Source organism: Luteimonas sp. 9C (genome assembly GCF_902506295.1).
Taxonomy (GTDB): Bacteria; Pseudomonadota; Gammaproteobacteria; order Xanthomonadales; family Xanthomonadaceae; genus Luteimonas.
Genome location: NZ_LR733312.1, coordinates 2,503,207 through 2,559,760, shown reverse-complemented (window position 1 = coordinate 2,559,760; position 56,554 = coordinate 2,503,207). Strand labels below are relative to the sequence as shown.

Below are 56,554 nucleotides of genomic sequence, written 5' to 3'. Positions count from 1 at the left end.
CGCGGTCGACCAGGGCGCGCTCGACGAGCAGCGCGGCGTGGTGCAGAACGAGAAGCGCCAGGGCGAGAACCAGCCCTACGGCCAGGTCTGGGACAAGCTGACCCGCGCGCTGTATCCCGAGGGCCACCCGTACCACCACGGCGTCATCGGCTCGATGAACGACCTCAACGCCGCGTCGCTCGACGACGTCAAGCAGTGGTTCCGCACTTGGTACGGCCCGAACAACGCGGTGCTGGTGCTGGCCGGCGACATCGACGTGGCCACGGCCCGCGCCAAGGCCGCGCAGTATTTCGGCGACATCCCGGCCGGCCCGACGATGGCGCAGCCGGCCGTCGACGTGGCCAAGCGCAGCGCCGACACCCGAGAGACGATGGAAGACCAGGTGCCGCAGGTGCGCATCTACCGCGCCTGGAACGTCGCCGAACTCGGCACCACCGACATCGACCATCTGCAGGTGCTGGGCAGCGTGCTCGGCGGTGCGAAGGCCTCGCGTCTCGACCGTCGCCTGCTGCACGACGACCGCCTGGTCGACAACATCAGCGCCGGCGCCTACGGCTCGCAGCTGGGCTCGAACTTCGTGGTGATGGCGACCGTGAAGCAGGGCGTGGATCCGGCGACCGTCGAGGCGGCGATCGACGAGGAGCTCGAGCGCCTGATCACCGAAGGCCCGAGCGCCGAGGAACTGGCGCGGGCCAAGACCAGCATGCGCGCCGGCTTCATCCGGGGCATCGAGCGTATCGGCGGGTTCGGCGGCAAGGCCGACGCGCTCGCCGAATGCACGGTCTACGAAGGCGACCCGGGCTGCTTCCGCGCATCCTTGGCGAACGTCGCCGCGACCACCGCCGAGGACGTCAAGGCGGCCGGTGCGAAGTGGCTCGATGTCGGCAGCCACACCATCACCGTGGTCCCGGGCGCACGCACGCCGCTGGCCGAAGCACCCGCGGTCACGCCCGCGCCGTTCACCCCGCCGGCGCCGGATGCCAAGTACACGACCACGCGCAGCCGTGTGGACCGCAGCGCCGGCGTGCCGAAGACCGATTCGTTCCCGGAACTCAAGTTCCCGGCGCAGGAGCGCGCCACGCTGTCCAACGGCACGCAGGTGATCCTCGCCCGGCGTCCGGAAATTCCGGTCGTGCAGCTGAGCTACGAGTTCAAGGGCGGCTACACCGCCGACCTGGGCCGCACGCCGGGTACCGCGAGCTTCACGATGACCGTGCTCGAAGAAGGCGCCGGCGGTCTGGGCGCCCTGGATTTCGCCGATCGCGTCGAAGCACTGGGCGCGAGCCTCGGCGCAAGCGCGTCGCTCGACGGCAGCAATGCCTACGTCTCGGCGCTGAAGGAAAACCTCGACCCGTCGCTGGCGCTGTTCGCCGACATGCTGCGTCGCCCGAACTTCGACCAGAAGGAAATCGACCGCATCAAGGCGACGTGGATCGCCGGCATCGCGCAGGAGAAGGCGCGTCCCAGCAGTGTGGCGATGCGCGTGCTGCCGCCGCTGGTCTACGGTGCCGGGCATCCGTACGCGATTCCGTTCACCGGCAGCGGCACCGAAGACGCGATCGCCAGGCTCACGCGCGACGAGCTGGTCGCCTTCCACCGCGACTGGGTGCGTCCGGAAGGCGCGACGCTGATCGTCGTCGGCGACACCACGCTGGACGAGATCGTGCCGATGCTGGAGACGCATTTCGGTGACTGGCGCGGCTCCGGCGCAGCGCCAGCAGCCATCGACGTCGCCGAGGTCGCACGTCCGGACGCCGCGCGCGTGTTCCTGATCGACCAGCCCGGCGCGGTGCAGGCGAACATCTTCGCCGCGCAGGTGATTCCGCCGACCAACGATGCGTCGTCGAACCGTTTCGACATGGCCAACACCGTGCTCGGCGGCGACTTCACCGCGCGTCTGAACATGAACCTGCGTGAGGACAAGCACTGGTCCTACGGTGCCCGCAGCGGCGCCACCGGCACGCTGGGCCAGCGCCCGTGGATGGCCTCGGCGCCGGTGCAGATCGACAAGACCGCCGAGGCGATGGCGGAGATCCAGCGCGAACTGGCCGACTTCGCCGACAGCGATCGTCCGGCGACTGCCGCCGAACTCGCCCGCGCCCAGGCGATCAACACGCTGAGCCTGCCGGGTGCCTACGAGACCGCATGGGCGGTGATGTCGACGATCGGCGGCAACGTCCGCTTCGGCCGTCCCGACGACTACGTGTTCCAGCGCAAGGCCGAGATCGAGTCGATGACGGTCCAGGATCTCGCCGGCGTGGCGACGACGATCGATCCCAAGGCGCTGACCTGGGTGGTCGTCGGCGATCTCAAGCAGATCGAGGCGCCGATCCGTGCGCTCGAGCTGGGCGAGGTGCAGGTGCTCGATGCGGACGGCAAGCCGGTCGCACGCTGACACCGGTCCGGTGTCCTGCTGCGCCCGCCGAGCGGTGCGTGCAGCGGGCCCGGATGCACCGGGCGGGCGGTGATCGCCCGCTCAGCCGATGCCCGCCACAATGGCGGGCATCGCGCCCCACCCCACCTCTTTCCGGAGCATTCCGAATGCGCAAGTCCCTGACCGTGATGCTGCTGTCCCTGTCCGCCGTCGGCTGCACCTGGGTGCACATGGCGCCGGGGGCGAGCGCGGTGCGTGTGACGAGTGCGGCGCCGGCCGACTGCCAGAAGCGCGGCGAAGTCGAGGTGTCGGTCAAGCACAGCATCGCGTTCGTCGAGCGCAATGCACTGCGCGTGCGCGAGGAACTGGAAACCCTGGCGCGCAACGAGGCGCCCGGTCTCAACGCCGACACGATCAGCCCGCTCGGCGAACCCACCGGCGGCGGCCAGCGCTTCGGCGCCTGGCAATGCGGGCGCTGAAGACGCGCGTCGCATCCGCGTAGACGCACGCGGCGGATGCCCTCGCGGGGGCGCGCCCGCCCGAGGGGCCGCCGATCCACTAGCATCGACCGGTCTCCCGTCGAGGATCCGCCGATGCATCGTCTCGCCACCGCGCTGCTCTGCGCCTGTGCCGCCCTGCCCGCCCTGTCGCATGCGCAGAATGCGCAGCGTCCCGAAGTCGCCAACGCCGCCACCGCGTTGCAGGCGAAACTCGTCGACTGGCGGCGTGACATCCACCAGCATCCCGAGCTCGGCAACCGCGAGACGCGCACCGCGGCCAAGGTGGCCGAACATCTGCGCAGCCTCGGCCTCGAACCGCAGACCGGCGTCGCGCACACCGGCGTGACCGCGGTACTCAAGGGCGGCCGTCCCGGCCCGAGGATCGCGCTGCGCGCCGACATGGACGCGCTGCCGGTCACCGAACAGACCGGCCTGCCCTTCGCGTCCACCGCGACCACGACCTACCGCGGCGAACCCACCGGCGTCATGCACGCCTGCGGCCACGATGCGCACGTCGCGATCCTGATGGGCGTGGCCGAAGCGCTGGTCGGCATGCGCGAGCAGCTCGCCGGCGAAGTACTGTTCGTGTTCCAGCCTGCCGAGGAAGGCCCGCCCGACGACGAGGACGGTGGCGCCTCGATGATGCTGGCGCAGGGCATCTTCCGCGACTTCAAGCCCGACGCGATCTTCGGACTGCACGTGTTCTCCACGCTGCAGGCCGGTCAGCTCGGCGTGCGCGGTGGCCCGCTGATGGCCGCGTCGGACCGCTTCAACATCAAGGTCATCGGCCGGCAGACGCACGGCTCGCGGCCCTGGGGCGGTATCGATCCGATCGTCGCCGCGGCCGATCTCATCGGCACCGCGCAGACCATCGTCAGCCGCCGCACCAACATCTCCACGCTGCCGGCGGTCGTCAGCTTCGGCGCGATCAAGGGCGGCATCCGCTACAACATCATTCCAGACAGTGTCGAGCTGGTCGGCACGATCCGCACCTTCGACGAGGACGTGCGCAGCGACATCTTCGCCGACCTCAAGAACGTCGCCGAACACGTCGCCGCCGCGCACGGCGCCACCGTCGAGGCGCACGTGCCCGACACCACCGGCAACCCCGTCACCGTCAACGATCCCGCGCTGACCGCGCGCCTGCTGCCGAGCCTGCAGGCCGTCGCCGGTGCCGACAACGTCGTCGAAACCCCGCTCAACATGGGCGCCGAGGATTTCGCGTACTACGCCAGGGAAGTACCGGCGATGTTCTTCTTCGTCGGCGCCACCGCCGCCGGCCAGGATCCGGCGACCGCGCCGAGCAACCATTCGCCGCAGTTCGACCTCGACGAATCCGCGCTGGATCTGGGACTGCGGGCGATGCTGCAGGTGAGCCTGGACTATCTGGAGGCACCCGCGTCGTGACGTCGGGATCTGCCGCGCGCCGCATCCCGCTGGGTGCCGCCCTGCTCCTGATCGCCGCGCCCGCGTTCTCCACCGACGCGTGGCGCGTCCAGACCACGCTGCGCCACGACGCTGCGGTCTTCGCACAGCCCAGCCTGGTCGTGCGCGAGGGCGCGCCCGGCATCGTGGACGTGGCGGGCGACGGCGGCTATCGACTCCAGGTGAGCGTCACCGATGCGCCGGACGGGGCGGTCCGCGTCGCAACAGCGCTGCAGTCGGCGCATGGCGATGTCGCCCCGGTGCTGATCGTCCTGCCCGGCGAGCAGGCCGAGGTTCTGATCGGATCGCTGGGAATCAGCATCACCGTGTCGCCCGCCCCGCCCGCCGGCTGAGCACACGTGCCCGCTCCGATCGCCTGTGGTCGGGGCGGAGGGCCGTTTCCGCGGACTTCATCGCATCGCGCCACGTGGGCTGGTGTCGAGCACGGTCTCTGGTGACGTGCGGTGCCCGTGCCACGCCGGCACGGCGCGCACGGCCCCCCGGGCGCTAAAATTCCCCGCATGTCCCCCCGAACCCCCATCGCGGCCGCGCCGCCCATTCCGCTCGGCCGCGAGGTCGCCTATCCGCGTCACTACGATCCCGGCCTGCTGTTCCCGATCGCGCGCACGCTCGGGCGCGCCGAGATCGGCATCGATGCGGCCCTGCCCTTCATCGGCCACGACCGCTGGCATGCCTACGAACTGAGCTGGCTGGATGCGCGCGGCAAGCCGGTCGTGGCGACGGCGACGATCACCGTGCCGGGCGATTCGCCGCATCTGGTCGAGTCGAAGTCACTGAAGCTCTATCTCAACTCGCTCAACCACACGCGCTTCGACACCGCCGACGCCGTGCTTGCGCGCGTCGTCGACGACCTGTCGCAGTCCGCCGGTGCGCGCGTCGATGTCGTGTTCGGGTTGCCCGCGATGGCCGACATCGCGCATGACGGCGCATCGATCGATGCCCTCGATGTCGAGATCACCCGCTACGGCCCGCCGGACGCGTCGCTGCTCGCCGCGGATGCCGGCGACGTGGTCGACGAACAGCTGACCTCGGCGCTGCTGAAGTCGAACTGCCCGGTCACCGGCCAGCCCGACTGGGCCAGCCTGCACATCGCCTATCGCGGGCCGCGCATCGATCGCGCCGCGCTGCTGCGCTATCTGGTGTCGTTCCGCGACCACGCCGAGTTCCACGAACAGTGCGTGGAGCGCGTGTTCGTCGATCTGCTGGCGCGCTGCCGCCCGGACGCGCTGTCGGTCGAAGCGCGCTACACGCGGCGCGGTGGCCTCGACATCAATCCCTGGCGCGCCACGCCCGGCCATGCGATGCCCGCGCGTCTGCGCGACGAACGGCAGTAGGCGACCGCGCGCCGCACGATGGATTCTTAACGCGCCGCGTGGGAGCCTGCCCCGTCGCTTCCACGCACGCCCGGCCATGATGTCCACCCGCACGCCCGACGCTGACCCGCTGCGCACCTATGTCGTGCGCAGGGGCGACAGCCTGTCCGGCATCGCCGAATCCGAACTGGGCGCGCAGGACCGCTGGCGCGAACTGTTCGATGCCAACCGCGACGTGCTCGACGACCCCGATGCCCTCCACGCCGGCCAGGTGCTGCAGCTGCCGGCCGCGTGACCGATTCCCGACTCCAGGAGCTTCCATGACCCGACCCGTCGTCCTGACCCTGGCTGCCGCACTCGGCGGCGTGCTGCTGCTCGCCGGCTGCAACCGCGATGCGCCCCCCACGGCGCCGCCGCCTGCACCCACCGCGCCCGAACCGCCGCCGGCGCCCACGCCGCCTGCACCGGCCACGGTGACCAGCGTCGAACTCGGCAACGCCGTCGACGACCAGAACCGCGTGTCGACGCCGGCGTCGGAGTTCGCGACCACCGACACCATCTATGCGTCGGTCGGCACCGAGGGTGAAAGCGCGGCGAAGCTCGCCGCCCGCTGGACGTTCGGCGAGGGCCAGCTGGTCCGCACCACCGAGGCCGATGTCGCCGCCGGACCGCAGGTCATCGCCTTCGACATCACCCATCCCGAAGGCTGGCCGGTCGGCACCTACAAGCTCGAGATCTCGCTCGACGGCACGGCGGTGGAGACGCGCGAGTTCTCGGTGAAATAGACCACAGCGCGCGCATCCGCTCGAACACGAACGCGGCTCCGGCCGCGTTTTTTCGTGGCGAACCGGGGCGCCCACCATGCTGTCCCGTATGTCTCCGCGCGGGCATGCGCCTTCCGCGACCTGTGCAAACGCGCGACAATCGAGGGGCTGTGTCGTCCGCACGCACCGGCCCTTGCCGGCTTCCACGCGGACGCGCCGGCACGCCCGGCCACTGGATGCCGCGACGCGCGCCGGCCACGCATTCCCCCGTTTCCAGACGAGACACGCCCGCATGTCCGATACGCCGAAGATCCTCTACACGCTCACCGACGAAGCCCCGTACCTGGCGACGCAGTCGCTGCTGCCGATCGTCGAGGCGTTCACCAAACCGGCGGGCATCGCGGTCGAAACGCGCGACATCTCGCTGGCCGGCCGCATCCTGGCGCAGTTTCCGGAACTGCTGACCGACGACCAGAAGATCGGCGACCATCTCGCCGAACTCGGCCAGCTGGCGACCACGCCCGAAGCCAACATCATCAAGCTGCCGAACATCAGTGCCTCGGTACCGCAGCTCAAGGCCGCGATCAAGGAACTGCAGGGCCAGGGCTACGCGCTGCCCGATTACCCGGACACACCGAAGTCCGACGAAGAGACCGACATCAAGGCGCGCTTCGACCGCACCAAGGGCAGCGCGGTGAACCCGGTGCTGCGCGAAGGCAACTCGGACCGCCGCGCACCGAAATCGGTCAAGGCGTTCGCGCGCAAGCATCCGCATCGCATGGGCAAGTGGTCGGGCGACTCGAAGTCGCACGTCGCGCACATGCGCGAAGGTGATTTCTACGGCAGCGAGCGTTCGGCGACGCTCGAGAAAGCCGGCGCGCTGAAGATCGAACTCGTCGGCAGCGACGGCGCGACCACGGTGCTCAAGGAATCGGTGAAGGTGCAGGCCGGCGAGATCGTCGATGCCGCGGTGATGTCGCGCAAGGCGCTCGCCAGCTTCATCGAAGCGCAGATCGAAGACGCGAAGGCGCAGGATGTGCTGTTCTCGCTGCACCTGAAAGCCACGATGATGAAGGTCTCCGACCCGATCATGTTCGGCATCGTCGTCGAGGCGTTCTATCGTGACGTGCTGACCAAGTACGCCGACGCGCTGGCCCAGGTCGGCTTCGATGCCAACAACGGCATCGGCGATCTGTATGCGCGCATCCAGACCCTGCCGCAGGACCAGCAGGACGCGATCCGCGCCGACATCGCCGCGCTCTACGCGACGCGCCCGGCGCTTGCGATGGTCAATTCCGACAAGGGCATCACCAACCTGCACGTGCCGTCCGACGTCATCGTCGATGCCTCGATGCCGGCGATGATCCGCGACTCGGGCGGCATGTGGAACGCCGACGGCAAGCTGCAGGACGCCAAGGCCGTGATTCCGGACCGCTGCTACGCCGACGTGTTCCAGGCGGTCATCGACGACTGCAAGACGCACGGCGCGCTCGATCCGACGACGATGGGCTCGGTGCCCAACGTCGGCCTGATGGCGCAGAAGGCAGAGGAATACGGCAGCCACGACAAGACCTTCCAGATCCCCGGCGACGGCACGGTGCGCGTCACCGATGCCGACGGCAACCTGGTGTTCGAGCAGTCGGTCGAGAGCGGCGACATCTGGCGCATGTGCCAGACCAAGGACGCGCCGATCCAGGACTGGGTGAAGCTCGCCGTGAACCGCGCGCGCCTGTCCGAGACGCCGGCCGTGTTCTGGCTCGACAAGAGCCGCGCACACGATGCGCAGGTGATCGCCAAGGTTGAGACCTACCTCAAGGATCACGACACCGCCGGTCTCGACCTGCGCGTGCTGCCGCCGGTCGAAGCGACGACGTTCTCGCTCGATCGCATCCGCAAGGGCGAAGACACCATCTCGGTCACCGGCAACGTGCTGCGCGACTACCTGACCGATCTGTTTCCGATCATGGAACTGGGCACCAGCGCGAAGATGTTGTCGATCGTGCCGCTGATGGCCGGTGGCGGCCTGTTCGAAACCGGCGCTGGCGGCTCGGCACCCAAACACGTGCAGCAGTTCGTCGAAGAGAACTACCTGCGCTGGGATTCGCTCGGCGAGTTCCTTGCACTCGCCGCGTCGCTCGAACATCTGGGCAACGCCTACGACAACCCGAAGGCCAAGGTGCTGGCCGCAGCGCTCGACGTGGCCAATGGCCGCATCCTCGACGAGAACCGCTCGCCGGCGCGCAAGGTCGGCGAACTCGACAACCGCGGCAGCCACTTCTACCTCGCCCAGTACTGGGCACAGGCGCTGGCCGACCAGAACGATGATGCCGATCTGAAGGCGACGTTCGCACCGGTGGCGAAGGCGCTGACGAACGGCGAAGCGGCGATCCTGTCCGAGCTCAACGGCGCGCAGGGCAAGCCGGTCGAGATCGGCGGTTACTACCATCCGGATCTGGCGAAGGTCAGCGAGGCGATGCGGCCGAGCCAGACGCTCAATGCGGCGATCGATTCGCTCAAGCAGTAAGCGTTCGCTTCAACGTGATCGACAGGCCCGCTTCGGCGGGCCTGTTGCGTTGTGGGCTTTGCTTTTTGCGTTGGCTATCGCAGTTGTTCTGCGGTTGCTGTGCTCTTGCTTTCTCGGGACGCGCTTACATCGCTCGCAGACCCGTAGGGCGCCGCACATGGATGTGCGGCGTTTTTCGACCGAGCCAGGATGGCGAGTCGAAAAATCCCGGAACGAATGACTGGCCGGATTTGCTCCGTCGGGGCTGGCCCTTTTCTTTGGTTCCGTTTCTTTGACTCGCATCTTCGATGCTCGCCCCTCCGGGGCCGGCTGCGCCGTTCGCACTGCGTGCGTGGGGCCAGCAAAAGAAATGAACCCACTCGCCGCAAGGCGAGTGGAAGCGTTTGATCCTGTTTGTCGCCGTAGGCGAATAGGCGAAGTAGCAACGTCAAACGCTTTCGTCCGCTGACGCGGCCGAGTTCATTTCTTTTGGTGGACGCCAAAAGAAACGGAACCAAAGAAAAACGTCTCCCCGACACGTCCACAGCCCGCTGCTTTTAGCGCACCGGGATTTTCCGACTCGGCATCCTGCCTCGGTCGGAAAACGCCGCACGTCCTGTGCGGCGCCCTACGGGTCTGCAGTCGCTACTGCGGCATCGAGATCTGGAAAAAACAAAGCAGCTCCAGCTGCAACGGCAACGGCAACGGCAACGGCAACGGCAACGGCAACGGCAACGGCAACGGCAAAGCTACGGCTGCGCGGCCACATCCGCCGGAATCGTCCACCCCTGCACCAGCGCGTAGAGGATCCGCTGATCCTCTGCATCCAGCGGTCCATCGGCCAGCGCACGGAACCGCAAGCGGAACGCCCGCGACGTCGCATCGAGGTCATCCACCGGATACCCCACGACGCGCAAGGCCTGCACCACGTCGAAGTCCGCCGGCGCAGGCGGTGTGTCGTCGCGTGGCCAGACGCCGTAGCCATGTTGCGCGAGACGCTTCCACGGGAAATGCACGCCCGGATCGACCTTGCGGCCGGGTGCGAGATCGGAGTGGGCGATGAAGTTTTCGGCCGGAATGCGCCAGCGCGTTTTCAGATCGCCCAGCAACACCAACAGGCTCTCGACCAGCGGTTCGGTGAATGGCACGCGGCCGTTGTTGTCGAGTTCGATGCCGATCGAGGCCGAGTTCACGTCCGACACCGCGCCCCAGCTGCCGGCGCCGGCATGCCAGGCGCGGTCGAGATCGGACACGAGTTGATAGCGCTCGCCGTTCTGGCCGATCAGGTAATGCGAACTCACGCGGCCGCCGCTGTTGGAAGTACGCAGCGTGTCGAGACTGCGCTGCACCGAGTCCTGCTCGGTGTAATGCAGCACCACGAGCACCGGTCGACGCGCATCGTGATTGGTCGACGGCACCCAGGTGGCGAGCGGATTGCGCGGCGCGTTGTGGGCGCAGGCGGAGAGCAGCAGGGCGAGGATCGCCGCAAGCAGAAGTTTCGACATGCCCCGCATTGCACCCCGACACGCCTGACGGCGCAACCCGCACGCACAAAAAAGCGGGCGCCGGCCTTCCCCGCCGTCGCCCGCTGGCCCCGCTTTCATGGCCGGCGTCCGCGCGACTGCACGGACGCCGGGTGTCGCTTACTTCTCGTAGGCCGATTCGCCGTGCGAGACGATGTCCAGACCTTCGCGTTCTTCGTCCTCGGTCACGCGCAGACCGACGACGAGCTTGACGATTAGCATCACCACCGCGGTGACCACGGCGCACCACAGCACGGTGAACGCGACGCTGATGAACTGCACCCATACCTGCGCGCCGATCGCGAGATCGACTTCGGTGCCGCCCAGCGACTGTGCGCTGAAGACACCCGTCAGCAGGGCGCCGACGATGCCGCCGATGCCATGCACGCCGAACACGTCGAGGCTGTCATCCGCGCGCAGCAGGCGCTTGAGACCGGTGACGCCCCACACGCACAGCGCGCCTGCGGCCAGACCGATCACCAGTGCGCCCATCGGACCCACGGTGCCCGCAGCCGGCGTGATGCCGACCAGACCCGCGATCGCACCCGAAGCCGCGCCCAGTGCCGACGGACGGCCCTTGGTGAAGGCTTCGACGATGCTCCAGGCGACCACGCCGGCCGAGGTGGCGACCATGGTGTTGAGCATGGCCAGCGACGCGCTGGCATCGGCCGCGAGCGCCGAGCCGGCATTGAAGCCGAACCAACCCACCCACAGCAGCGATGCGCCGATGAAGGTGAACGGCACGCTGTGCGGCTTGATCGCTTCCTTGCCGTAACCCAGACGCTTGCCGAGGAAGTACGCGCCCACCAGACCGGCGACACCGGCGTTGATGTGCACCACCGTGCCGCCGGCGAAATCGATCACGCCCTTGTGCGCGAGGAAGCCCGCTTCACCGCTCCACACCATGTGCACCATCGGCAGGTAGGCGAACGTCACCCACAGGATGGAGAACAGCAGCACCGCCGAAAACTTGATGCGCTCGGCGAAGGAGCCGACGACCAGCGCCGTGGTGATACCGGCGAACGTCGACTGGAACACGATGAACAGGAATTCCGGCAGACCGCCCGCATCCGTTTCCGCGGTGATGCCGCGCAGGAAGGCTTTCTCGGTGAACGAACCGAAGAACGCGTTGCCTTCGGTGAACGCTGCGCTGTAGCCGTAGGCCACCCACAGGATGATCACCACCGAGAACACCACCAGCACCTGCATGATCACCGACAGCACGTTCTTCGAGCGCACCATGCCGCCGTAGAACAGCGCCAGGCCCGGCACCACCATCAGCAGTACCAGCAGCGTGGAGGTGAGCATCCACGCCACGTTGCCGCTGTCGAACGTCACGGCCTCGGCCGTTTCCACCACCGCCACGGCGGTTTCGGCCGCCGGCAGGTCCTGCGCGAATGCGCCACCTGCCACGCCGAACAACGCGCACGCACACAACAGCATCAGGCACAGCGCCTGCATCCGGGTCTGCCACCCGCGGGACTCGATCTTTTTCATTTCAGACATCTCCGTGGGGTCAGAGCGCGTCGGCGCCGATTTCGCCGGTGCGGATACGCAGGGCCTGTTCCAGGGCGAGTACGAATACCTTGCCGTCGCCGACCTTGCCGGTGCCCGCCGCCTTGGTGATCGCCTCGATCGCCGCCTCGAACACGTCGTCGCTGACCGCGCATTCGATCTTCAGCTTGGGCAGGAAATCGACGACGTACTCGGCGCCGCGATAGAGCTCGGTATGGCCTTTCTGTCGGCCGAAGCCCTTGACCTCGGTGACGGTCAGGCCGGTGACGCCGGCCTCGCCGAGTGCCTCGCGGACCTCGTCGAGCTTGAACGGGCGGATGATCGCGATGATCAGTTTCATGTGGGTCTCCAGATGCGCGCGCGCCGCGTCAGAACGACTTGGTGACGGCGAGGGTGATGGTGTCGTCGGGACCGATCAGGTCGTTGTCGTTGAAGTTCAGTGCGATGTCGAAGCCGTTGTCGAACGACTTGCCCACACCCGCCGACCAGAACGCGTACGTCGCAGTGCCCGCGCTGCCGGCGACCCACTGCTTGCCCACGGCGCCGTTGAGCGTCCAGCTGGGTGCGAACTCCCAGCCGACGGCGACGTCGAGATTGCTGCTGCCGTCGGAGTCGGGAATGCCGAACAGATCGGTGACGGCGTACGAGTACTTCGCGCTGAGGATGTGCCAGCTCACACCGGCGTAGAGCTCGGTGGTGTCGGCCTTGTTGAAGCCGGCGGGATAGCTGCCCGGATACCAGTAATACACGGCGCCGACGTCGTAGCCGAAACCCGAATCGCCGAAATCGCCGCGGAAGCCGACGTAGCCGTCGAGCTCGAGCTGGCTGGAGATGTCGGGATCGGAGTCGGACAGCCAGCTGATGCTGCTGCCCCAGGTGCCGACGTAGAAGCCGCTGTCGTGCGCCCACTCGACACCGCCCTGCAGGGCAGGGTGTTCGTCGGTCTGGGTGATGCCGCGGAACAGGTAATCGCTGGTCAGCGTGATCGAGCCGGAGACTTCCGCGTGTGCGGCACCGGCGGACAGCAGACCCGCGCACAGCAGTGTGGCGAGTGCGTTCTTGCGTGACGACATGACAGGCTCCTCAAATGAATGAAAAAGCCCTCCCCGGTCAATGCGACCTGCGTCTGTTGTTGTTCTTGTCGCAGGCGAAACGTTCGACGCCGGCGTGCCCCCTGGCTGCCGTCGCCGCGACCGACGCTCTATGGCGTCTGTGCGGCCGCTTTCCGATCCATCGGTTGAATCCGGACTCCGTATGCCTGTCGGCGGTGCCGCCCACCGTGGGGGAGGGAGGCGCCGCCATCGGGCGGTGAAACGCAACGGGGCCGGCCAATGGCCGACCCCGTGGTGGTGCGTCAGATCGCGTGGACCATCTGGTATTCGAGTGGGTGAGACGGGCACGCCTGCGCGGCATTGCCGCGCGTGCCCGACGAACGCCCGGCGCGCTGCGACGGGCCGGACAGCCGCCCCGCCGACACCACGACAATGACGTTCCGGATATGCATCAGATCGCGTAGTACATCTGGTATTCGAGCGGATGGGTCGCGCCGCGGAACGCGGTGACTTCCTTCATCTTCAGCGCGATGTAGGCATCGATGAAGTCGTCGGAGAACACGCCACCGGCCTTGAGGAAGTCGCGGTCCTGGTCGAGTGCGTCGAGTGCCTGGTCCAGCGAGTGGCAGACGGTCGGGAAGTTCTTCTCTTCCTCGGGCGGCAGGTCGTAGAGATCCTTGTCGCTCGGGCCGCCCGGATCGATCTGGTTCTTGATGCCGTCCAGACCCGCCATCATCAGCGCGGCGAAGGTCAGGTAGCCGGACTGCATCGGATCGGGGAAGCGCATTTCGATGCGGCGCGCCTTCGGGTTGGCGACGTAGGGAATGCGGCACGAGGCCGAGCGGTTCGACGCCGAGTAGGCCAGCATCACCGGCGCTTCGAAGCCCGGCACCAGACGCTTGTAGGAATTGGTCGACGCGTTGGAGAACGCGTTGATCGCGCGGGCGTGCTTGAAGATGCCGCCGATGTACCACAGCGCCATCTGGCTCAGGCCACCGTAGCCGTCACCGGTGAACAGGTTGGTGCCGCCCTTGGCGAGGCTCTGGTGCACGTGCATGCCGCTGCCGTTGTCGCCCACGATCGGCTTGGGCATGAAGGTCGCGGTCTTGCCGTTGCGGAAGGCGACGTTCTTGATGATGTACTTCATCGTCTGCAGCTCGTCGGCTTTCTTGACCAGCGAGTTGAAGCGCGTGCCGATCTCGCACTGGCCCGCGTTCGCGACTTCGTGATGGTGCACTTCGACTTCGATGCCGACCTGTTCCAGCGTCTTGCACATCTCGGCGCGGATGTCGTGCAACGAATCGAGCGGTGCGACCGGGAAGTAGCCGCCCTTGATGCCGGGACGGTAGCCGCTGTTGCCGCCTTCGTACTCCTTGGCCGAGTTCCAGTGCGCTTCTTCGGATTCGATGTGGAAGAAGGTGTGACCCATCTCGTTCGCGTAGCGCACCGAATCGAAGATGAAGAACTCGGGCTCGGGACCGAAGAACGCCTGGTCGGCGATGCCGCTGGACTTCAGGAACGCCTCGGCCTGCTTGGCGATGCCGCGCGGGTCGCGCTCATACGACTGCATCGTGGTCGGGTCGAGGATGTCGCAGGTGATGACCAGCGTCGGATCGGCGGTGAACGGATCGACGAACGCGGTGGACGCATCGGGCAGCAGCACCATGTCGGAATTCTGGATGCCCTTCCAGCCGCTGATCGACGAGCCGTCGAACATCTTGCCGTCTTCGAACAGGCCGGGCTCGATGATCGACTTCGGGAACGTGACGTGATGCTGCACGCCGCGCATGTCGGTGAACCGCAGATCGACGAACTCGATCTTGTGGTCCTTGATCAGCTTCTCGAGGTTTTCGGTGGACATGGGGCAGACCGCCTTGCGTATTGATTGTGAGCTGTACATACGCAATCGCCGTGCCAACCGCGCACCTCTTTCGAATCAATGACTTGGCACCCGGACATGGGCGCCCGCGCGGGATGCGGGGACCGGAATGGTGCGTTGCGGCGCGGAATGCACCTGTATGGTGCGTCAACCCGGCAGGGGCAGGCCGCGGTCTGCCTTGACCGTGCGCAGGACGAAGCTCGAGTTCACGTCGTCCACCGCGGGCTGGTTGAGCAGCCGGTCGAGCAGGAAGCGGGAGAAGTGTTCGAGATCGCGCACCACCACCTGAAGCAGGTAGTCCATGTCGCCGGTCAGCGCGTGGCAGGCCACCACCTCTTCCCAGCCGTTGACCAGCGACGCGAAGCCGGCCACCGCGGCGCTGTCGTGATGCTTGAGCTGCACGCGCACGAACGCCTGCAGGCCGAGCCCCAGACGCTCGGCACTCACTTCGGCGCGGTAGCCGGCGATCACCCCGTCGCGTTCCAGCCGCTGCACCCGGCGCAGGCATGCCGAGGGCGAGAGGTGGACGCGCTCGGCGAGGTCGGCATTGGTCAGCCGGCCATGGCGCTGCAGCTCGGCCAGCAGCAGCAGATCAGTGCGGTCGAGCTCGGCGGCGGCCATGTGTTGTCCTGAATTGACGTTCGACGCACGATTATTGCGCGAATCAGACGTCAGCCTGCAACGACGCAAGCCTGTTGCACGGCATCGGCGCTATCGTCGGGGATCACGGAAGTTACCGGAGTCGCCATGTCCGCCCAGCCGAACACACCGCGCCGCGTCGAGAACCTGCAGACCGACAAGGGCCGCGTGCCGGTCTATGCCACCGGCATCGTCGAACAGCCCTGGGACACCTACAGCGCCGACGACCACGCGACCTGGGCGACGCTCTACGCGCGCCAGCGCGAACTGCTGGTCGGCCGCGCCTGCGATGAATTCCTGCAGGCGCAGGACGCGATGGGCATGACCCCGGACACGATTCCGAAGTTCACCGAGCTCAACGCAGTGCTCGAAGCCGCCACCGGCTGGACGCTGCTCGGCGTCGAAGGCCTGCTGCCGGAGCTCGACTTCTTCGACCATCTCGCCAACCGCCGCTTTCCGGTGACGTGGTGGATCCGCCGCCCGGACCAGATCGACTACATCGAGGAGCCCGATCTCTTCCACGACCTGTTCGGCCACGTGCCGCTGCTGATGAATCCGGTGTTCGCCGATTACATGGAGGCCTACGGCAAGGGCGGCGTCAAGGCGCACGGCATCGGCCCGGACGCGCTGCAGAACCTTACGCGGCTGTACTGGTACACGGTCGAGTTCGGCCTGATCCAGCAGGCGGATGGGCTGCGCATCTTCGGCGCCGGCATCGTGTCGTCGAAGGGCGAGTCGATCTACTCGCTGGAATCGGATGCGCCCAACCGCATCGGCTTCGATCTGGAGCGCATCATGCGCACGCGCTACCGCATCGACACCTACCAGAAGACCTACTTCGTCATCGACAGCTTCGAACAGCTGATGGATGCGACGCGGCCCGACTTCACCCCGATCTATGCGCGCCTAGCGCAGCAGGACACGGTGGGCGCGGGGACGGTGCGCGAGGAGGATCGCGTGTTCCACCGCGGGACGGGCGAGGGCTGGACGGCGGGTGGGGATGTCTGAAGGCCCGGGTCGGCGTTCGCGCTGACCCGTTTCCTTGCGGCGCGTGACGTACGCACGCGACATCGGCGTCTCAGCGATTCCACGTCCACTGCGCGCCGAGCATCACCCCGCGCCCGGGGCCAGGTTCGTAGAACCGGCCGTTGCCTTCGTTGACGATCACCGAGCCGATGTAGGCCTGGTCGAGCACGTTGTCGACGCGCACGAAGGTCCGCAGTTCGCCGGCATCGAACCGCCAACGCCGCGCGCCTTCCAGGTGCAGCAGCGCGTAACCGGCCGCGCGTCCGGTCGCGAGATCGTCTACGACGACATCGCCCACGCCCACGCCTTCGATCGCCGCGCTCCATGGCCCGCCGCTCCAGTCCAGCCGCGCGAACAGCTGTTTCGCCGGCACACCCGGAATGCGCGCGCCGGCCGCGACCGGCGTGGCCGGCACGGTGCATCCGACGCCGGTGCAGACGCGATAGTCGTCGCGGAAGGTCGCATCGAGCCAGGTCGCGGCAATGCTTAGATCGAAGGCGTCGCCCAGCGGCTGGCGCAGCGACAGCTCCGCACCCTGGCGCCGCGCGCGGCCGATGTTCTGGAAGCTGCTGCGGCCGCCCACATTGCGCGCGACCGCGAGCTCGTCGTCGGTGTCGGCGCGGAACAGCGCGGCGTTGAGCGTGGTGCCCGAACGCGCCTGCCACTTGCTGCCGATCTCGAGGTTGTCGCTGACCGCCGGCGCGAGATCGAACGCGAGCCCGGCGCCGCCGTCGGCGCGATAGCCGAGTTCGTTGAAGGTCGGCGTCTCGAAGCCGCGCCCGGCGGAGGCGTAGACGCGCAGATCCTCGCGCGGCGCGAACGTGACGCCCGCGACTGGCGAGGTCTGGCGGAACGCGATACGGCCGCTGTCGTCCGGGTTGGTGGCGGTCACGAACGCGTCGCGCGAGACGAACTCCACCTCGCTGTGGCGGACGCCTGCCAGCAACGACCAGCGCGGCGCGAAGGTCCAGTAGAGCTGTGCGAATTGGTCGCGGTTCTCGACGGTGTTGCGCTCGTCGCGGCGCAGCCGTCCGCGCACGCCGAGCGTGTCGCCGACGAAATTCTCGAAGCCCTGACGGTCCTGACGCTGGCGATCGGCGTTCGCGCCGACCGTCGCCTCGAGCGGACGCCCGGCCAGCGTGCCTTCCCAGCTCCAGCGCAGATCCAGCCCGCCGTAGCGGTTGTCGAGATCGATGACGCCGCCCGAGTTCAACGGATTGCCCTGCGCAGCAGGCGGAATCGGCAGGTACTGCACCACCGCGCGCTCGCCGCCGTAGGCCATCGCGCGCACGGTATGCGCCTCGCCGATGCCGTGTTCGTAGACCGCGCCGGCCTGGCTCTGGCGTACGGTCTTGCGCGTGTCGAACTGGCGCGCGACCGACGCGACCTGGCGCGGGTTCTCGCGCACCTGCGCGGCGGTCAGGCCGAGCGGATCCTGCGCATCGATGTCGACATGGTTGGCGACGAGATCGAGCCGGCGACGATCACCGAAATCGAAGCGCAATTTCGCGTTCGCCGAATCGCGTCGCGCGGCGCTGTGGTCGCGCCAGCCGTCGGTGTCGAACCGCGACAGCGCGAGGTTGTAGCCGACCGCCTCCGTACCACCGCGCAGCTGCGTCGACAGGCTGGTCGTGTCGTCGCGTCCGTGGCTGGCCTTGAACCGCCAGGGATCGCCGGGCTGCCCGTCGGCGCTCCACAGCTGCACGACACCGCCCGAGGAGTTGCCGTACAGCGCCGAGAACGGGCCGCGCATGATCTCGATGCGGTCGCCGCCGACCAGACTGAAATGCGAGAGCTGGCCCTGGCCGTCGGGCATCGACGCCGGAATGCCGTCGGCGAACAGGCGCACGCCGCGCACGCCGAACGTGGAACGTGCGCCGAAACCGCGGATCGACAGCTGCGTGTCCTGCGCGTGGTTCTGCCGGTCGCGCGCGAGCAGGCCGGGCACGCCCGACAGCGGTTCGGACGCGACGGTGCCGGCGCGGTTGCTGTCCGCGTCGTCGAGGCGGATCGCATCGACCGAGGCCGGCGTGTCGAAATCGCTGACCCCGCGCAGGCGCGTCGCATCGACGCGCACGCGTTCGAGTGTGGTGGGGGCATCGCGCGCCGCCTGTGCGTGCGCGAAGCCGGGCGAGAGCAGGATCAGCGATAGCGCGATTGCCAGCGCGGTGGGGGCCGCGCGCATCAGCCGAACACCAGCTTGCCGCGCATCACGTTCCAGTGGCCGGGGAACGAGCAGAAGAAGGTGTAGTCACCGCCGCGCGTCAGAGCGGCGGTGGGGAAGGTGATGGTCGTCGTCTGGCCGCCACCGATGACCTTCGTGTGCGCAATGACGCGCGTGTCGCCGGCGGGCAGATAGCTGCTGGCGAGGTTTGCGCGGCCGCCGGCGATCGCGACCGGGCGATAGTCCGCCGTGCGGGTCAGCACCCAGTTGTGGCCCATGGCCGCGGCCATCTGCCGCCCGGTGTGGCGCAGGGTGAGCCGCACCTGGGTGCAATCGGCGGCGACCCGCAGCTCGTTCGTGTCGAAGCGCATCGCATCGTTGCTGCCGATCGACAGATCGCAGGTCCGCGCGAACGCACCGGTAGCGGGCAACAACAGCAGCAGCGCGAGCGCGCCGCGCAAGACGCGGTTCGGCATGACATCTCCGGGGAAATCGGGGGGGTGTGATGCGACGCATCGCGTCGCGCATTGTCGCAAAGGCCGGCGTGAACGGCCCGGGACGGAATGTCGCAGGGACTGTTCGCCCACCCGTCGACGGCGGCGCAGCGGCGCCGGTTGTCGCGTCAGCGCGCGCCGCGCTCCATCACCGGTCGCGCGTCCGCCATCGCGATTGCAGACGCCCGCGGCGCCGACACCGCAGCGTCGGCACCTGCCTGCGACACGCGGTGCACGACCCGCGAGCCACCTGCCCGTCACCGGGCAGGCTGACGTCCGTCCTCAGCCGCGGCTGACCGCCGCGACGGCTTCGGCCACGTAATCCAGATTTTTCAGGCTCAACGCAGCCACACAGATGCGGCCCGTGCCGACGGCGTAGATGCCGAACTCGTCGCGCAGGCGATCGACCTGGGCGCGGCTCAGGCCGGAGTACGAGAACATGCCGGCCTGCTCGCCGATGAAGGCGAATTCGGGCGCGCCGTTGGCGGCGAGTTTCTCGACCAGGCCCGCACGCAGGGCGTGGATGCGCTCGCGCATCTGGCCCAGTTCCGTTTCCCAGCGCGCGCGCAGTTCGCTGCTGCCGAGCACGCCGGCCACCAGCGCGGCGCCATGCGTCGACGGGCTCGAATAGTTCGCGCGGATGATGCGCTTGATCTGCGACTGCACGCGCTTGCTCTCGTCGGCGTCGGCCGAGACCACGGTCAGCGCGCCGACGCGCTCGCCGTAGAGCGAGAACGACTTGGAATACGAACTGGCCACGACGAAGGTCGCGATGCCCGACTCGGCCAGCAGGCGCACCGCCGCGGCATCTTCGTCGATGCCCTTGTCGAAGCCCTGGTAGGCCATGTCGATGAATGGAAACAGCGCGCGCTCGCGCAGCACCTCGATGACCTGGCGCCACTGGTCGACGGTGAGGTCGGCGCCAGTCGGGTTGTGGCAGCAGGCGTGCAGCAGCACGACGGTGCCGGCCTCGAGCGTGCGCAGGTCGGCGAGCATGCCGGCGAAGTCGACGCCGTGCGTGGCGGTATCGAAATAGGTGTAGTCGACGACGTCGAAGCCGACCGCGCCGAACACCGCGCGATGGTTCTCCCAGCTGGGGTTGCTGATCGCGATGGTCGTGTGCGGCAGCACCTTCTTCAGCAGGTCCGCGCCGGTGCGCAGCGCACCGCTGCCGCCGATGGTCTGGGTAGTGGCGACGCGGCCCGCGGCCAGCAGCGGCGAATCCACGCCGAACAGCAGCTCGCGGGTGGTCCTGGTGTAGTCGGGCATGCCGTCGATCGGCAGGTAGCCGCGCGGCTTGGCTTCGGCGGCCAGGCGCTGTTCGACCTCGCGCACCGCGTCGAGCACGGGGATGCGGCCGGCTTCGTCGTAGTAGATGCCGACGCCCAGATTGACCTTGGTGGTACGCGGATCGGCGTTGTAGGCCTCGGTCAGGCCGAGGATGGGATCACCGGGGACGAGTTCGACGTTCGCGAAGAAGGAGGACACGGGAGACTGCCTGCACGACGGAGGGGAGGGGGCCGGTCGCGCGTGTCGCCAGCGACCAAACCCGCCCAGAATACCGGCCCCCGCCCACTGGCGCGATCTTCGCCGTGGGACAGCCATCGCCTTTGGCGCGACAATGCCGGTCTCCCCGCCGCCCAGGACCGCCCGCGCATGCCCAGCATTTCCCTGACCCGCCATCTGATCGAGGAACAGCGCTCGGGCCACGTGACCCCGGATCTGCGCCTGCTGCTGGAAGTGGTGGCGCGCGCCTGCAAGCGCATCTCGGTGGCCGTGGGCAAAGGCGCGCTGGGCGATGTGCTGGGCGAGGCTGCGGCCGCCGGTGGCGGCGACAGCATCAACGTGCAGGGCGAGGCGCAGAAGAAACTCGACGTGATCAGCAACGAGATCCTGCTCGAGGCCAATGCCTGGGGCGGCCATCTCGCCGCATGCGCCTCGGAGGAGATGGAGCATTGCCAGCAGATTCCCGACGCCTTCCCGCGCGGCAATTACCTGCTGGTGTTCGACCCCCTCGACGGCAGTTCCAACATCGACATCAACGCCAGCGTCGGCACGATCTTCTCGGTGCTGCGCTGCCCGGAAGGCGTCAGCGCGGCGCAGGACCACGATTTCCTGCAGGCCGGCAGCACCCAGGTCGCGGCCGGCTACTGCCTGTACGGCCCGAGCACCATGCTGGTGCTGACCATCGGCCATGGCACGCACGCGTTCACGCTGGACCGCGAGCAGGGCTCGTTCGTGCTGACGACCGGCCACATGCGCATCCCGGCGCAGACCCGCGAGTTCGCGATCAACATGTCCAACCAGCGCCACTGGGAAGCGCCGACGCAGGCGTACGTCAACGATCTGCTGGCCGGTCAGGACGGCCCGCGCGCCCAGGACTTCAACATGCGCTGGGTCGCGGCGATGGTCGGCGACGTGCACCGCATCCTGACCCGTGGCGGCATCTTCATCTATCCCTGGGACCGCAAGGACCCGGCCAAGCCCGGCAAGCTGCGGCTGATGTACGAAGCGAATCCCATGGCCATGCTGGTCGAGCAGGCCGGCGGCGCGGCGACCAACGGCCGGACGCGCATCCTCGACATCGCCCCGACGTCCCTGCATCAGCGCGTGCCGGTGTTCTTGGGCTCGAAGGACGAAGTGGAGACCGCGACCCGCTACCACCTGCAGCACGACAGCGCCGCCGCATGAGCGCGCCCGCCGATTTCATCGAAGTGACCCCGGGCGCGCTGTCGGCCGACGCCTGCGCGGCGATCGTCGCGCGGCTGCGGGCCAGCCCGGATCTGCAAGCCGGCGAGATCGGCGGCGGCGTGTATCCCGAACTCAAGCGCAGCCGCGACCTGTCGATCAACGACCGCCCCGACTGGGCCGACGTGGTGCAACAGCTCAACGTCGCGGTCTACGCCGGCCTGATGGCCTACCTGCGCAAGTATCCGCAGACCCTGATCGCCCCGCTGATGCTGCAGCAGCCGGGCAGCGATGGCGCACTGCGCCGCCTGGGAGCCGACGACTTCCCGACGATGGACGACCAGCGCCTCGGCGGCCTGCTGCAGACCTGCCTGCGCCCGGGTGCGATCAACCTGCAGTGGTACGCGGCCGGCGAGGGCGGCTACCCGTACTGGCACTGCGAGCTCTACCCACGCGACGCCAGCGGCGAAACCCTGCATCGGCATCTGTTGTGGACGCTCTACCTCAACGACGGCTTCGACGCCGGCGAAACCGAATTCCTGTTCCAGCATCGCAAGATCGCCCCGCGCACCGGCGACCTGCTGATCGCACCGACCGCCTTCACCCACACCCATCGCGGCAACCGACCGCAGAACGGCGACAAGGTCATCGCGACGAGCTGGATTCTGTTCCAGCGGTCGGAGACGTTGTACGGGGGCAGTTGATCCGAGTACCTCTCCCTCCGGGAGAGGTCGATGCGCGCAGCGCATCGGGTGAGGGCTGCTATTTTTGCTTTTGCTTTCGGCTCTTGATCTGAAATCGAGCCGTAAAGCGAGCCGAGCACCGGAGCCTGGCGTGGCCGAAGAGCAGCCCATGTCTGAGCGCAGCGAGTTTGGGCTGCGTGCCGCGTCAGGCGAGGCGCGGAGGGCACCGACGCGGCTTCACCGCGTCGGCTCGCGTCCGGCGAAGGGACCTTTTGGTTCCTTTTGGGTCCATCCAAAAGGGACTCGCACGCGCAGCGGGCGAAAGCTCTGTACTTGCTGTTCGCTCGAACCTTTGGCTCTGGCTTGGCTTGAATCGTTGGATTCGATCTTTTCAGACAACCTCGCCCTAGGGCGAAGATCAAGGACAGGGCTTCCGCGCTGTCGCGCGGCTTACTTTTGTCTTGGCAAAAGTAAGCAAAACCGTCTTCGCCGGACGCGATCCGCCGCGATAAAACCGCGGTGGTCCCCTGTGCTTCTCGGGCGACGGGGCACGCAGCCCAAACTCGCTGCGCTCAGACATGGGCTGCTCTTCGACCCCGTCGCCCTGCGATGCTCGGCTCGCTCTACGGCTCGATTCAAATCAAGAGTTAGAGCCAAGCCAAAGCAAGGCAAACGCAAAAAACAAAAACAAAAGCGATCAAGGCGAAAGTAGACATCGCGTCTCGTCTGTGCACGCCACAAACGGCACGCGGCACACGCACTGCGAGCGAGACGCTGCTCGCATCAGATGGTGTCAGACCGCCTCACCAGTCGGAACCCCGGAACCCGCCATCACCCCCGCGGGTGGTTCAATACCAGCCAGTACAGCCCGATCTGCTTCACCACCTCGACGAACTTCTTGAAGTCCACCGGCTTGCGGATGTAGCTGTTGACGCCCAGCGCGTAGCTGGCTTCGACGTCGAAGGGCTCGGTGCTGGTGGTCAGCACGACGACCGGCAGACCGCGGGTCGCGGGGTTCGCGCGCAGGGCCTGCAGCACTTCGCGGCCGTCGAGCTTGGGCAGGTTGAGATCGAGCAGCACGATCGACGGCAGGTCGGCTGCATCGCGCGCGGCGTACTTGCCTTGGGCGAACAGGTAGTCCAGCGCCTCGGCACCGTCGCCGACGACGACCAGCTGGCTGTCGATGGCGGCTTCGGCGAACGCGATGCGGGTGAGTTCCGCGTCGTCGGGGTTGTCTTCGATCAGCAGGATCGTGTGGTCGCTCATGGCGCGGCTGCGTCCTCGTCCGGCACCGCCGGCAGTTCGATGAAGAAGGTGGTGCCGGCGTCCGGTTCCGATTCCACGCGGATGTGTCCGCCCTGCGCACGCGCCAGCTGCTGGGCGATGGCGAGGCCGAGGCCGTGTCCGGCCCCGTCGTCGGCGCTGTGCAGGCGCCTGAACGGCACGAACAGTCGTTCAGCATAGCGCATGTCGAAACCGCGCCCGGCGTCGCGCAGGCGCAGTTGCAGGCGGTCGCCGACCACCTCGCCGGTCAGTTTGATGCGCACGGTGTCGCGGTGCGCGGAGAACTTCCAGGCGTTGTGCAGCAGCTTGCCGAGCAGCTGCTTGAGCGCATGCTCGTCGCCCCAGGCCCACAGGTCCGGGGCGATGTGGATGTCGGCGACGCGGCCGGGATCGGCGTCCTGGAGTTCGGCGCAGATCCAGTCGCCGAGCAGGCTGATGTCGACCGCGGCCGATGCGCGTGGCGGACGCGAGGCGCGCATCGTTTCGAGCAGGGCGTCGATCAGGCCGCCGGCATGGCCGGAGGCGTGCTGGATCCGCTGCAGGTGATCACGAGCGGTCTGCGGATCGGCGGCGGCGTCCTGGGCGAGCAGCCGGCGCGCGAACTGTTCGATCGCGCGTACCGGCGCGCGCAGTTCGTGCGAAATGCCGAAGGCCAGGGTTTCCTGCTGCGCTTCGAGACGCTTGAGTGCGGTGTCATCGTCCAGTTGCAGCAGCGCGGTCCCGTCGGGCAACGGGCGCAGGCTCAGACGCAGGTGCCGGCCCCGGGCGTCCTCCGGCATCTGGACGTCACGCAGGGTGTCGTCGGCCAGGGGCAGCCGGGCGAGCGCGGCGTCGATCCGGTCGGCGACGCCGGGCAGACGGTCGCGATGTGCGGCCTGGCCCGCCAGCATGGCCGGCGATGTTCCCAGCAGCGTGGCCAGCGCGGTGTTGGCGCGCAGCCAGCGTCCGTCGGCCGTGAGCACGGCGAGACCGCTGGGCAGCTGATCGATCAGGTCCACGGACGCGCCGGCTTCGGCGGCGTTCCGCAGTGGAGCGGCATCGGACATTGCAACGGGGCGTCTGACGGGGACCGCGCAGTGTAGAAGACCGCCACGTTGACGCGAGGTGCAGGCAACGTGAATGCGTCGCTAGAACAGTTCGCCCTGGGGCGATGCCGGTCGCAACGGCACGAAACGGTCGGTGCGCAACGGCGGCAGGCGCGCGAATCCCAGCGCGCGCCGGGCGCGGGCGAAACGCGCGGCGATGAGCTCGGCGAACGGTCCCTGTCCCCGCATGCGGTGACCGAAGGTGCTGTCGTAGTCGCGGCCGCCGTGCATCTGCTGCAGCAGGCTCATGACGTGGGCGGCGCGCTCGGGGTAATGCAGGTCGAGCCACTCCCGCCACACCGCCTTGAGTTCGTTGGGCAGCCGCAGCAGCACGTACGCGGCGCTGCCGGCACCGGCCTCGCGGGCGGCGCCGAGAATGGCTTCGAGCTCCCCGTCGCTGATCATCGGGACCACCGGCGCCACGAGCACACCCACCGGCACGCCGGCTTCGGCCAGCGTGCGCATCGCCCGCAGGCGGGCATGCGGCGCGGCGGCCCGCGGCTCCATGCGGGCGGACAGCCGGTTGTCCAGCGAGGTCACCGAGAAATGCACCGTCACCAGGCCTTCGGCCGCCATCGGCGCCAGCAGGTCCAGATCGCGCACCACGTTCGCGCTCTTGGTGACGATGCTGAAGGGGTGCCGGGCCTCGGCCATCACCTCGATCAGCGCACGGGTCAGCCCGTAGCGGCGTTCGATCGGCTGGTAGCCGTCGGTGTTGATGCCCAGCGCGATCGGCGAACAGACGTAGCCGGGGCGGGCGAACTCGGCACGCAGGCGTTCGGCGGCATTGGTCTTGGCGTAGAGGCGGGTCTCGAAATCCAGGCCCGGCGACAGGTCCAGATAGGCATGCGAGGGACGGGCGAAGCAGTAGACGCAGCCGTGCTCGCAGCCGCGGTAGGGATTCACCGATTGCGAAAAGCTGATGTCGGGCGAGGCGTTGCGGCTGACGATGCTGCGCGCGCGTTCTTCGGTCACGACGGTGGCCGGCGCGATCGCATCGTCCTGCTGCAGTTGCAGGGCGTCCCAGCCGTCGTCTTCGGCCACCGCGGCGCGCTTCTCGAAGCGGCCCGCCACCCACGACGCGCTGCCGCGTCCCTTGCGGGCGACGGGAACAGGGGGTGGCGCGTGTGAACTCATGGCTGGAGTCTGGGCGCCTGCCGTCTCAGCCTGTGCGACGACCGGCCTGGACGCGGGCGCCCCGGCGTGTCCGCCTGTCGCCGCTCCCGGCGTTGGACCGGACTGACAGTCGGGGGCATCGAATGGAGAGGGGCATGTCTGACAGGTTCGCGCCGGCACCGGCCGGCGGACGCGCGCGGCTGCATGGGACGGCGCCGTGGGCACGATGACGGCGCCGCGCGCCCAGCGCTGCGCGGTGTGGTTCGGGCGGCCGAGCGCCCGCGAGGAGGCGGTGTTCGCGGCCAGCGGCTGGCATCTGCGCGTCGCGCGGCCCGAGGCCTGCGTCCAGGTGGGCATGCGGGGCGGCGATCTGGTGATCGCGGTCGTCGACCTGCGCGGCGCCGATGCCGCGCAGCTGGCCGCGCTGGAAGACGTGCTGGCCGAGCATGCCGACCTGCCCAGCCTGGCGCTGACCGACGACACGACCGACCTGGTCGATCCGGCCTGCCAGCGCGTGCTCGCCCGCTGCGGCGGACGCCTGCCCCAGCCGCTCGAGCCCGGCGCGCTGGACGCCGCGCTCGCGACGCTGCTCGCCAGCCCGCGGCGCGACATCGCCAGCGTGGGCGGCGAGAGCGCGGTGATGCTCGGCGTGCGCGCCCTGCTGCATCGCTACGCCGACGTCGAACTACCGGTGCTGATCACCGGCGAGTCCGGCACTGGCAAGGAACTCGCGGCGCATGCGCTGCACGATCTGTCCGGCCGGCGCGCGCGCCCGTTCGTGGCGATGAACTGCGGCGCGATCTCGCCGACGCTGGTTCAATCGGAACTGTTCGGCCACGAACGCGGCGCGTTCACCGGCGCGGCGACGCGGCGCATGGGTCTGTTCGAATCGGCCGACGGCGGCACCGTGTTTCTCGACGAGATCGGCGATCTGCCGCTCGATGCGCAGACCAATCTGCTGCGCGTGCTGCAGGAAGGCACCATCGAACGCGTCGGCAGCAATCATGCGATCCGCGTCGACGTGCGCGTGCTCGCCGCGACCCACGTGGATCTGGAAGCGGCGATCGCCGCCGGCCGGTTCCGCCAGGATCTGTACTACCGCCTCGATGTGCTGCGGCTGCAGCTGCCGCCGCTGCGTGCGCGCGGCGCCGATGTCGAACTGCTCGCGCGCCAATTCCTCGATGAATTCCGCGCGGGCCATTCGGTGCAGGCGCGCGGCTTCAGCGCGGCCGCGCGGCAATGTCTGCGTCAGCATGCGTGGCCGGGCAATGTGCGCGAACTGCTCAACCGCGTGCGTCGCGCGGCGGTGGTCGCCGAGCATGCCTTGATCGAACCGGCGGATCTCGAACTCGGCGCGTCGAACGCCAAGGTCGTCGCGCTCGACCATCGCCGCGACCGGACCGAGCGCGATGCCCTGCTCGATGCATTGCGCGCGACGGGTTGCAACGTCAGTGCCAGCGCGCGCCGCCTCAGCGTGTCGCGCGTGACGATCTACCGCCTATGCCGCAAGCACGGCGTGTCGCTGGAAGCGTTCCGTTGAAGCCCTGCGGCGTCCGCGTGCAGGCGCGCGCCTGCACGGCAGACCGGTCCTACAGCGAGTAGGGCACCTTCACCGTCAGGTTGAAGTCCGGCGCATCCGGGGTCAGGCCGATGCCCAGCACGCCGACAAAGGTCGCGTTCGGCGTCATCGCATGCGTCACGCCCAGGCTCATCGTCGCGGCGTTCGCATCACTGCCGATCAGCTTCACCCAGTCGGCGCCCTCGTAGCGCGTCCGCGCACGCGCGTTGAGGCGGTCGCTGAAGGAGATGCTCAGACTGGTGCGCTCGTTGAACGCGAACGCCACGCCGGCACCGAAGTAGAACGCATCCCCCAGTTGCACGCGACCGGGGTTGGTGGTGTCCGGATTGTTGTCGAGGTCGGCGAAGTCATTGGCGAACGAGCGCACGTATCCGATATTGCCGAAGAGGATCGCCGGATCGGTGGTCTTGACCGCCGACAGACCCACGGTCGCCTGCCACAGGCCGTTGCCGGTGGGCTGTTCCTCGGGCACCGCGAAGCGGATGAAGTTGTCGGAGTCGCGCTCGAGCACGCGCCACGGAATGCCGTAGGGCTCGCGGCCGGTCGGCGCGGTGACGCCGACATTGAGTACGGTCTCCGGCCACGGGCCGCGCTCGCCGAACAGCTTCCAGTTCGCGCTCGCACTGATGTCGCCCAGGCCGTTGCCGTCGGTCTCCTCCTGCGCGATCGCTGCCGCCGCGCCGCCTGCGCCGCCCTTCTGGTAGACCGTCTTGCGTGCGATGTAGGGCACGTCCAGGTTGAGGCTCAACCGCGGCGAAACGCCCCAGCGCGCGGCGAAGTTGTAGTTCACCGTGTCGGACTCGACGTTCTCGATCGCGATGTTGCCGAGGAAGATCGCATCCAGCGCAAGGAAGCCGTTGAGGGTGACCTGCTTGCGGTCGTAGCGGTTGTAGCTGATGCCGTTCTCCAGCGTGAGCCGGCGGTTGAACAGCGCGGTGCTCTGCTGTTTGACGTCGGCGACGCTGCGCGACTCGGCTTCCTGGGCGCGCTGCGCATCCTCGGCAGTGCTGGCATAGCCGTCGTCGCCGCGCGGTGCCGGCGCCGCAGCCGTATTGGCCGGCAGCGGCGAACTGGTCGATGGCGTCGACGACACCGGTGCAGGCGCGACCGGTTGCGCGGCCATCTGCGGCGCGTCACGCGGAGCAGTGGCGGGCGCCACCCCCGCGACGCGCGACTGCAGCGCTTGGATCTGCATGTCGAGTTCGCGCAGCCGACGCACTTCCTGCGCGTAGTCCTGCTTCAGCGACTGCAGCTCCTGCAACAACTGTTGCATGCGCGCGCGGTCTTCCGCGGTGATCTGGCCGCTGTCCTGCGCCATGCCGACCGTCGGCCACAGCAGCGCGATTCCCAGCGCGATGGCCAGTGGCCGTCGCGCGCGTGTCGGTGTCGATTCCAAGGTGCCCCTCCCGCATCGACGCGTGTGTGTGCCTGCCTCAGATGCCGCCGGCACGTGTCATGCCGATGGCCTGGATCAGGTTCTGGTGGATGGTCTGGCTGGACGGCACCGACTGGCGCACGAGCTCCAGCTGCAACTGGTTGCCGACCGCCTGGCCGTTGCCGGCGAGCTGGATGCTCTGGCCGATCGAACGTGCATCGATCCACTGCTCCGCGGCGCCCTGACCGGCCACCTGCAACAGGATCCGCGCGCCGCCGTCTTCGAGCGACGCCCGTGCGTGCGCGCCGCCCAGCGTCATGTCGGCGACCGTCGTGCTGCCGGTGTTCGCGGCCGCGACGGGACTGTCGCCATCGCGCACCTGCAGCGACATGCCGTTGCGCGCGATGTTGCCGTCGCCGGCGACCTGCACGCTCTGCACCAGTCCGCCGACATTGGCGAGTCCGGACGCGTCGACTTCGCCGGTGCCCGTAGCGGCGGCCAGCGCCGGTGTCTGTTCGGTGATCGTGACGCTGGGCTGGAAGCTGACCTCCGGTTTCGCGCCACGCAGATCGAAACCCAGCTTCACCGCGCCCTGGATCGATTGGCCGGCACTGGTCACCCAGTTCGACACCATCGTCACGCCGAACCAGGCGACGCGGTTGTCGCCGACGATGTAGCGTCCGCGCATCGCGCCGAGCTCGCTGTCGGGAATTTCGCGCAGGCCATTGGCGCGCGCGGGTGTCGCCACATCGCTGGACCACGCCGGCGCGATGCTCGCGCCCAGGGCGATGGCCACCAGCCATGTCGTGTAAGTACGCATCTCGTGTCTCCTGTCAGAACAGGTCCGCATGGCTGAAGCCGAAATCCAGCAGCTCGGCATCGGTCACCGGTCCCTGACGCGCGAACAGCCGCTTCGCGCTCGGGCGCTCGACCGGCTGCAACAGCGCGCTCGAACGGTCGAAGTCACTTCCTATGACGATGAAAATGGCCCGCGACGGCCACGACTCCAGAAACTCCGCCATCGGCACGCTGCGGTTGCCGAGGATCGGATCGGCGACTTCCGCGTAATCGCCACTGACCTGCTTGAGCACCACGAAGTGGCGGAAGCCGCGCACGTCCATCAGCACCAGGCCCGGCACGCGCAACGCGCGCAGGCGATCTTCCTCGATGCGGTAGCCGCGGCCGCGCATGCCCAGCGATTCCACGTACCGCTTGATGTCCAGCAGCGAGAACCCGCGGGACTGCACGATCTCCGGATCGGCCAGACCCATCATTCCTTCGATGACGGTCGCCTCGTCGACATCCAGCCGGTAGGCGAACTTGAGCACCGTCGCCAGCGCCGCCGCGCCGCAGCTGTAGTCGGTGTGCTGACGCACGATGTTGCGATAGCGCGCCTCGCGCATGCTTTCCACGTTGACCGGCATCACCGCGCCATTGGGCAGGATGCCGTGGAAGGCCACGTCGGCCGCCTGCCCCGGCGCGGCCAGGACGAACAGTGCCAGTGCGAAACAGGTCATGCGAGGACGCATTGCGTGGGTCTCCTGACACCCGTTGCGGGCATCGCGTGACTTCCATTGCCGGACCTGCGCCAGCCTCCGGCAATGGAAGTCACCACCTTCGAAGGAAGGCCCCGCGCCACGGGGCATGTGGCGCGGGGCTTCCGGGAGAAGCCCGGTCTGGGGGCAGACCGGACGTCACACCTCGTGGGCGCTTACTCGCCGCCGCCACCGCCCGGAGGCGGCGCCGCTGCGCCCGGCTGCGCGACCGCCATCGACAGGCTGTTGGCCTGCAGATTGCCGGTACCCGCCGCCACGTTCACGCCGATGTTGCCGGACGCCGCGCTGAAGGCACTGCCCGACAGGCTGGCATCGTTGGTGGCCGCGACCGCGACCCAGCGCGACGTGGTGACCGTGCCGCTGAGCGCCGCGTCGAGCTCGGTGTAGCCCAGCTCGACGAAGGCCAGCTCGCCCGACTCCGTGCCTTCGTACGTCCCTTCAGAATCGGTATCGAACGCGAGACCGCCGATCTCACCGAACTCGTCCGCACCGCGGTACGGATTGTCGACCGCACCCTGCGAGGCGCCATCGAAGTCCGCATGTCCGGTCACCGGACCGGCCGGGTGCAGTTCGCCTTCCCACATGTCGGCATAGAAGTTCGACTGCTGGTAGGCGTTGCCGCGCGACTCGGAGGTGCCGCTGGTGCTGCCCTCGTAGATGCCTCGGCCGAACGCGATCGAGTTGCCGCTCATCGTGCCGCTGAGCGAGACGTTGACCGTATCGGTGAAGCGCTCGTAGCTGCCGGCGTTCGAGGTCATGTTGCCGCTCGAGGACTGGTTGGAGCTCACGCTGGACTGCGCGTAGGCGGCGGTGGCCACCGATGCGGCCATCGCGTTCTTCTGCCCGTTGTTGTTGCCCGAGGCCACGTTGACGCCGATGTTGCCGGTGGCTGCCGAGAACGCATTGCCGCCGATGCTCGCGTCGTTGGTCACGCCGCGGTTCATCGTCATGTTCTGCGAGCCGGACTGGTTCACGAACACTTCGGCATCGGCGAGACCGAACGCGAAGCCCGCGTCGGCGGCCGACAGTGCCGCAGCATTGTCCTGCACGTTGTTGTCACCTGCAGCGACGTTGAACAGCAGGTTGCCGGAGGCTTCGGAGCCCACGTCATCGCCGATGTCGGCGGTGTTTTCGAGCACGTTGTTGAGGCCCGTATTGCCGCTGATCGACTGGCGGTTGTCGATCACCGCGATGGCGGCCGAGTCGAGATCGATGGCGCCGGTGATGGTCGGGTCGCCACTGAAGGCGATGTCCGAGCTCAGCGACAGATCCTTCTCGAGGTTCACCGACACGCCGTGCTCGTTGCGCTCGCGACGGATGTCGGAGTTCACGTTCTCGGTGCGATTGATGTTCTCGCTCACCTGGTTGGTGCGGATGCGATGGGCCTCGTCGAGGCTCTGGTCGACCTGCTGGTTGACCTCGCGGTTGAACGCATCGGTGACGCTGATGTCGTAGGACTCGGTGAGGCTGCGATCGACGGTCTCGGTCAGGCTCTGGTCCACCGATTGGTTCACGGTCTGGGTCCAGTCCTGCGACTGGTTGACCGTGGTGTTGACCTCGGTATTGGTGTTGGTGATGTTGGTTTCGTAATTGCGCGTGTCGTCGACGTTGGTCTCGTAGTTGCGCGTGTCGTCGATGGTGATGTCGTAATCGACGATCTGCCAGTCGACGCTCTGGGCCTGTGCCGCGCCCACCGCGGCTGCGCTGACGGCAATCGCCAGCAGTGTGGTCTTCATGGTCTTCATGTCTGTGATCTCTCTCTCGTCTGCTCTCGTGGAGTTCCCGTTGAAGTGCCCGGTCACGGTCCCGCCTGGATCGACATCGCCAGCGTGTTGCCGGTGTCGTTCCCGGATCCCGCGACCTGGTTGAGCTGCAACACACCTTCGAAGCCCTGCAGCGCAGTGGACTCGACGGACGCCACGCGACGATTCGATGTCGCGCCCCCGTGTTCGAAACCGTGCTGTTGCCCCGCCGACGCGAACGCCGCCGACAACGAACCGTCGTCGTCGGTTTCGCGTATGCCCTGTTGCGCCAGTGCGAGCGACACCGCGTTGAACGACGCGTTGCCGGCCCCACTGGCCTGGTTGATCGATGCGATGCCCGACGCGCCTGCGAGCGTGTGGCCCGCGATGACGGCCGTGGCCGTGTCGGGCGTCGTGGCGAAGTCGCGACGGCGCGACTGGCGCGCGTCGACGTTGGCGATCGCCCGGGTGCCGACCGCGATCGCACGCAGGTTCGCCTGCTGGTTGAGATCGCCGGCGGCGAGGTTGATCGCGATCGCCCCGGACGCACCGGCGAACGCGTTGCCGTCCACGCGCGATTGGGTGAGATAGCCGAGCATCGACGGGTAGTCGTCGGCGGCGCACACCGGTGCCGCGGCGAGGACGCCGAGTCCGAGGCAGGCGAGGGCGCGGATCACGGTCCGCCTCCGTTCGCCGGCTGGGTGAAGGGCATCTGCGACAGCGCGCCGGTGATGTGCCCGCCGATGCCGCGTGTGGCGCTGCCAACCGCGCCGAGCGGACCGCCGGTCGCGGCGCCCAGCGTGCCGGCACCCTGGATGCCGCTGGCGTCGCGCGCGGTTGCGCCGCCGCCGAGCGTGCCGGTCAGCACCTGCGTCACGGGCGCGGCGATGCCACCGGTGCCACGCATGGCGCCCTGCACCTGTTGCCCGGTATCGAGTGCGAGGAAGTCCGCGTCGCTCAGTTCACCGCCGGGCAACGAGGGCATCAGCTGCCGGTTCGGCGTGGGATCGACGATCAGGCCGATGCCCGGGGGCGCCTGGCGCACCGCGTGGCGGGCGCTGACATCGCGCAGCAGCACCATTTCGCCATGGGTCGGCTGCACTCCGGCGCGCGCGCCGGCCGCCTCCGCGATACCCGTCGCCAGCGTCAGGCACGGCAGCAGCAGGTACAGGCCCGTCTGGATTGGATGGCGCATGGTCGGCTCCCCGCTTCTTTCAACGCAGAGATCAACGCAGACGCCGTGCCAAGTCTTTTTCTTATTTAATATCAGTCACTTGCATCGAATCGCGCGGCACGCTTCCCGGATATGCGTCGTGACCTGTTACACCCGCGCGCGGCCGTGCCGGCCCCGATCCGCGTGGTGGCGCGACTTTCGGGCGTGTTGCACCGGTGCAACACCCCGATGTCACAGGTCACAGGTACCGGGACACACGGTTTTGCCTGGCGCGCCGCTACCCTGTGCGCGGCGCGATCGGCGCTCTCCATGAGGCCCCCATGTCCGGAACCCTGCAACGTGCCTGGGAGTGGGCCGCGACCATGCCGCATCTGGTCGCGTTGCTGACGATCGGCTGGGCGGTGTATCTGCTGGTGCTGGGCGTGTGGATCGTGCTGCAGAAGCGCGAGCCGGTCGCCACGCTGAGCTGGCTGTTCGGGCTCGCGCTGTTGCCGTATGTCGGCTTTCTGGTCTATCACGTGTTCGGACCGCAGAAAATCCACCGCAACCGCTTGCGCCGCACGCACAGTCGCGCCTCGTTGCGCAGCACGCAGATCGAAGCCGAAGCGGGAGAGGGTGCCGAGCTGGTGCGACTGGGCCAGGCGACGACCGGATTGCCGGCGACGTCCTCGGCGCAAGTGGAGCTGCTGGTCGATGGCGCGGCGAAGTACACCGCATTGCTTGCCGACATCGCGCGCGCCGAACATCACGTCCACCTCGAGTACTACATCTACGAGCCCGACACGACCGGCGCCGCGCTGCGGGACGCGCTGGTCGAGCGTGCGCGGTCGGGCGTGCGCGTGCGCGTGCTGCTCGACTTCGTCGGGTCGAAAGCCTCGCGCAGGTTCTTCGCGCCACTGCTCGATGCCGGCGGAGAGCTCGCCTGGTTCCACCCGATACGCTTCGGCCGCATCTGGCAGCGGCCGTGGACCAACCTGCGCACGCATCGCAAGATCGTCGTGATCGACGGCCGCATCGGCTACACCGGCGGCATGAACGTCACCGACGAGCAGGACGAGCGGCTGCGCACAGACGCGTATCGCGATCTGCACATGCGTCTGGTCGGCAAGTCGGTGCGCGTGCTGCAGCTGGTGTTTGCCGAGGACTGGGTCTACGCCACCGGGCGCCGGGACTTCCTGGCCGAGGTCGAACGCCAGACACCGGCAGCGGATGCCGGGCCGATCCGCACCCAGGTCCTGACGTCGGGGCCGGATTCGAACTGGGAAGCGATCCATCGCGCGCACGTCGGCGCGATCCACGCGGCGAAACACCGCGTGTGGATGACGACGCCGTATTTCGTGCCCGGCGAGGCGGCGATGATGGCACTGACCTCGGCGGCGCTCGCCGGTCTGGATGTGCGCCTGCTGGTGCCCAGGACCAGCGACTCGACCCTGGTGACGCTGGCCGCGCGTTCGTACTTCGGCCAGCTGCTGGTCGCCGGCGTGAAGGTCTACGAGTACCGCTCGCGGCTGCTGCACAGCAAGACCTTGTTGGTCGACGACCAGCTCGCGCTGATCGGCAGTGCGAACTTCGACCACCGCAGCTTCCGGCTCAACTTCGAGGTGTCCGTGCTGTTCGACGATGCCGGCATGGCGGCGGCACTGGCGCAGTACATCGAGGGCGAGTTCGCGAACGCGCCGCGCGTGCAGCGCGGTCGCCATCGTCCATTGCTGACCGCTCGGCTGCCCGAGGCCCTCGCCCGGCTGTGTTCGCCGCTGCTCTGAGCGGGACGCCGCTTCGCGGCTTCCGACCGGGGACCTTGCGCGGCCCGCGCCACCGTTCGCCTTTCCTGTGCCGCGATGGCATGCAGCCCGCGCGGAGCGCGTGATCGAGACCGGGTCAGTGGGGCGCTCGTCCGCACCACCCCGGGATGCATCGATACGGTCCGCACCGCGCGACGCGCCGCCGTCTGTCGCGCCGATGCCACGTTCGTCGATCCGGCCGTGCGTCCGAAGCGGGTTCCGACCGACGACTGGTTTAGACTCGCCCACACGTCAGGCGGAGCCCGTCCCATGCCCTGGTTGTTCCTGTTGCTCGCGCTCGGCGCGGTCGTCATCGCGTTCACCACCACGTCGGTCCCGCTCGCGGCGATCGCCCTCGTGCTGTCGCTCGTGTTCGTGGTGATCGGCGTACTCGGACTGCTGGCGCAGCGCGTGGGCAGCCAGAGTCGCAACGAAGCGATGATGGTGGACCCGGTGGAACTGCGTCGTCTGCGCGAGCAGGCCGACGCCCGGCGCGCCGCAGCTGCAGCGCCTGCCGACGACCCGGCCCGTACGCCGCCCGCAGGTCCGTGACCCGGCTCAGCGTCAACGTCAACAAGATCGCGGTGCTGCGCAATTCGCGCGGCGGCCGCGATCCCGACGTCGTGCGGGCCGCGCGCGCCTGCATCGATGCCGGCGCGCACGGCATCACCGTGCATCCGCGTCCCGATGCACGGCACATCCGGGCCGATGACGTACGGCGCCTCGCACGCCTGACGGCCGAGCGCGGCGTCGAGTTCAACATCGAGGGCAACCCGTTCGCGCCGCCCCGCGAGGGCTATCCGGGCTTGCTCGCGCTGTGCACCGAGACACGCCCGGCGCAGGTGACCCTGGTGCCCGACGGCGACGCCCAGCTGACGTCCGACCACGGCTTCGATTTCGCGCGCGACCGCGATGCACTGATTCCCCTGGTGGCCGGGTTCCGCGATCTCGGCTGCCGCGTCAGTCTGTTCGCCGATGCCGGCGCCGACATCGCCGCGGCCCATGCCACCGGCGCGGATCGTATCGAACTCTTCACCGGGCCCTGGGCCGAAGCTTTCGACGCCGGCGCCCCGGATTCGGCTCTGCCCGCGTTCGTTTCCACCGCCGGCCAGGCGCGCGATGCCGGGCTCGGCGTCAACGCCGGACACGATCTCAGCCAGGCCAATCTCGCAGCGTTCCTCACTGCGCTCGGCGGCGTGGACGAGGTCTCGATCGGCCATGCGCTGATCGGCGAAGCCCTGTATGACGGGCTGGCCGCCACCGTGCGCGGCTACCTCGCGATCATCGACGCAGTCTCCGTCGGACCCGGCTCGGATATCTGACCCCGCGCTGATTCCTGCGACTGTGCCGACGGCGCACGCAACCAGTGTTCCCCTCATCGCGTCGCCCGTGTCACGTTGCCTTCGGCACGCCACACACCGCGATACCGCGCACGGCGCCAGCGTCGGGACCGGCTCGCCCGGCAATGCCGCAAAAAAAACGCCGCCCGAAGGCGGCGTTCAAATCACTGCATCGATCACCGGCGCGTGCTGCAGGCCCGCGCCGGCGCTTGTCGCGTGTTACTGACGCACGAAGCCGATCTTCTGCATCTGCGCGTTCTTCGCTTCCGCCAGCACCTTGGCCAGCACGCCGTAATCGGCGTCGCCACTGGTGTCAATCTCGAGCGTCGGCTGATTGGTCGGGTCACGCTGGACTTCCGACTCCATCATGTTGCGCAGTGCCGACACTGGCGTCGGGCTGTCGTTCCAGAAGATCTGGCCCGAGCCGTCGATGCGCAGCCGGATCGGCTCCGGTGGTTCCACCGGATTCTCCGGCGGCGTCGTGGAACGCTGCGGAAGATCGATGTCAATTGGATAGGAAGCCTTCGGCGCCGTCACCATGAAGATGATCAGCAGCACCAACATCACGTCGCAGAGCGGAATGATGTTGATGTCGGCCATCGGGCCTTCGCCACCGGATGAAAATGCCATGCGTGTTGCTCCGGTTTACCTGTTTTCGACCGTCGCGACGAAGCCGACCTTGCGCATGCCCTGGGCCTGTGCAGTGTTGACCACGTCGTTGATCGTCCGGTACTTGGTCGTCGAGTCGCCGCGGATGTTCACCGGCGGCTGCGGCGTCTTCTGGGCTTCCACCGAGAAGGCGCTCTCCAGCAGCTGGAGCGTCACCGGCTCGTCGTTGAGGTAGATGTCACCGGTTTCGGTGACCGCTACCGTCAACGGCGTCGGGCCGGGGGCGGTTTCGGGACGCTCGTCGAGATTCGCTTCCGGCAACTCGACCTGCACCTTGTGCGCCATCAGGGGTGCCGTGACCATGAAGATGATCAGCAGCACCAGCATGACGTCGACAAGCGGGACGATGTTGATCGTGGCGTTGACCTTGTCGTTGCCACCACCTGAGCTGAAAGCCATATCTGAACTCCGTTGTCGCTAAGACGTGCGCGCTTCTTAGACCTTGGCCGGAGCCGGCGTCTCGCCGACGCGCGAACCGGTGGCGAAGAAGTCGTGCAGGTCGTGCGCGAAGGTGTCGAGCTTGTTGTTCGTACCGCGGTTCAGGCGGACGAAGAAGTTATAGCCGAGCACTGCCGGGATCGCGACGCCGAGACCGATGGCGGTCATGATCAGCGCCTCGCCGACCGGACCTGCCACTGCGCCGATGTCGGCCTGGCCGCTGGCACCGATGCGGATCAGGGCGCGGTAGATGCCCCACACCGTACCGAGCAGACCCACGAACGGGGCGGTCGCGCCGACGGTCGCAAGCACGGTCAGACCGTCTTCGAGCTTCAGCGATTCGCGGGTTACGGCCTGACGCAGGGCGCGATCGACGAACTCGGAGCGGTTCAGCGACTCGACGAGACGCGAACCCTCATGACGCTGGTGGTGCGCGGCGGCCTGTGCGGCGTCGAGGGCGACCTTCGAGAAGGGCTCGCTCTTGGGCTGCTCTTCCATGAAGCGGATCGCATCCTGCGCGTTCGAGGTTTCCCAGAACGTGTTGATCACGCGATCGGTGCTGCCCTTCAGGCGCGCGGCCTTGATCGCATTGAAAATGATCCAGAAGATCGACATGGCCGACATCACGATCAGAACGATGAGCACGGTCCAGTTGACCGCGTCCATGTGCTCGATCATGTCAGCGAAGCCCATCGACTCCAGACCGGCAGCGTTGGACACAGCGGCGTTGGTGGTTTCCTGCAGCATGACGCTTACCTTCTAGATGTAGTGGTTTGAAGAGTGGAACGATGACGCGTAAGGCTCGACGTCCCGAAGAACGCCGGTGTATCGGATACAGCGGAATCGATCAGCCGAGGTTGAAGTCGACCGGGACGCGAACGCGGCCTGCGGCGGGCTGCCCGTTCTTCGTGGCGGGCGTGAACGACCACTTGCGGGCGGCTTCGATCGCGGCGCGATCGAGGTCACGGTTGCGGCTGGACTTCTCGACCGACACGTTGGTGACGTTGCCGTTGGCATCGACGTCGATCACCAGGATCACCGTGCCCTCGATCTGCGCGCGCGCGGCGGCAGGCGGGTAACGCGGCGGATTCATGTTCTTCGACGAGATGTCGACGCTGGCGCCGATGTCAGCGGAAGGCGCGGGCGGTGACGGCGGTGCGGGCGGCGGCGCCGGCGTATCCATCGGCGACGGATCGTCGAACACGACCGGCGGTGCTTCCGGCGGGGGCGGCACCGGCGTCGGACGCGGCGGCGTCAGCTCCTTGATCGGCGTGGGCTTCGGCGGCTCCGGCGGCGGCGGCGGCGGCGGGGGCGGCGGCGGCGGCGGTTCGATGATCACGACGCGCGTCGCTGCTTCTTCCTGCGCCGCAGCGTTCGGCGGATTGACGGGCGCGAGCAGCAGCATGATCGCAGCAGCGTGGAACGCGACCACCATCGTGAAGCCGGCGATGCGGCCCCAGTTCAGGCCCTCGTCTTCGTCGTTCCTGTCGGTCGTCGTCGAGCGTTGCGTCATGCGGAGAACTCTGGTGAGGCCGGGGTCGAAACCCCGGTGGAAAAGTCGAACTGCCGACCTGTTCGGGCGGCAGGAACCCTAAAGCTTATACCAATCCAAGTGGCCAGCACCATCCATGATGCACGCAACTTTTTCTTAACGGCCGGAGATGATGCGCTCCGCATCGGTGTTCGATTTCAGGCCTTTCGCAATCGCCTGTCGTGCCGCTTCCTTCGCTTCGTCGGAACGTCCTTCCTGGTGCAGCACGCGTGCAAGATTGAGGTACGTATCCCCGTTTTCGGCGAGCGGCGCCGCCTTGCGCCATGCGGCGATCGCAGGCTCGATCTGGTCACTGAAATAGTTGGCCTGACCGAGCGCCGCCATCGTGCGGTAATCCTCCTTCAGGATGTTCTTCTGCAGGCCTTCGTTGATCACCGCGATCGCTTCGCGTTCCTTGTTCTCGCTGTTGAGATACAGCGCGTAGAGGTTGCGGTACTCGCTCTCTTCGGTGAGCTGTCCGGCTGCACGCAGACGCTCGAAGACTTCGATCGCCTTGTCGTTCTGATCGGTCTGCAGATACGACACCGCCAGATTGACCTGCGAGCGCTTGTCGTCCGGTGTCGCCTGCGCGACCTGTTCGGCCAGGCGCGTGGCTTCGGCGCTGTTGCCAGACTCGGCGTAGGACGCCATCAGGATCTGCTGCCACTGCGGGTCCACTTCGCCGCCGGCATCGACCAGCGGCTTGAGCGTCGCGATCGCTTCCGGATACCGCTCCAGGCGATACAGCAGGTTGCCCTTGAGCGCCTGGTCCTTGGGATCGGTGGAGCCGGACTCGGTGATGTAACGATCGAGCGAGGCGAGCGCCTGTTCGTACTGGTTTTCCTGCGCCTGCAGCTGCGCGACGATCAACATCGCCTGGAAGTGGTTGTTGTTGTCGAGACCACCGGTTTCGATCGCCTGGTCGAGGTAGGTCACCGCACGCGCATTATCTTCGTTGAGGAGCAGCTGGCCCGCGAGCAGCGCCGCCATCGACTTGTCGTACGTGTTCGCGGCGCTGTTGGCGAGGATCTCGTCGGCGACCGGCAGACCCTTGGCGGCATCGGACTCGTTGTTGGCTTCCGACAGCGTATTGAGCTGCTTGAGCAGGCGCTGGCTGGCGGCGATGCCCGGTTCCTCACGGCTGCTGTTTGGGTACAGCGCCTCCGCCTTCTGCGGCGCCTGGCGCGAGCTTCGACGCTCGCTGCGATCGCCGCTGCGCGAGGCGCGGTCGGCACGGCTGCTGCGGTCGCTGCCCTCGTCCTGCGCGAACACCATCGTCGGCGCGGTGAATGCGAGCAGGGCGGTGGTCAGGGCGGCGGCAAGCGCCTGCTGGGACATGCGGGACTTCGACATGGAGCACCTCGATTGGCAGGTGGCCCCACGGTGCGCCGGGGGCCGGAGTCTGGAGACGGCGATTATCGCCGGTTGGTTGCAGCGATGTGCAGCGGTTTGCGCGCGATATCAGCCGCAGCGCGGACGCTTGCCTGCAGCCTGCGCCTGCTCGTAGGTCGGCACGAGGCGCGCGGCGCGCGTCTGCAGTTCGCTGATGCGGTTCTCGGGATTGGGATGCGTCGACAGCCACTGCGGCGGACGGCTGCCGCCACTGGCGGCGATCATGTTCTGCCACAGGCCCACGGCAGCACGCGGATCAAAACCCGCCTTGGCCATCAGATCCTGGCCGACCACGTCGGCCTCGGTTTCCTGGGTACGCGTGCCCGGCAGGAGGAAGGTCGTCTGCAGTGCGGCGCCACCCAGCTGGTTCGCCGACTGCTGCGCGCCTTCGCCGTAGCGTGAACCCAGCGCGGCGCCGGCGACACCCAGCAAGCCCTGCGCGCCCATCTGGCGGGTGATGCGTTCGTCGTGGTGGTTGGCGTAGACGTGGCCGATCTCATGCGCGATCACGGCGGCCAGCTGATCCTGGTTCTGTGCGACCTGGAGGATCCCGGTGTGCACGCCGACCTTGCCGCCCGGCAGGGCGAAGGCATTCGGATTGTCGTCGACGAAGACGACCGACTCCCAGTTGAGCTGCTGCCAGTTTGCCGGCAGTTCGCGCACGATGTCGGTCACGATGCAGCGCACGTACGCCTGCTGGCGCGCATCAGGCGACGTCCGCATCTTGGACTTGGTTTCCGCGAACGCCTGCTCACCCATCTGGTTGAGCTGGGCCGCGGACACGGCGCCGACGTACTGGGTGCGACCGGTCGGGGAGGTGGTGGTCGCGCAGCTGGCAACCAGCACAGCGGCGGCGAGCGCCGCAATCGGCGTTTTCATCGGTGGGACTCCCCTGTTCAAGACCCCACCTTTTAAAACGTCGGAGATTAACGCGCCGTCAATCGCGGCCTCCATACGGATGCGCACGTCGAACCGCGCATGAATCGTTCAGACGTCCAGATTGGCGACCTTGAGTGCGTTGTCGTCGATGAATGCGCGGCGCGGCTCGACCACGTCACCCATCAGGGTGCTGAAGATCTCGTCCGCGGCCACCGCATCCTCGATCCGCACCTGCAGCAGGCGGCGAGTTTCCGGGTTCACCGTGGTGTCCCAGAGCTGCTCGGGATTCATCTCGCCGAGGCCCTTGAAGCGCTGGATCTGGCGACCCCGCTTGGCTTCCTCGAGCAGCCACGCCTGGGCCTCCGCGAAGGAGCCCACGGGCTGGGCGCGGTTGCCGCGCACGATCTGCGCGCCTTCGCGGATCAGACCATGCAGCTGCCGCGCGGCTTCGCCGATGGCACGCAGTTCGCCGGTCTCGAGTGTGGCGAGCGGTACCAGCTGCACGACATCGAGGCCCATGTGCTGGCGCTCGATGGTCAACACCGGCCCACGGGCGTCAGTGGCGGGCTGGATCCCGAAGCGGTAACGCGGGCGGCCGAGCCCCTTATGGTTCAGACGGGCCTCCAGTGCGCGCAGCGTCGTCTCGATCTCTGACTCGGTGCCCGCCGCGATCGGCGCCGCGTCGAGCAGAAGCTCCATGACGGCCGGATCGTAGCGATGGGCGTTGCGGGCCACGGTTTCCTTCGCCGACGCGAACACCAGCAGCAGCTTCTCCAGCGAGGCGCCTTCGATCGCCGGCTCGCCCGTCGCCGGGGTCAGCCCCGCACCTTCGACGGCATTGGCGGCCAGATACGCATCGAGCGCCGCATCGTCCTTGAGGTACAGCTCGTTCTTGCCTTGCTTGATCTTGTACAGCGGCGGCAGGCCGATGTAGACGTGGCCGCGCTCGATCAGCTCAGGCATCTGCCGGTAGAAGAACGTCAGCAGCAGCGTGCGGATGTGCGAGCCGTCGACGTCGGCGTCGGTCATCAGGATGATGCGGTGGTAGCGCAGCTTGTCCGGGTTGTATTCGTCCTTGCCGATGCCGGTGCCGAGCGCCGTGATCAGCGTACCGACCTCGGCGCTGGCGAGCATGCGGTCGAAGCGCGCGCGCTCGACATTGAGGATCTTGCCCTTCAGCGGCAGGATCGCCTGCGTCTTGCGATTGCGGCCCTGCTTGGCGGAGCCACCTGCCGAGTCACCCTCGACGATGAACAGTTCGGACAGCGCCGGATCCTTTTCCTGGCAGTCGGCGAGCTTGCCGGGCAGACCGGCGATGTCGAGCGCGCCCTTGCGCCGGGTCAGGTCGCGCGCCTTGCGTGCGGCCTCGCGGGCGCGGGCGGCGTCGACGATCTTGCCGGCGATCGCGCGGGCTTCCGCCGGGTTTTCGTCGAGGAATTCCTGCAGGCGCTGGCCGAACGCACTCTCGACCACCGGGCGCACCTCGGAGGACACCAGCTTTTCCTTGGTCTGCGAGGAGAAGCTCGGGTCCGGCACCTTCACCGACAGCACGGCGATCATGCCCTCGCGCATGTCGTCGCCGGACAGCGCCACCTTGGCCTGCTTGGCGATACCGTTGCGCTCGATGTAGTTCGTCAGCGTCCGCGTGAGCGCCGCGCGGAACCCGATCAGGTGGGTGCCGCCATCCTTCTGCGGGATGTTGTTGGTGAAGCAGAACATCGTTTCTTGGTAGGCGTCGGTCCACTGCAGGGCGACATCGACCGTGATGCCGCTCTGCTCGCCGGTCACCGAGATCACGTTCGGATGCAGCGGCGTCTTGAGCTGCGCCAGATGCTCGACGAACGACCGGATGCCGCCCTCGTACTCGAACAGGTCGCGACGGCCATCGCCGCGCAGGTCGACCAGATTGATCCGGACACCCGAGTTGAGGAACGAGAGCTCGCGCAGGCGGCGGGCCAAGATGTCGTAGTGGAAGGTCACGTCGGAGAACGTGGCCACCGCCGGCCAGAAGCGCAGCAGCGTGCCACGTTTGGTCGAGGCCTCGCCGCGCTGGACAGGCGTCACGGCCTCGCCCATCGCGTATTCCTGATGGTGGTGATAGCCATCGCGCCAGATGTCGAGCGTGAGCTTCTCGCTGAGCGCGTTGACCACCGACACGCCGACGCCATGCAGACCGCCCGAGACCTTGTAGCTGTTGTCGTCGAACTTACCGCCCGCGTGCAGCTGGGTCATGATGACCTCGGCGGCCGAGATCCCTTCTTCCTTGTGGATGTCGACCGGAATACCGCGGCCGTTGTCCGAGACCGACACCGAACCATCCTCGTGGATGGTCACCACGATGTCGTCGGCGTGGCCGGCCAGCGCTTCGTCGATCGAGTTGTCGACGACTTCGAACACCATGTGGTGCAGGCCGGTGCCGTCGTGCACATCGCCGATGTACATGCCCGGACGCTTGCGGACGGCCTCGAGGCCACGCAGGACGGTGATGCGGCTGGAATCGTAGTCGGAATTGGCGGGGGCGCCGCCGGAGATCGTCTCGTCGCTCATTCGGTTCGCTGTCTGGCCGGGAGCGCGGCATCCAGGCGCACCACCCGGGGACCGGACGGGCGCGGCAGGAATGGGCCGCAAGGGCGGAATTATAGCAGTTCGAGGCAGGGCCTCCGGCGGGCGTTCCACGTGGAACACGCGCGCCGGAAAGACCCTACTGCCGGCGGGCGAATCGTGTTCCACGTGGAACAATGAGGGGTCGAGCCGCCGTCGGTCTGTGCGTCGTCTAGACGGCGCGCACTGCGCCATGTTCCACGTGGAACGTCACGGCACTTTCAAGCACCCCGGTGGGCCAGTGGTCAGGGCGTTCGGTGCCGGTGATCAGCACCTGTGCACCGGCCTGCTGCAGGTAGGTCAGGACGTGTCGTTGATGGTGCCGATCCAGCTCCGACGCCAGATCGTCGAGCGCGATCACGGGCCAACGGCCGGCAAATCGATCCGCACAGTCGCGCGCCTGCGCCAGCAGGCAGCACAACGCCGATTGCTTAGCCTGCCCCCGCGAGAGCAGGGACTGCTCCGGCCGATCATCGAACCGGATCCGCCAGTCGGCACGGTGGGGACCAACGCTGGTGTGCCCCATCGCCCGGTCCCGGTCGCGTGCCACGACCAGCGCGTCGGCCAGCGACAGATCCTGGCGCCGCCAGCCCGGAAGAAACACGAGTTCCGGGATGCCCAGCGCCGGCGCGACCTGGGCGGCCACCGCCTGCACCGCAGTCTGCAGCCGCTGGAGATAGCCCTCCCGCCTGACATCCAACGGTAGAGCAGCATCGACAAGCTCCAGGTCCCACGCATCGAGCTGGGAACCACCCGCGCCGGACTTCAGCAACGCGTTCCGCTGACGCAGCGCCCGTGCGTACCGCCGCCACTGTTGCAGGAAGTCCTGTTCCACGTGGAACAGCCCCCAGTCCAGGAACCGGCGGCGCACCTCGCTGCTCCCCGATATCAGCGCATGACTCCCTGGCTCGAAGGTCACGACCATCAGCGCTGCACACAGATCGCCCAGCTGGGCGACGTCCTGCCCATCCAGTCGGCCGGTCCAGTCCTGCCCGGTGTGGCGCAGACCGGCCCGACGGTACCGATCCGGTTGTGCCGGGTCGTCCTGCCACTCGACATACAGTTCGATCGCCTCGCGCCCGCGCTGGACGAGTCCGTCGCGCACGCGGCCCCGGAAACTGCGCCCATACGCCATCAGGTGCAGTCCCTCCAGCACGCTGGTCTTGCCGGCGCCGTTGTCACCCAGCAACAAATTCAAGCCGGGTCCGGGCCGCAGCGAAGTCGGCTGCAGATTGCGCACGTTGTGGAGGTCGAAGCGGGTGATCTGCACGGATATCCAAGAGGCAACCAGGCCGGAACGGAAGACGCCCGGCAAGCCGGGCGTCGTGTTCCACGTGAAACATGTGGGCGACGGGCGCCCAGTCTACCGATGACGTCAGAGACGCAGCGGCATCACCACGTGACGGCTGCGTTCGTCCGTCGCTTCACGCACCAGGGCGGACGAGTTCGCATCGCGCAGCTTCAGGATCACCTGTTCGCCCCGCAGTGCGGTCAGCGCATCCAGCAGGTAGTTGACGTTGAAACCCACCGCCAGGTCGTCGACCTTGGTATCGGCCTCGACTTCCTCGTGCGCCTCTTCCTGCTCGGGATTGTGCGCATTGATGCGCACCGTGCCCGGCGAGACTTCCAGACGCACGCCGCGGTACTTCTCGTTCGACAGGATCGCCACACGCTGCAACGCGGCGCGCAGCAGTTCGCGGTCGATCGTCACTTCGCGGTCGGCGCCGATCGGAATCACCGCCTCGTAATCCGGGAACCGGCCGTCGATCAGCTTGCTAGTAAAGGTCACATCGTCGCGCTTGACCCGGAGGTGGTTGCGGCCTAGCTCCAGTTCCAGCGTCTTGTCGCCGCCTTCGAGCAGGCGCTGCAGCTCGGTCACGCCCTTGCGCGGCAGGATGATCTGGCGCTTGGTCTGGACCGCCGTCTCCAGCGTGGTTTCGCACAGCGCCAGCCGATGGCCGTCGGTCGCCACGCAGCGCAGACGCGTGTCGCCCAGATCGAACAGCAGGCCGTTGAGGTAATAGCGGACATCCTGCTGCGCCATCGCGAACGCGGTGCGCTCGATGAGTTCCTTGAGGGCCGCCTCCGGCACCGCGATGCGATCGGTCGCCTCGACCTCGTCCACGGACGGGAAATCGCCCGCCGGCAGGCTCGACAGCGTGAAGCGGCTGCGACCGGCCTGCACGGTGATTTTCTCACCGGACTGCGAGATCACGACCTTGCTGCCGTCGGGCAGTGCGCGAACGATGTCGAACAGCTTGCGCGCCGGAATCGTGGTTTCGCCATCCTGGGCATCGTCGACCGCACGGCGCGAGACCATCTCGACTTCAAGGTCGGTACCGGTCAACGACAGTTGGCCGTCCTGGACCTGGACCAGCAGGTTGGCCAGCACGGGCAGGGTCTGGCGGCGCTCGACGACGTTGACGACCTGGGCCAGCGGCTTGAGCAGTGTTTCGCGTTGGAGACTGAAACGCATGTCGGTGTTATCCCCTTGTCCCGTGCTTTTATAAAAAGGATATAAATCTAAAAATGGTGGTGCTGGGTAGAGCCGAAATCGGTTGGTATCTACTGCAAACCACTGAATCGATTGACTTTTTGGAGCTTCCAAACCCGGTGGACAGTGCGGTGTGGAGTGGTGGATCAAGCTGTGGACAACTTTCGACCCCTCAAATTGTCCACAGGCTGTCCACGTCCGGCCCCCGTGTTGTGCAGCAGCCGGGACGCACAGCTTACTCGCTGAGTTTACGGATCAGCTTGTCCCAGTCCTCGCGCAGTTTGCCGTCGCTTTCGATCAGTGTGCGGATCTGCCGGCAGGCGTGCAGCACGGTGGTGTGGTCGCGACCCGCGAAGGCCTCGCCGATCTCTGGCAGGCTGTGTTCCGTGAGTTCCTTGGACAGTGCCATCGCCACCTGACGCGGACGCGCCAGCGAGCGTGTCCGGCGCTTGGAGAGCAGGTCCTTGATCTGCAGGCCGTAATAGTCGGCCACGACCTTCTGGATGTTGGACATGCTGATCGCCTGCTGCTGGGCACGCAGCAGGTCGCGCAGCGTCTCCTGGGCGAACTCGACCGTGATCGCCCGGCCCATGAAGTTCGCGCGCGCGGCCAAGGTGTTGAGCGCGCCCTCGAGGTCGCGCACGTTGGAATGCATCTTCTTGGCCAGCAGGAACGCCACGTCGTCGGGCACCTGGGTCCCGCGCTCTGCGGCCTTGGCCAGCACGATCGCGGCGCGGGTCTCGAAATCGGGCGGATCGATCGCCACCGACAGGCCCCAGGCCAGGCGCGACTTGAGCCGTGGCTCGAGGCCATCCACCTCACGCGGATAGCGGTCGCAGGTCATGATGATCTGCTGCTTGCTGTCGAACAGCGTATTGAAGGTGTGGAAGAACTCTTCCTGGGTGCGGTCCTTGCCGGCGAAGAACTGGATGTCGTCGATCAGCAGCGCGTCGATCTGGCGGAACTGCCGCTTGAACTGGTCCGAGGTCTTTTCCTGGATCGAGCGGAAGAACGCGCTGTAGAACTCCTCCGAACGCAGATACAGCACGCGCGCACGGGGATTGGCCTGGCGCATCGCGTTGCCGGCGGCGAACATCAGATGGGTCTTGCCCAGGCCCGTGCCGCCGTAGAGCAGCAGCGGGTTGTGGGCGCGGTCGCCCGGCTTGAGCGCCGCCTGCCAGGCGGCGGCGCGGCCCATCTGGTTGCTGCGGCCCTCGACGAAGTTGTCGAAGGTGTAGTGGCTGTCCATGTTGCCGGCGAAGGCTTCGATCGGCGCGGCGGGCTGGGACCGGGCATCGCTTCCCGACAGCAGGCTCGCCGGCGGCGGCGCGGCTGCACGGGGCAGCGACCCGACCTGCAGGCTCACATCCTCGACGCCGGCGAAGTGCGCCAGCAACTCGCGGATCCGCGGCATGTAGCGCGCCTGCACTTCGTCGCGGACGAAGGCATTCGGGGCGTACAGCACGGTCGAGCGGTCGTCGGCCTGGGCCTGGAGCGGCTTGAGCCAGGTGTGGACATCCTCGGCCGGAAACTCGGCTTCGAGGCGTTGAAGGCAGCGGGGCCAGGCATCCATCATGCGGCGGAATTCGACAAAGCGGGCGCCGCCACGCAGGTGCGCGGCCAGGTCGCCGGGGAAGGGCACGCAGACTATCATGTCGCCACCCGCGGCCCGGCGCCGTGCGGCTGGCGCGGCGCGCATGACAGACCCGGCTTGACCGGTCAGGTCACAGGCCGCTAGAATTTCCGGTTCTATTCGTCACGTTGCCCGAAGGGCTCGACCATGGCTACCAAGCGCACCTATCAGCCCAGCAACCTCAAGCGCAAGCGCGATCACGGTTTCCGTGCCCGCATGGCGACGGCCGACGGCCGCAAGATCCTCGCGCGTCGTCGCGCGAAGGGCCGCAAGGTCCTCTCGGCCTGAAGCCCTCCGGGTCGGTGAGTCGCGTCTCCGCACTCCCGACCCGTTCTGCAGCGCAGCTTCCATGACCGCCGGTGTCCGCTATCCGCGGCACGTGCGTGTGCGCGCGCGTGCGGATTTCGATCGAATCTTCGCCAGTGCGACGCGGACCGCGTCGCCGATGCTGGCCGTGCATCTGTTGTCCGAAGCAGGCCCGGCGCGGTTGGGCCTTGCCGTGTCGCGCAAGGTCGACAAGCGGGCCGTGGGCCGCAACCGGATCAAGCGCGTCCTGCGCGATGCGTTCCGCCTGATGCAGCCCCAGCTGGCGCCCGGCAGCTACGTCGTCGTGGCCCGTCCTGCCGCCGCGCAGGCCGACAATCCCGCCTTGCGCGCCGCCTTTCTCAATGTGTTGCGGCGCGCCCGCGCGTTGCCGCCGTCAGCCGCGGCCGGCACAATGCCCGCCTCCCCGATTCCATCCACGCCGGTGTCTTCCGGCGCATGAGCCTGCCTGCCTGATGAACCAGATCCGTACTTTCCTCGTCCTCGCCTGGCTGATGGTGGCCGTGTTGCTGTGGATGGAGTGGGGCAAGGAAAAGACCGCAGCCGCGGCCCAGCCGCAGACCAGTGCCGCCCAAGCGTCGCCGTCGGTCACCGTGCCGGGCGCTGCCGCCGGCAGCGCCGCCGTGCCGACCGCGCCCACCGATGCCGCGCCGGTGCCGCCCGCGCCGGTCGCCGGGACACCTGCGCCGGCCGCGCGGCAGGTCGTCGCCCAGACCGACGTGCTCCGCGTGGTGCTCGACGCCGGCAACGTGATCGAAGCCGATCTGCTGGCGTATCCGGAGACCCGCGACGACGGTGCGCCGCCGGTGCGGATGTTCGACACCGACCCGCTGCACTACTACGCCGCCCAGACCGGCTGGGTCAGCAGCAGCAATGCCGCGCCGAGCCACGAGGGCCAGTTCGTGCCCGAAGGCACCGCGACGTCGGCGACCCTCGCGCAGGGCGAGAACACCGTCATCGTGCCTTTCGTGTGGACCGGCGCCAACGGCGTGACGATCCGTCGCAGCTTCGTGCTGACCCGCGGCGACTACGCGATCGAAGTCCGCGACGAAATCGTCAACACCGGCAGCGCGGCATGGCAGGGCTTCCCGTACCGCCAGCTGATCCGCACCGCGCCGGCGGTCAAGCGCGGCATGACCAATCCCGAGTCCTACAGCCTGGTCGGCGCGACCTGGTTCGGCAACGACATCGGCTACAGCCGCCGCCAGCTCGGGGACTTCGAGAGCGACGGCCCGCTCAATGCCAAGGACAGCAACATCTGGATCGCGATGGTCCAGCATCACTTCTTCAGTGCGTGGATCCCGCGTCCCGACGACACCGGCACGATCTCGATGCAGATCGACCGCAGCACCGGCGCGCCGCGGTACCTGATCCGCGAGTTCGGGGCGCCGATCGCCGTGCCCGCCGGCCAGCAGGCCTCGACCACCGCCCGTCTGTGGGTCGGCCCCAAGCAGGTCGACCTGATCCAGGCGCAGGGCGTGCGCGGTCTCGACCGCGTCGTCGACTACAGCCGCTTCTCGATCTTCGCGATGCTCGGCGAAGGTCTGTTCTGGGTGCTGGCCAAGCTGCACGGCCTGATCGGCAACTGGGGCTGGTCGATCATCGGCCTGGTGCTGCTGGTGAAACTGGCGCTGTATCCGCTGTCGGTCGCGCAGTACAAGTCGATGGCGAAGATGCGCAAGTTCCAGCCGCGCATCGCCCAGCTGAAAGAACGCTACGGCGACGACAAGCAGAAGTTCCAGATGGCGATGATGGAGCTCTACAAGAAGGAGAAGATCAATCCGATCGGCGGCTGCCTGCCGGTGCTGCTGCAGATGCCGGTGTTCTTCGCCCTGTACTGGGTGTTGCTGGAATCGGTGGAACTGCGCCACACGCCGTGGATGCTGTGGATCCAGGACCTGACCGCGCGCGATCCGTACTTCATCCTGCCGGTGCTCAACATCGCGATCATGTGGGCGACGCAGAAGCTCACGCCGATGGTCGGCATGGATCCGATGCAGGCCAAGATCATGCAGTTCATGCCGCTGGTGTTCGGCGCGATCATGATCTTCTTCCCGTCGGGTCTGGTGCTGTACTGGGTCACCAACGGCGGCCTCGGCCTGCTGCAGCAGTGGTGGATGATCCGCCGCTACAGCGAGGCGCCGGCCAAGGCCTGACGGCCGCACCGACGGAATGCCACGAGCCCGCCGCATGGCGGGCTCGTGCGTTGAGGAGCAATGCCATGACGACATCGACCGACACCATTGCCGCGATCGCCACCGCGCCCGGCGCCGGCGGCGTCGGCATCGTGCGCCTGTCGGGACCGGCGTCGCAGTCGATCGCGCGCACGCTGTGCGGACGGGCCTTGCGCCCGCGCCATGCCCACCACGTCCGGTTCTCCGATGCCGATGGCGCCGTGCTCGACGACGGCCTCGCGCTCGCGTTCCCCGGCCCGGCCAGCTACACCGGCGAGGATGTCGTCGAATTGCAGGCGCACGGCAGCCCGGTCGTGCTGCAGCAGCTGCTCGCGCGGTGTCGCGCATTAGGTGCCCGCCTCGCGCGGCCCGGTGAATTCAGCGAACGCGCGTTCCTCAACGGCCGGCTTGACCTCGCGCAGGCCGAAGCGGTCGCCGACCTGATCGCCGCAGGCGACGAGCGCGCCGCACGCGCCGCGCGCCGCGCACTCGACGGCGTGTTCTCCGAGCGCTGCGACGCGCTCGCCGCCGAGCTGCTGCATCTGCGCGTCTACGTCGAGGCGATGATCGATTTCTCCGACGAGCCGATCGACACCCTCGGCGGCGACGAGGTGGCCAGGCGGATCGACGCGCTCGCCGCGTCGCTGTCGCGGCTGCTGGCCGAGGCCGAGCAGGGCCGACGCCTGCGCGACGGCCTGCACGCGGTGATCGTCGGCCCGCCGAACGCCGGCAAGAGTTCGCTGCTCAATGCGCTGGCCGGCGTGGACCGCGCCATCGTCACCGACATCGCCGGCACCACGCGCGACCTGCTGCACGAGACGCTGCGCATCGGCGGTGTCGAACTGACCCTGGTCGATACCGCGGGCCTGCGCGATGCGGGCGACGCGATCGAACGCGAGGGCATGCGCCGCGCGCGCGCCGAACTGCAGCGCGCGGATCTCGCGCTGGTGGTACTCGATGCGCGCGAACCGGAGGCGGGCTGGGCCTCGGTGGCAGACGCCATCGTCGATGTGGCCGATCGCATCGTCGTGCACAACAAGACCGACCTGCTCGCCGCGCCCGCGTCCGACGCCCGCGACGTCCTCCAGGTGTCCGCACGCACCGGCGAGGGGCTGGAAGCGTTGCGCGGCGCCCTGCAGGCGCGGCTCGGCGGTGACACGCTTGCGGGCGAGGGGGCGTTCACCGCGCGTCAGCGCCACGTCGACGCCTTGCGCGACGCCGTCGATGCGGTCGACGACGCACGCGGCACGCTCGCCGCGCAGCACCTCGAACTCGCGGCCGAATCCCTGCGCGTCGCGCACGACGCGGTCGGCGCGATCACCGGACGGATCCTGCCCGACGACCTGCTCGGCCACATCTTCTCGAGCTTCTGCATCGGCAAATAACGCGCGATCGCAGCGCCGAACAGGCTCGATCGACGGCAAACCGGCCGTCAAGATTCGTGATCGCGTCGACACCCTGTCATTGCGATCGTGCGACAAGGATTGACAAATCGTCTCCGCTGACGCGTTCTACGCACTCTTGCGGACATGCATCCTTGGGGAAAGATGATGGTCTCGAAGATTCCGACGACCCGTCGCGCGTCGCGCGCGCGGCTGGCCGCCGCTGTGGGTCTTGCATGTGTACTGGCCGCCTGTGGGCGCAGCGACGATGCGGAGGCGCCCGTCGCCGCCGAGCCGGGCGCAGTGACTGCGCAGGCCAGCCAACAGGCCGCTGCGCGTCAGCAGGCCGCCGACGATGCGATCGCCGGTCTCTCGGTCGACGAGTTGCGCAGCGCCGCCGCGGCCGCGTACCAGGAGAGCCGCCTGTACGCGCCCGCCGGCGAGAACGCGATGGAGTACTACCTCGCGCTGCGCGAGAAGCAGGCCGGTGATGCCGCCGCGTCCAGCGCACTGATCGACCTGCTGCCGATGAGCGTGATCGCCACCGAGCAGAGCCGCGACCGCGGCGACTATGCCGAAGCGCGGCGCCTGCTCGGCCTGATCGAACGTGCCGACAGCGCGCATCCTGCGCTCGAACGCTTGCGTGCGAGCATCGCGACGTCCGAGGAACAGGCGGCCGCCCGTGTCGAACAGCAGGCGCTGACGGCCGAACAGGAAGCCCAGCGTGCGCAGACCCTGGAGAGGGAACGCGCCGCGCAACAGCAGCAGCAGCAGGCCGCCGCGGCGCAGCAGCTGGCCCAGCAGCAGACCGCCAGCGAGCAGGCCGCGCGCGAGGAAGCCGCGCGTCAGGCAGCGGCGCGCGAAGAAGCCGCGCGGCCGCAGCCGCCCCGCCCCGAACCTGCAGCGCAGAACACGCCGGCACCGGCACCCGCGACACCGGCGCCGGCCGCAGCGACGGCGCAGCTGCGTCCGCTGAGCACACCTGCGCCGCGTTATCCCGCTGACGCGCTGCGCGCCGGCACCAGCGGCGAGGTGATGGTCGAGTTCACCGTCGGCGTCGACGGCTCGGTCAGCAATGCCCGCGTCGTCCGCGCCGATCCGCCGCGCACCTTCGATCGCGAAGCCCTGGCCGCCGTGCGCCGCTGGCGCTTCGAGCCCGTCCCGGCGCCGGTGACCACGCGGCGCACGATCGGGTTCTCGCCGACGGCCAACTGATCCGCCATTCGCGGGCGCCATGCCCGCCTGCCGCCCTGCGCCAGCGCAGGGCATGGCGGCTTCGGCACAGGGCTGCGACGTGCGCAGCGGTTGCGCGGCAGGTGTCGCGGCAGGTCGCCCAGCGGGTCGAGCAGTCTCGTGGTGCCCGGCCCCGTGCTCAGGGCACGGACAGCCAGTCGCGCAGCAGGCGCGAGGTGCCGGTCGATTGCTCGAGCGGCGGCAGATGTCCACAGACGTCAAGTCGATGCAGGGTCGCGCCGGGGATTCCGGCCTGCATCGCCTCGGCTTCGACTGGTGGCGTGAGCCGGTCCTCCGCGCCGACTACGATCAGGGTCGGGACCGCGATACGCGCGAGCAGCGGCGTCGAGTCGGGGCGGCCCAGGATCGCGGCCTGCTGGCGCAGGTAGCCCTCGGCACCGATCTCGCGGGCCATCGCCTGCACGATTCCGCCGGTCGGGCCGTCCACATGCGACGGATGGACCAGGCTCGGCAGCAGCTGCCGGGTCACGCCGACGAAGCGGCCGCGGCCGATCGCGTCGATGCCGCGACGTCGTTGCGCGGCGCGCTCCGGTGAATCAGGGCGGGCGCTGGTCGCGATCAATGCGAGACGCGTCACGCGCTCGGGCGCGCGTCGCAGGATCTCGAAGGCGACGTAGCCGCCCATCGACAGGGCGGCGAGCGCAAAGCGCGGTGGCGCATCAGCGAGTGCACGCGCGGCCATCGCCCCGATGCTGTCGTCGCGGGTGAGGTCGGCGACCTGCGACTCGGCGACATCGTCCAGTGCGTCGATCTGCGCGTGCCACAGCCGGGCGGTGCACAGCAGGCCTGGGAGCAACAGCAGCGGCGTGCGGTCGCTCACGGCGTCGGACGGACGCGCCTCAGGCCTGGAGCAGCGTGAACTGCGCCGCCGTGCCGGCTTCGGAATCCGGTGCGATCCACACGTCGAACAGTCCCGGCTCGGCGGCGAACGCGCCGCTGCGTGTAGTGAAGGCGAGCGCGTCGCGCTGCAGGGAGAACGACACCGTGGTGTGTTCGCCTGGCGCCAGGGCGACCTTGCGGAACGCCTTGAGTTCGCGGATCGGACGGACGCGGCTGGCCACGCGGTCGTGGATGTAGAGCTGCACGACCTCCTCGCCGGCACGCTCGCCATCGTTACGCAGCGTGATCGAGACCGTCAGCGTGCCGTCCCAGTCCAGCGTGTCCGCCGACAGTTCGACGTCGCCATAGACGAAACGCGTGTACGACAGACCGTGGCCGAAGGGATACCGCGCGCTGTGCGGCACCTCGCGCCAGCGGCTCTTGAATTCCGACATCGTCGGCAGTTCGGGGCGGCCGGTGCGCTGGCGGTTGTAGTACAGCGGCTGCTGGCCCGAGTCGCGCGGAAAGCTGACCGGCAGACGCGCCGACGGGTTGTAGTCGCCGAACAGCACCTCGGCCACGGCGGGGCCGGTCGCGGTGCCGAGGAACCAGGTCGCGAGGATGGCCTGCGCGTCGTGCACGGCGCCGTGCAGTGCGAGCGCGCGGCCATGACGCAGCAGCACGACGACTGGCGTGCCGGTCGCGGCGACGGCCTCGGCCAGCGCCTGCTGCGCGGCGGGGATGACGATCTGGGTGCGTGACTGCGCTTCGCCGCTGAAGCCCTGCGGCTCACCGATCGCCAGCAGCACGACATCCGCGTTGCGTGCGGCCTCGACCGCAGCCTCGAGGCCACCGTCGAGGGCGTCTTCCATGCCGCTGCCGTCGACGACGTCGAGCGCGTCGCCGTCCTCCAGCGCAGCGCGCAGCCCGTCTTCGAGATTGACGTGCAGGCGCTTGTCGCCGAACAGCGTCCAGCAGCCTTCGATGTTGTCGCGGTCGCGCGCATACGGGCCGATCAGCGCGAGCTTCTGGCCGGCCTTGCGCAGCGGCAGCAGATCGTCGTCGTTCTTCAGCAGCACGATCGAACGGCGCGCGGCATCCAGCGCGAGTTCACCGTGGAGTGCCTGTGGATCCAGCGCGGCCTCGACCTCGGGATCGAGCGAGCGGTAGGGATTGTCGAACAAACCGATCGCCTGCTTGACCGCGAACACGCGGCGCACGCCCTGGTCGATCACGTCCATCGACACCTCGCCGCTGGCGACGAGCTCGGGCAGATGCGCGGCGTACAGGCCGCTCTGCATGCTCATGTCGACACCCGCGGTGAACGAGAGCTTCGTCGCCTCGCGGTCGTCGCCGGCGAAGCCGTGCGCGACGAGTTCGAAATCGGCGGTGTAGTCGGACACCACGAAACCCTTGAAGCCCCACTCGCCACGCAGCAGATCGGTCAGCAGGCCGTCATGGGCGGACGCCGGCACGCCGTTGATGTCGTTGAAGGCGCTCATGACCGTCAATGCGCCGGCATCGAGCGCCGCCTTGAACGGCGGCAGATGCACGTCGCGCAAGGTGCCTTCGGAAATTTCGACACTGTTGTAGTCCAGCCCGCCCATGACCGCGCCGTAGCCGACGAAGTGCTTGGGCGTCGCCAGCATCGAATCGTTCGCGGTCAGGTCATCGCCCTGGAACCCACGCACGCGCGCCGCGGAAAAGGCATTACCGAGCACCACGTCCTCGCCGGCCGCCTCGGCCACACGGCCCCAGCGCTGGTCGCGGGCGATGTCGAGTGTCGGGGCGAAGGTCCAGTGCAGACCGCAGGCGGTCGCTTCGATCGCCGCGGCGCGCGCGGTGCGCTGCGCCAGCTCGGGCTCGAAGCTTGCCGCCTCGCCCAGCGGGATCGGGAACACGGTGCGCATGCCGTGGATCACGTCGGCGCCCATCAGCAGCGGGATGCCGAGCCGGCTTTCCTCGACCGCGATGCGCTGCGATTCGCGGCCCTGCACCGCGCCCACGCCGTTGAACACCGCGCCCACGCGGCCGGCGCGGATCTGCTCGCGCAATTCGCCGGCGTTCAACTCGTTCATCTCGGGATTCACGTCGGCCGCGAACGGCCGCAGCATGTCGGCGAAAATGCCGAGCTGGCCGATCTTTTCCTCGAGGGTCATCCGTGCGAGCAGCGCTTCGAGCCGGTCATCCAGGCGCATTTGTGGTCCCGTGAAAACGATTACAGCCGGCGATTATAGGGCGCACGCCGGGAGGCAGGTCCAGTATCGCCGCCCGCGGCGCGCAGGAACAGCCGCGGCGCGCCGGACCGGATGCATCCAGGTCAGATCTTCGCGAGCGCCGCCGCGCCGCCCTGCAGGATGCGACCGGAG

General features: G+C 68.0%; 50 protein-coding genes (1 of these 50 cut by a window edge). 20 read left to right on the top strand and 30 right to left on the bottom strand.

The features are described 5' to 3' along the window. The 8 genes from CURTO8I2_RS11685 to CURTO8I2_RS11650 form a co-directional block, all read left to right on the top strand. Positions 1-2,395 carry the 3' portion of a pitrilysin family protein gene (locus CURTO8I2_RS11685; protein ID WP_159681238.1) on the top strand. It extends 476 nt beyond the left edge of the window, so 2,395 of the gene's 2,871 nt are visible here — the last part of the coding sequence; its start codon lies off the left edge, out of view; it ends in the stop codon at positions 2,393-2,395. A 146-nt stretch (positions 2,396-2,541) separates the two neighbouring features. Further along, a complete protein-coding gene (locus tag CURTO8I2_RS11680; RefSeq protein ID WP_159681237.1) occupies positions 2,542-2,853 on the top strand; it encodes a DUF4156 domain-containing protein in 312 nt (103 codons plus the stop codon). Between the two features lie 114 nt (positions 2,854-2,967). Further along, on the top strand, positions 2,968-4,281 hold the full coding sequence (locus tag CURTO8I2_RS11675; RefSeq protein WP_159681236.1) for a M20 family metallopeptidase: 1,314 nt from the start codon (positions 2,968-2,970) through the stop codon (positions 4,279-4,281). Next, on the top strand, positions 4,278-4,652 hold the full coding sequence (locus CURTO8I2_RS11670) for a hypothetical protein (protein WP_159681235.1): 375 nt from the start codon (positions 4,278-4,280) through the stop codon (positions 4,650-4,652). Before CURTO8I2_RS11675 ends, CURTO8I2_RS11670 begins: the two co-directional genes overlap by 4 nt. A gap of 168 nt (positions 4,653-4,820) precedes the next feature. Beyond that, the gene (gene queF, locus CURTO8I2_RS11665; RefSeq protein WP_159681234.1) at positions 4,821-5,654 is read left to right on the top strand and encodes an NADPH-dependent 7-cyano-7-deazaguanine reductase QueF; all 834 of its coding nucleotides are present in this window, start codon (positions 4,821-4,823) and stop codon (positions 5,652-5,654) included. Positions 5,655-5,730: 76 nt separating this feature from the next. Then, entirely contained in the window at positions 5,731-5,928 is a 198-nt protein-coding gene (locus CURTO8I2_RS11660; RefSeq protein WP_201295505.1) for a LysM peptidoglycan-binding domain-containing protein, read from the top strand. A gap of 25 nt (positions 5,929-5,953) precedes the next feature. Beyond that, positions 5,954-6,418: a hypothetical protein gene (locus CURTO8I2_RS11655; protein WP_159681232.1), complete on the top strand. Its 465-nt coding sequence runs from the start codon at positions 5,954-5,956 to the stop codon at positions 6,416-6,418. Between the two features lie 271 nt (positions 6,419-6,689). Beyond that, entirely contained in the window at positions 6,690-8,921 is a 2,232-nt protein-coding gene (locus CURTO8I2_RS11650; RefSeq protein ID WP_159681231.1) for an NADP-dependent isocitrate dehydrogenase, read from the top strand. A 728-nt stretch (positions 8,922-9,649) separates the two neighbouring features. Here the strand turns inward: CURTO8I2_RS11650 and CURTO8I2_RS11645 are convergent. The 6 genes from CURTO8I2_RS11645 to CURTO8I2_RS11620 all read right to left on the bottom strand — a co-directional run bounded on the left by CURTO8I2_RS11645 (position 9,650) and on the right by CURTO8I2_RS11620 (position 15,490). Then, positions 9,650-10,405, bottom strand: coding sequence for an N-acetylmuramoyl-L-alanine amidase (locus CURTO8I2_RS11645; RefSeq protein WP_236551091.1), 756 nt, complete (start codon positions 10,403-10,405; stop codon positions 9,650-9,652). Positions 10,406-10,543: 138 nt separating this feature from the next. After that, positions 10,544-11,920 (bottom strand): ammonium transporter, encoded by a 1,377-nt coding sequence (locus tag CURTO8I2_RS11640; RefSeq protein ID WP_159681229.1) that lies wholly within the window; start codon positions 11,918-11,920, stop codon positions 10,544-10,546. A gap of 19 nt (positions 11,921-11,939) precedes the next feature. Next, entirely contained in the window at positions 11,940-12,278 is a 339-nt protein-coding gene (locus tag CURTO8I2_RS11635) for a P-II family nitrogen regulator (protein WP_159681228.1), read from the bottom strand. Between the two features lie 28 nt (positions 12,279-12,306). Further along, positions 12,307-13,011 (bottom strand): TorF family putative porin, encoded by a 705-nt coding sequence (locus tag CURTO8I2_RS11630; RefSeq protein ID WP_159681227.1) that lies wholly within the window; start codon positions 13,009-13,011, stop codon positions 12,307-12,309. Between the two features lie 430 nt (positions 13,012-13,441). Then, the gene (gene glnA, locus CURTO8I2_RS11625; RefSeq protein WP_159681226.1) at positions 13,442-14,851 is read right to left on the bottom strand and encodes a type I glutamate--ammonia ligase; all 1,410 of its coding nucleotides are present in this window, start codon (positions 14,849-14,851) and stop codon (positions 13,442-13,444) included. Between the two features lie 165 nt (positions 14,852-15,016). Beyond that, positions 15,017-15,490, bottom strand: coding sequence for an Lrp/AsnC family transcriptional regulator (locus CURTO8I2_RS11620; protein WP_159681225.1), 474 nt, complete (start codon positions 15,488-15,490; stop codon positions 15,017-15,019). A 126-nt stretch (positions 15,491-15,616) separates the two neighbouring features. On the opposite strand from CURTO8I2_RS11620, the gene phhA reads away from it, so the two are divergent. Then, positions 15,617-16,516 carry a phenylalanine 4-monooxygenase gene (phhA, locus tag CURTO8I2_RS11615; RefSeq protein ID WP_159681224.1) on the top strand — a complete coding sequence of 300 codons (900 nt, stop codon included), beginning with the start codon at positions 15,617-15,619 and terminating at the stop codon, positions 16,514-16,516. A 70-nt stretch (positions 16,517-16,586) separates the two neighbouring features. Here the strand turns inward: phhA and CURTO8I2_RS11610 are convergent, their stop codons facing one another. From CURTO8I2_RS11610 to CURTO8I2_RS11600, 3 genes are all read right to left on the bottom strand, one after another. Then, complete coding sequence (locus CURTO8I2_RS11610) at positions 16,587-18,719, bottom strand: TonB-dependent receptor (RefSeq protein WP_159681223.1); 2,133 nt, start codon at positions 18,717-18,719, stop codon at positions 16,587-16,589. Next, on the bottom strand, positions 18,719-19,174 hold the full coding sequence (gene azu, locus CURTO8I2_RS11605) for an azurin (protein ID WP_159681222.1): 456 nt from the start codon (positions 19,172-19,174) through the stop codon (positions 18,719-18,721). The genes CURTO8I2_RS11610 and azu overlap by 1 nt, the downstream gene beginning before the upstream one ends. A gap of 300 nt (positions 19,175-19,474) precedes the next feature. Next, positions 19,475-20,680: an amino acid aminotransferase gene (locus CURTO8I2_RS11600; RefSeq protein ID WP_236551090.1), complete on the bottom strand. Its 1,206-nt coding sequence runs from the start codon at positions 20,678-20,680 to the stop codon at positions 19,475-19,477. Between the two features lie 168 nt (positions 20,681-20,848). Between CURTO8I2_RS11600 and CURTO8I2_RS11595 the strand changes: the two genes are divergently transcribed. After that, positions 20,849-21,883, top strand: a complete 1,035-nt coding sequence (locus tag CURTO8I2_RS11595; RefSeq protein ID WP_159681220.1) for a class 1 fructose-bisphosphatase — start codon at positions 20,849-20,851, stop codon at positions 21,881-21,883. Beyond that, complete coding sequence (locus CURTO8I2_RS11590; RefSeq protein ID WP_159681219.1) at positions 21,880-22,584, top strand: 2OG-Fe(II) oxygenase; 705 nt, start codon at positions 21,880-21,882, stop codon at positions 22,582-22,584. Before CURTO8I2_RS11595 ends, CURTO8I2_RS11590 begins: the two co-directional genes overlap by 4 nt. Before the next feature lie 810 nt (positions 22,585-23,394). Here the strand turns inward: CURTO8I2_RS11590 and CURTO8I2_RS11585 are convergent. The 3 genes from CURTO8I2_RS11585 to CURTO8I2_RS11575 form a co-directional block, all read right to left on the bottom strand. Beyond that, on the bottom strand, positions 23,395-23,829 hold the full coding sequence (locus tag CURTO8I2_RS11585) for a response regulator (RefSeq protein ID WP_159681218.1): 435 nt from the start codon (positions 23,827-23,829) through the stop codon (positions 23,395-23,397). Continuing rightward, a complete protein-coding gene (locus tag CURTO8I2_RS11580) occupies positions 23,826-24,845 on the bottom strand; it encodes an ATP-binding protein (RefSeq protein WP_159681217.1) in 1,020 nt (339 codons plus the stop codon). Before CURTO8I2_RS11580 ends, CURTO8I2_RS11585 begins: the two co-directional genes overlap by 4 nt. A 129-nt stretch (positions 24,846-24,974) precedes the next feature. Further along, positions 24,975-26,069, bottom strand: a complete 1,095-nt coding sequence (locus CURTO8I2_RS11575; protein WP_159681216.1) for a PA0069 family radical SAM protein — start codon at positions 26,067-26,069, stop codon at positions 24,975-24,977. 205 nt (positions 26,070-26,274) lie between these two features. On the opposite strand from CURTO8I2_RS11575, the gene CURTO8I2_RS11570 reads away from it, so the two are divergent. Further along, positions 26,275-27,588 carry a sigma-54 dependent transcriptional regulator gene (locus tag CURTO8I2_RS11570; protein WP_159681674.1) on the top strand — a complete coding sequence of 438 codons (1,314 nt, stop codon included), beginning with the start codon at positions 26,275-26,277 and terminating at the stop codon, positions 27,586-27,588. Between the two features lie 49 nt (positions 27,589-27,637). Here the strand turns inward: CURTO8I2_RS11570 and CURTO8I2_RS11565 are convergent, their stop codons facing one another. The 6 genes from CURTO8I2_RS11565 to CURTO8I2_RS11540 all read right to left on the bottom strand — a co-directional run bounded on the left by CURTO8I2_RS11565 (position 27,638) and on the right by CURTO8I2_RS11540 (position 33,495). Next, a complete protein-coding gene (locus CURTO8I2_RS11565) occupies positions 27,638-28,945 on the bottom strand; it encodes a hypothetical protein (RefSeq protein ID WP_343161357.1) in 1,308 nt (435 codons plus the stop codon). A 115-nt stretch (positions 28,946-29,060) separates the two neighbouring features. Then, positions 29,061-29,822, bottom strand: a complete 762-nt coding sequence (locus CURTO8I2_RS11560) for a hypothetical protein (protein WP_236551089.1) — start codon at positions 29,820-29,822, stop codon at positions 29,061-29,063. A gap of 13 nt (positions 29,823-29,835) precedes the next feature. Next, positions 29,836-30,519 (bottom strand): C39 family peptidase, encoded by a 684-nt coding sequence (locus tag CURTO8I2_RS11555; protein ID WP_236551088.1) that lies wholly within the window; start codon positions 30,517-30,519, stop codon positions 29,836-29,838. 194 nt (positions 30,520-30,713) lie between these two features. After that, positions 30,714-32,294, bottom strand: a complete 1,581-nt coding sequence (locus CURTO8I2_RS11550) for an adhesin (RefSeq protein WP_236551087.1) — start codon at positions 32,292-32,294, stop codon at positions 30,714-30,716. A gap of 62 nt (positions 32,295-32,356) precedes the next feature. Then, positions 32,357-32,977: a hypothetical protein gene (locus CURTO8I2_RS11545; RefSeq protein ID WP_343161350.1), complete on the bottom strand. Its 621-nt coding sequence runs from the start codon at positions 32,975-32,977 to the stop codon at positions 32,357-32,359. Further along, positions 32,974-33,495 (bottom strand): hypothetical protein, encoded by a 522-nt coding sequence (locus tag CURTO8I2_RS11540; protein ID WP_159681212.1) that lies wholly within the window; start codon positions 33,493-33,495, stop codon positions 32,974-32,976. Before CURTO8I2_RS11540 ends, CURTO8I2_RS11545 begins: the two co-directional genes overlap by 4 nt. 299 nt (positions 33,496-33,794) lie before the next feature. On the opposite strand from CURTO8I2_RS11540, the gene cls reads away from it, so the two are divergent. From cls to CURTO8I2_RS11525, 3 genes are all read left to right on the top strand, one after another. Next, complete coding sequence (cls, locus tag CURTO8I2_RS11535; RefSeq protein ID WP_159681211.1) at positions 33,795-35,237, top strand: cardiolipin synthase; 1,443 nt, start codon at positions 33,795-33,797, stop codon at positions 35,235-35,237. A gap of 288 nt (positions 35,238-35,525) precedes the next feature. Next, a complete protein-coding gene (locus CURTO8I2_RS11530) occupies positions 35,526-35,807 on the top strand; it encodes a hypothetical protein (RefSeq protein ID WP_159681210.1) in 282 nt (93 codons plus the stop codon). Then, positions 35,804-36,577, top strand: a complete 774-nt coding sequence (locus tag CURTO8I2_RS11525) for a pyridoxine 5'-phosphate synthase (RefSeq protein ID WP_159681209.1) — start codon at positions 35,804-35,806, stop codon at positions 36,575-36,577. Before CURTO8I2_RS11530 ends, CURTO8I2_RS11525 begins: the two co-directional genes overlap by 4 nt. A 237-nt stretch (positions 36,578-36,814) precedes the next feature. On the opposite strand, the gene CURTO8I2_RS11520 is transcribed toward CURTO8I2_RS11525, so the two are convergent. From CURTO8I2_RS11520 to dnaA, 10 genes are all read right to left on the bottom strand, one after another. After that, positions 36,815-37,225, bottom strand: a complete 411-nt coding sequence (locus CURTO8I2_RS11520; protein WP_159681208.1) for a biopolymer transporter ExbD — start codon at positions 37,223-37,225, stop codon at positions 36,815-36,817. 15 nt (positions 37,226-37,240) lie between these two features. After that, positions 37,241-37,663 carry a biopolymer transporter ExbD gene (locus CURTO8I2_RS11515; RefSeq protein WP_159681207.1) on the bottom strand — a complete coding sequence of 141 codons (423 nt, stop codon included), beginning with the start codon at positions 37,661-37,663 and terminating at the stop codon, positions 37,241-37,243. Positions 37,664-37,699: 36 nt separating this feature from the next. Then, positions 37,700-38,395, bottom strand: a complete 696-nt coding sequence (locus CURTO8I2_RS11510) for a MotA/TolQ/ExbB proton channel family protein (RefSeq protein WP_236551143.1) — start codon at positions 38,393-38,395, stop codon at positions 37,700-37,702. Positions 38,396-38,549: 154 nt separating this feature from the next. Beyond that, positions 38,550-39,215, bottom strand: a complete 666-nt coding sequence (locus tag CURTO8I2_RS11505) for an energy transducer TonB (protein ID WP_159681205.1) — start codon at positions 39,213-39,215, stop codon at positions 38,550-38,552. Between the two features lie 135 nt (positions 39,216-39,350). Beyond that, the gene (locus tag CURTO8I2_RS11500) at positions 39,351-40,586 is read right to left on the bottom strand and encodes a tetratricopeptide repeat protein (protein ID WP_236551086.1); all 1,236 of its coding nucleotides are present in this window, start codon (positions 40,584-40,586) and stop codon (positions 39,351-39,353) included. A gap of 108 nt (positions 40,587-40,694) precedes the next feature. Further along, on the bottom strand, positions 40,695-41,504 hold the full coding sequence (locus CURTO8I2_RS11495; protein WP_159681204.1) for a M48 family metallopeptidase: 810 nt from the start codon (positions 41,502-41,504) through the stop codon (positions 40,695-40,697). Between the two features lie 108 nt (positions 41,505-41,612). After that, positions 41,613-44,051, bottom strand: a complete 2,439-nt coding sequence (gene gyrB, locus CURTO8I2_RS11490; protein ID WP_159681203.1) for a DNA topoisomerase (ATP-hydrolyzing) subunit B — start codon at positions 44,049-44,051, stop codon at positions 41,613-41,615. Between the two features lie 226 nt (positions 44,052-44,277). Then, complete coding sequence (gene recF / locus CURTO8I2_RS11485; RefSeq protein ID WP_343161356.1) at positions 44,278-45,369, bottom strand: DNA replication/repair protein RecF; 1,092 nt, start codon at positions 45,367-45,369, stop codon at positions 44,278-44,280. 111 nt (positions 45,370-45,480) lie between these two features. After that, positions 45,481-46,581, bottom strand: a complete 1,101-nt coding sequence (gene dnaN, locus CURTO8I2_RS11480) for a DNA polymerase III subunit beta (protein WP_159681201.1) — start codon at positions 46,579-46,581, stop codon at positions 45,481-45,483. Positions 46,582-46,834: 253 nt separating this feature from the next. Then, positions 46,835-48,172, bottom strand: coding sequence for a chromosomal replication initiator protein DnaA (gene dnaA / locus CURTO8I2_RS11475; RefSeq protein WP_159681670.1), 1,338 nt, complete (start codon positions 48,170-48,172; stop codon positions 46,835-46,837). Between the two features lie 207 nt (positions 48,173-48,379). On the opposite strand from dnaA, the gene rpmH reads away from it, so the two are divergent. The 5 genes from rpmH (at position 48,380) to CURTO8I2_RS11450 (ending at position 53,327) form a co-directional block, all read left to right on the top strand. Next, positions 48,380-48,520 carry a 50S ribosomal protein L34 gene (rpmH, locus tag CURTO8I2_RS11470; RefSeq protein ID WP_047138036.1) on the top strand — a complete coding sequence of 47 codons (141 nt, stop codon included), beginning with the start codon at positions 48,380-48,382 and terminating at the stop codon, positions 48,518-48,520. 61 nt (positions 48,521-48,581) lie between these two features. Further along, positions 48,582-48,998: a ribonuclease P protein component gene (gene rnpA, locus CURTO8I2_RS11465; protein ID WP_159681200.1), complete on the top strand. Its 417-nt coding sequence runs from the start codon at positions 48,582-48,584 to the stop codon at positions 48,996-48,998. A gap of 13 nt (positions 48,999-49,011) precedes the next feature. Continuing rightward, positions 49,012-50,712 (top strand): membrane protein insertase YidC, encoded by a 1,701-nt coding sequence (gene yidC / locus CURTO8I2_RS11460; RefSeq protein WP_159681199.1) that lies wholly within the window; start codon positions 49,012-49,014, stop codon positions 50,710-50,712. Positions 50,713-50,777: 65 nt separating this feature from the next. Further along, the gene (mnmE, locus tag CURTO8I2_RS11455) at positions 50,778-52,115 is read left to right on the top strand and encodes a tRNA uridine-5-carboxymethylaminomethyl(34) synthesis GTPase MnmE (RefSeq protein ID WP_159681198.1); all 1,338 of its coding nucleotides are present in this window, start codon (positions 50,778-50,780) and stop codon (positions 52,113-52,115) included. Positions 52,116-52,280: 165 nt separating this feature from the next. Next, the gene (locus CURTO8I2_RS11450; RefSeq protein ID WP_159681197.1) at positions 52,281-53,327 is read left to right on the top strand and encodes an energy transducer TonB; all 1,047 of its coding nucleotides are present in this window, start codon (positions 52,281-52,283) and stop codon (positions 53,325-53,327) included. Between the two features lie 157 nt (positions 53,328-53,484). On the opposite strand, the gene CURTO8I2_RS11445 is transcribed toward CURTO8I2_RS11450, so the two are convergent. Both CURTO8I2_RS11445 and CURTO8I2_RS11440 read right to left on the bottom strand, forming a co-directional pair. Continuing rightward, entirely contained in the window at positions 53,485-54,186 is a 702-nt protein-coding gene (locus tag CURTO8I2_RS11445; RefSeq protein WP_201295504.1) for an alpha/beta fold hydrolase, read from the bottom strand. Positions 54,187-54,205: 19 nt separating this feature from the next. Then, a complete protein-coding gene (locus CURTO8I2_RS11440; protein WP_159681196.1) occupies positions 54,206-56,383 on the bottom strand; it encodes a glycoside hydrolase family 3 N-terminal domain-containing protein in 2,178 nt (725 codons plus the stop codon). Positions 56,384-56,554 lie beyond the last annotated feature (171 nt).

What these genes read in the sequence shown, in the direction of transcription:
- CURTO8I2_RS11585 (WP_159681218.1), bottom strand. Translation starts at nt 23,829, where the DNA reads ATGAGCGACCACACGATCCTGCTGATCGAAGACAACCCCGACGACGCG.
- CURTO8I2_RS11590 (WP_159681219.1), top strand. Translation starts at nt 21,880, where the DNA reads ATGAGCGCGCCCGCCGATTTCATCGAAGTGACCCCGGGCGCGCTGTCG.
- CURTO8I2_RS11560 (WP_236551089.1), bottom strand. Translation starts at nt 29,822, where the DNA reads ATGCGTACTTACACGACATGGCTGGTGGCCATCGCCCTGGGCGCGAGC.
- CURTO8I2_RS11510 (WP_236551143.1), bottom strand. Translation starts at nt 38,395, where the DNA reads ATGGGCTTCGCTGACATGATCGAGCACATGGACGCGGTCAACTGGACC.
- rnpA (WP_159681200.1), top strand. Translation starts at nt 48,582, where the DNA reads ATGACCGCCGGTGTCCGCTATCCGCGGCACGTGCGTGTGCGCGCGCGT.
- CURTO8I2_RS11610 (WP_159681223.1), bottom strand. Translation starts at nt 18,719, where the DNA reads ATGCGCGCGGCCCCCACCGCGCTGGCAATCGCGCTATCGCTGATCCTG.
- CURTO8I2_RS11650 (WP_159681231.1), top strand. Translation starts at nt 6,690, where the DNA reads ATGTCCGATACGCCGAAGATCCTCTACACGCTCACCGACGAAGCCCCG.
- phhA (WP_159681224.1), top strand. Translation starts at nt 15,617, where the DNA reads ATGTCCGCCCAGCCGAACACACCGCGCCGCGTCGAGAACCTGCAGACC.
- queF (WP_159681234.1), top strand. Translation starts at nt 4,821, where the DNA reads ATGTCCCCCCGAACCCCCATCGCGGCCGCGCCGCCCATTCCGCTCGGC.
- CURTO8I2_RS11680 (WP_159681237.1), top strand. Translation starts at nt 2,542, where the DNA reads ATGCGCAAGTCCCTGACCGTGATGCTGCTGTCCCTGTCCGCCGTCGGC.
- CURTO8I2_RS11570 (WP_159681674.1), top strand. Translation starts at nt 26,275, where the DNA reads ATGACGGCGCCGCGCGCCCAGCGCTGCGCGGTGTGGTTCGGGCGGCCG.
- CURTO8I2_RS11565 (WP_343161357.1), bottom strand. Translation starts at nt 28,945, where the DNA reads ATGGCGCAGGACAGCGGCCAGATCACCGCGGAAGACCGCGCGCGCATG.
- azu (WP_159681222.1), bottom strand. Translation starts at nt 19,174, where the DNA reads ATGCCGAACCGCGTCTTGCGCGGCGCGCTCGCGCTGCTGCTGTTGTTG.
- rpmH (WP_047138036.1), top strand. Translation starts at nt 48,380, where the DNA reads ATGGCTACCAAGCGCACCTATCAGCCCAGCAACCTCAAGCGCAAGCGC.
- CURTO8I2_RS11630 (WP_159681227.1), bottom strand. Translation starts at nt 13,011, where the DNA reads ATGTCGTCACGCAAGAACGCACTCGCCACACTGCTGTGCGCGGGTCTG.
- dnaA (WP_159681670.1), bottom strand. Translation starts at nt 48,172, where the DNA reads ATGGATGCCTGGCCCCGCTGCCTTCAACGCCTCGAAGCCGAGTTTCCG.
- CURTO8I2_RS11575 (WP_159681216.1), bottom strand. Translation starts at nt 26,069, where the DNA reads ATGAGTTCACACGCGCCACCCCCTGTTCCCGTCGCCCGCAAGGGACGC.
- gyrB (WP_159681203.1), bottom strand. Translation starts at nt 44,051, where the DNA reads ATGAGCGACGAGACGATCTCCGGCGGCGCCCCCGCCAATTCCGACTAC.
- CURTO8I2_RS11675 (WP_159681236.1), top strand. Translation starts at nt 2,968, where the DNA reads ATGCATCGTCTCGCCACCGCGCTGCTCTGCGCCTGTGCCGCCCTGCCC.
- yidC (WP_159681199.1), top strand. Translation starts at nt 49,012, where the DNA reads ATGAACCAGATCCGTACTTTCCTCGTCCTCGCCTGGCTGATGGTGGCC.
- CURTO8I2_RS11550 (WP_236551087.1), bottom strand. Translation starts at nt 32,294, where the DNA reads ATGAAGACCACACTGCTGGCGATTGCCGTCAGCGCAGCCGCGGTGGGC.
- CURTO8I2_RS11660 (WP_201295505.1), top strand. Translation starts at nt 5,731, where the DNA reads ATGATGTCCACCCGCACGCCCGACGCTGACCCGCTGCGCACCTATGTC.
- dnaN (WP_159681201.1), bottom strand. Translation starts at nt 46,581, where the DNA reads ATGCGTTTCAGTCTCCAACGCGAAACACTGCTCAAGCCGCTGGCCCAG.
- glnA (WP_159681226.1), bottom strand. Translation starts at nt 14,851, where the DNA reads ATGTCCACCGAAAACCTCGAGAAGCTGATCAAGGACCACAAGATCGAG.
- CURTO8I2_RS11655 (WP_159681232.1), top strand. Translation starts at nt 5,954, where the DNA reads ATGACCCGACCCGTCGTCCTGACCCTGGCTGCCGCACTCGGCGGCGTG.
- CURTO8I2_RS11515 (WP_159681207.1), bottom strand. Translation starts at nt 37,663, where the DNA reads ATGGCTTTCAGCTCAGGTGGTGGCAACGACAAGGTCAACGCCACGATC.
- CURTO8I2_RS11495 (WP_159681204.1), bottom strand. Translation starts at nt 41,504, where the DNA reads ATGAAAACGCCGATTGCGGCGCTCGCCGCCGCTGTGCTGGTTGCCAGC.
- CURTO8I2_RS11450 (WP_159681197.1), top strand. Translation starts at nt 52,281, where the DNA reads ATGGTCTCGAAGATTCCGACGACCCGTCGCGCGTCGCGCGCGCGGCTG.
- CURTO8I2_RS11645 (WP_236551091.1), bottom strand. Translation starts at nt 10,405, where the DNA reads ATGTCGAAACTTCTGCTTGCGGCGATCCTCGCCCTGCTGCTCTCCGCC.
- mnmE (WP_159681198.1), top strand. Translation starts at nt 50,778, where the DNA reads ATGACGACATCGACCGACACCATTGCCGCGATCGCCACCGCGCCCGGC.
- CURTO8I2_RS11440 (WP_159681196.1), bottom strand. Translation starts at nt 56,383, where the DNA reads ATGCGCCTGGATGACCGGCTCGAAGCGCTGCTCGCACGGATGACCCTC.
- CURTO8I2_RS11530 (WP_159681210.1), top strand. Translation starts at nt 35,526, where the DNA reads ATGCCCTGGTTGTTCCTGTTGCTCGCGCTCGGCGCGGTCGTCATCGCG.
- CURTO8I2_RS11520 (WP_159681208.1), bottom strand. Translation starts at nt 37,225, where the DNA reads ATGGCATTTTCATCCGGTGGCGAAGGCCCGATGGCCGACATCAACATC.
- CURTO8I2_RS11595 (WP_159681220.1), top strand. Translation starts at nt 20,849, where the DNA reads ATGCCCAGCATTTCCCTGACCCGCCATCTGATCGAGGAACAGCGCTCG.
- cls (WP_159681211.1), top strand. Translation starts at nt 33,795, where the DNA reads ATGTCCGGAACCCTGCAACGTGCCTGGGAGTGGGCCGCGACCATGCCG.
- CURTO8I2_RS11640 (WP_159681229.1), bottom strand. Translation starts at nt 11,920, where the DNA reads ATGAAAAAGATCGAGTCCCGCGGGTGGCAGACCCGGATGCAGGCGCTG.
- CURTO8I2_RS11555 (WP_236551088.1), bottom strand. Translation starts at nt 30,519, where the DNA reads ATGACCTGTTTCGCACTGGCACTGTTCGTCCTGGCCGCGCCGGGGCAG.
- CURTO8I2_RS11505 (WP_159681205.1), bottom strand. Translation starts at nt 39,215, where the DNA reads ATGACGCAACGCTCGACGACGACCGACAGGAACGACGAAGACGAGGGC.
- CURTO8I2_RS11500 (WP_236551086.1), bottom strand. Translation starts at nt 40,586, where the DNA reads ATGTCGAAGTCCCGCATGTCCCAGCAGGCGCTTGCCGCCGCCCTGACC.
- CURTO8I2_RS11635 (WP_159681228.1), bottom strand. Translation starts at nt 12,278, where the DNA reads ATGAAACTGATCATCGCGATCATCCGCCCGTTCAAGCTCGACGAGGTC.
- CURTO8I2_RS11620 (WP_159681225.1), bottom strand. Translation starts at nt 15,490, where the DNA reads ATGGCCGCCGCCGAGCTCGACCGCACTGATCTGCTGCTGCTGGCCGAG.
- CURTO8I2_RS11540 (WP_159681212.1), bottom strand. Translation starts at nt 33,495, where the DNA reads ATGCGCCATCCAATCCAGACGGGCCTGTACCTGCTGCTGCCGTGCCTG.